Source organism: Chryseobacterium sp. SN22 (assembly GCF_008329705.1).
In the GTDB taxonomy this organism is placed as follows: Bacteria; Bacteroidota; Bacteroidia; order Flavobacteriales; family Weeksellaceae; genus Chryseobacterium.
In genome coordinates this window covers 1-57,671 of record NZ_VTSX01000010.1, presented here as the reverse complement: position 1 = coordinate 57,671, position 57,671 = coordinate 1, and the positions used below count along the sequence as shown (strand labels likewise).

52 protein-coding genes (1 of these 52 running past the window's edge) are annotated in these 57,671 nt (G+C 41.9%); 21 read left to right on the top strand and 31 right to left on the bottom strand.

Going from position 1 to position 57,671, the window contains the following annotated elements; translation table 11 throughout:
* The 3 genes in view from FY557_RS08340 to FY557_RS08330 are tightly spaced (at most 14 nt apart) and all read right to left on the bottom strand, a layout consistent with a single transcriptional unit that may run on beyond the window.
* Positions 1 to 13: the start of an ATP-grasp domain-containing protein gene (locus FY557_RS08340; protein ID WP_149246806.1), read on the bottom strand. It extends 722 nt beyond the left edge of the window; only the first 13 of its 735 coding nucleotides appear in the window; it begins with the start codon at positions 11 to 13; the stop codon falls past the left edge of the window.
* Positions 10 to 645, bottom strand: coding sequence for a hypothetical protein (locus FY557_RS08335; protein WP_149246805.1), 636 nt, complete (start codon positions 643 to 645; stop codon positions 10 to 12). Before FY557_RS08335 ends, FY557_RS08340 begins: the two co-directional genes overlap by 4 nt.
* A 14-nt stretch (positions 646 to 659) precedes the next feature.
* Positions 660 to 1,409: a DNA polymerase beta superfamily protein gene (locus FY557_RS08330; RefSeq protein ID WP_149246804.1), complete on the bottom strand. Its 750-nt coding sequence runs from the start codon at positions 1,407 to 1,409 to the stop codon at positions 660 to 662.
* A 439-nt stretch (positions 1,410 to 1,848) separates the two neighbouring features.
* On the opposite strand from FY557_RS08330, the gene FY557_RS08325 reads away from it, so the two are divergent.
* Positions 1,849 to 2,316 carry a hypothetical protein gene (locus FY557_RS08325; protein ID WP_149246803.1) on the top strand — a complete coding sequence of 156 codons (468 nt, stop codon included), beginning with the start codon at positions 1,849 to 1,851 and terminating at the stop codon, positions 2,314 to 2,316.
* 279 nt (positions 2,317 to 2,595) lie between these two features.
* Here the strand turns inward: FY557_RS08325 and FY557_RS08320 are convergent, their stop codons facing one another.
* Together FY557_RS08320 and FY557_RS08315 are read right to left on the bottom strand one after the other, a co-directional pair.
* Positions 2,596 to 4,347 (bottom strand): hypothetical protein, encoded by a 1,752-nt coding sequence (locus tag FY557_RS08320; protein WP_149246802.1) that lies wholly within the window; start codon positions 4,345 to 4,347, stop codon positions 2,596 to 2,598.
* Positions 4,348 to 4,776: 429 nt separating this feature from the next.
* The gene (locus FY557_RS08315) at positions 4,777 to 6,159 is read right to left on the bottom strand and encodes an RtcB family protein (protein WP_149246801.1); all 1,383 of its coding nucleotides are present in this window, start codon (positions 6,157 to 6,159) and stop codon (positions 4,777 to 4,779) included.
* 98 nt (positions 6,160 to 6,257) lie between these two features.
* Here FY557_RS08315 and FY557_RS08310 point away from each other — a divergent pair, with 98 nt between their 5' ends.
* The 3 genes from FY557_RS08310 (at position 6,258) to FY557_RS20100 (ending at position 8,097) form a co-directional block, all read left to right on the top strand.
* Positions 6,258 to 6,590, top strand: coding sequence for a HopJ type III effector protein (locus tag FY557_RS08310; RefSeq protein ID WP_149246800.1), 333 nt, complete (start codon positions 6,258 to 6,260; stop codon positions 6,588 to 6,590).
* Between the two features lie 253 nt (positions 6,591 to 6,843).
* Complete coding sequence (locus FY557_RS08305; RefSeq protein ID WP_149246889.1) at positions 6,844 to 7,863, top strand: helix-turn-helix transcriptional regulator; 1,020 nt, start codon at positions 6,844 to 6,846, stop codon at positions 7,861 to 7,863.
* Positions 7,864 to 7,956: 93 nt separating this feature from the next.
* Complete coding sequence (locus tag FY557_RS20100) at positions 7,957 to 8,097, top strand: hypothetical protein (RefSeq protein WP_185151686.1); 141 nt, start codon at positions 7,957 to 7,959, stop codon at positions 8,095 to 8,097.
* A 75-nt stretch (positions 8,098 to 8,172) separates the two neighbouring features.
* Here FY557_RS20100 and FY557_RS08300 read toward each other — a convergent pair whose 3' ends face one another.
* Both FY557_RS08300 and FY557_RS08295 read right to left on the bottom strand, forming a co-directional pair.
* The gene (locus FY557_RS08300) at positions 8,173 to 9,357 is read right to left on the bottom strand and encodes a DUF1501 domain-containing protein (protein WP_149246799.1); all 1,185 of its coding nucleotides are present in this window, start codon (positions 9,355 to 9,357) and stop codon (positions 8,173 to 8,175) included.
* Between the two features lie 51 nt (positions 9,358 to 9,408).
* Positions 9,409 to 10,797 (bottom strand): DUF1800 family protein, encoded by a 1,389-nt coding sequence (locus FY557_RS08295; protein WP_149246798.1) that lies wholly within the window; start codon positions 10,795 to 10,797, stop codon positions 9,409 to 9,411.
* Between the two features lie 279 nt (positions 10,798 to 11,076).
* On the opposite strand from FY557_RS08295, the gene FY557_RS08290 reads away from it, so the two are divergent.
* From FY557_RS08290 to FY557_RS08240, 11 genes are all read left to right on the top strand, one after another.
* Positions 11,077 to 11,640 carry a hypothetical protein gene (locus tag FY557_RS08290; RefSeq protein ID WP_149246797.1) on the top strand — a complete coding sequence of 188 codons (564 nt, stop codon included), beginning with the start codon at positions 11,077 to 11,079 and terminating at the stop codon, positions 11,638 to 11,640.
* Positions 11,641 to 11,754: 114 nt separating this feature from the next.
* On the top strand, positions 11,755 to 12,804 hold the full coding sequence (locus FY557_RS08285) for a glucokinase (RefSeq protein WP_149246796.1): 1,050 nt from the start codon (positions 11,755 to 11,757) through the stop codon (positions 12,802 to 12,804).
* Positions 12,805 to 12,957: 153 nt separating this feature from the next.
* Entirely contained in the window at positions 12,958 to 13,524 is a 567-nt protein-coding gene (locus tag FY557_RS08280) for a YceI family protein (protein WP_149246795.1), read from the top strand.
* Between the two features lie 78 nt (positions 13,525 to 13,602).
* Positions 13,603 to 14,238 carry a YceI family protein gene (locus FY557_RS08275; protein ID WP_149246794.1) on the top strand — a complete coding sequence of 212 codons (636 nt, stop codon included), beginning with the start codon at positions 13,603 to 13,605 and terminating at the stop codon, positions 14,236 to 14,238.
* Between the two features lie 82 nt (positions 14,239 to 14,320).
* Positions 14,321 to 14,962, top strand: coding sequence for an alpha/beta hydrolase (locus FY557_RS08270; protein WP_149246793.1), 642 nt, complete (start codon positions 14,321 to 14,323; stop codon positions 14,960 to 14,962).
* A gap of 108 nt (positions 14,963 to 15,070) precedes the next feature.
* On the top strand, positions 15,071 to 16,414 hold the full coding sequence (locus FY557_RS08265) for an ammonium transporter (RefSeq protein WP_149246792.1): 1,344 nt from the start codon (positions 15,071 to 15,073) through the stop codon (positions 16,412 to 16,414).
* A 632-nt stretch (positions 16,415 to 17,046) separates the two neighbouring features.
* A complete protein-coding gene (locus FY557_RS08260; RefSeq protein WP_149246791.1) occupies positions 17,047 to 18,465 on the top strand; it encodes an L-serine ammonia-lyase in 1,419 nt (472 codons plus the stop codon).
* Positions 18,466 to 18,525: 60 nt separating this feature from the next.
* Positions 18,526 to 19,197: a hypothetical protein gene (locus FY557_RS08255; protein ID WP_149246790.1), complete on the top strand. Its 672-nt coding sequence runs from the start codon at positions 18,526 to 18,528 to the stop codon at positions 19,195 to 19,197.
* Between the two features lie 288 nt (positions 19,198 to 19,485).
* Positions 19,486 to 20,544 carry a hypothetical protein gene (locus tag FY557_RS08250; RefSeq protein WP_149246789.1) on the top strand — a complete coding sequence of 353 codons (1,059 nt, stop codon included), beginning with the start codon at positions 19,486 to 19,488 and terminating at the stop codon, positions 20,542 to 20,544.
* Positions 20,545 to 20,703: 159 nt separating this feature from the next.
* Positions 20,704 to 21,696: a phosphotransferase gene (locus FY557_RS08245; protein ID WP_149246788.1), complete on the top strand. Its 993-nt coding sequence runs from the start codon at positions 20,704 to 20,706 to the stop codon at positions 21,694 to 21,696.
* A 540-nt stretch (positions 21,697 to 22,236) separates the two neighbouring features.
* Positions 22,237 to 24,990 (top strand): fibronectin type III domain-containing protein, encoded by a 2,754-nt coding sequence (locus FY557_RS08240; RefSeq protein WP_149246787.1) that lies wholly within the window; start codon positions 22,237 to 22,239, stop codon positions 24,988 to 24,990.
* 189 nt (positions 24,991 to 25,179) lie between these two features.
* Here FY557_RS08240 and FY557_RS08235 read toward each other — a convergent pair whose 3' ends face one another.
* Positions 25,180 to 25,710 (bottom strand): NAD(P)H-dependent oxidoreductase, encoded by a 531-nt coding sequence (locus FY557_RS08235; protein WP_149246786.1) that lies wholly within the window; start codon positions 25,708 to 25,710, stop codon positions 25,180 to 25,182.
* Positions 25,711 to 25,800: 90 nt separating this feature from the next.
* On the opposite strand from FY557_RS08235, the gene FY557_RS08230 reads away from it, so the two are divergent.
* Positions 25,801 to 26,166: a winged helix-turn-helix transcriptional regulator gene (locus FY557_RS08230; RefSeq protein WP_149246785.1), complete on the top strand. Its 366-nt coding sequence runs from the start codon at positions 25,801 to 25,803 to the stop codon at positions 26,164 to 26,166.
* 44 nt (positions 26,167 to 26,210) lie between these two features.
* On the opposite strand, the gene FY557_RS08225 is transcribed toward FY557_RS08230, so the two are convergent.
* From FY557_RS08225 to FY557_RS08180, 10 genes are all read right to left on the bottom strand, one after another.
* On the bottom strand, positions 26,211 to 27,056 hold the full coding sequence (locus FY557_RS08225; RefSeq protein ID WP_149246784.1) for a prephenate dehydrogenase: 846 nt from the start codon (positions 27,054 to 27,056) through the stop codon (positions 26,211 to 26,213).
* Between the two features lie 356 nt (positions 27,057 to 27,412).
* Positions 27,413 to 29,704: a cation:proton antiporter gene (locus tag FY557_RS08220; protein WP_149246783.1), complete on the bottom strand. Its 2,292-nt coding sequence runs from the start codon at positions 29,702 to 29,704 to the stop codon at positions 27,413 to 27,415.
* Between the two features lie 103 nt (positions 29,705 to 29,807).
* Positions 29,808 to 30,197 carry a hypothetical protein gene (locus FY557_RS08215; protein ID WP_149246782.1) on the bottom strand — a complete coding sequence of 130 codons (390 nt, stop codon included), beginning with the start codon at positions 30,195 to 30,197 and terminating at the stop codon, positions 29,808 to 29,810.
* A gap of 108 nt (positions 30,198 to 30,305) precedes the next feature.
* Positions 30,306 to 31,016, bottom strand: a complete 711-nt coding sequence (locus FY557_RS08210) for a LytR/AlgR family response regulator transcription factor (RefSeq protein WP_149246781.1) — start codon at positions 31,014 to 31,016, stop codon at positions 30,306 to 30,308.
* The gene (locus FY557_RS08205; protein WP_149246780.1) at positions 30,994 to 31,764 is read right to left on the bottom strand and encodes a histidine kinase; all 771 of its coding nucleotides are present in this window, start codon (positions 31,762 to 31,764) and stop codon (positions 30,994 to 30,996) included. Before FY557_RS08205 ends, FY557_RS08210 begins: the two co-directional genes overlap by 23 nt.
* 30 nt (positions 31,765 to 31,794) lie before the next feature.
* Positions 31,795 to 32,280 (bottom strand): hypothetical protein, encoded by a 486-nt coding sequence (locus FY557_RS08200; RefSeq protein WP_185151685.1) that lies wholly within the window; start codon positions 32,278 to 32,280, stop codon positions 31,795 to 31,797.
* Between the two features lie 22 nt (positions 32,281 to 32,302).
* Entirely contained in the window at positions 32,303 to 32,674 is a 372-nt protein-coding gene (locus tag FY557_RS08195) for a hypothetical protein (protein ID WP_149246778.1), read from the bottom strand.
* A complete protein-coding gene (locus FY557_RS08190; protein ID WP_149246777.1) occupies positions 32,674 to 33,867 on the bottom strand; it encodes an alanine dehydrogenase in 1,194 nt (397 codons plus the stop codon). Before FY557_RS08190 ends, FY557_RS08195 begins: the two co-directional genes overlap by 1 nt.
* A 79-nt stretch (positions 33,868 to 33,946) precedes the next feature.
* A complete protein-coding gene (gene tsaE, locus FY557_RS08185; protein ID WP_149246776.1) occupies positions 33,947 to 34,354 on the bottom strand; it encodes a tRNA (adenosine(37)-N6)-threonylcarbamoyltransferase complex ATPase subunit type 1 TsaE in 408 nt (135 codons plus the stop codon).
* Between the two features lie 157 nt (positions 34,355 to 34,511).
* Complete coding sequence (locus FY557_RS08180) at positions 34,512 to 35,126, bottom strand: transglycosylase domain-containing protein (protein WP_149246775.1); 615 nt, start codon at positions 35,124 to 35,126, stop codon at positions 34,512 to 34,514.
* A gap of 258 nt (positions 35,127 to 35,384) precedes the next feature.
* Between FY557_RS08180 and dnaG the strand changes: the two genes are divergently transcribed.
* Both dnaG and clpP read left to right on the top strand, forming a co-directional pair.
* The gene (gene dnaG / locus FY557_RS08175; RefSeq protein WP_149246774.1) at positions 35,385 to 37,367 is read left to right on the top strand and encodes a DNA primase; all 1,983 of its coding nucleotides are present in this window, start codon (positions 35,385 to 35,387) and stop codon (positions 37,365 to 37,367) included.
* Positions 37,368 to 37,471: 104 nt separating this feature from the next.
* Complete coding sequence (clpP, locus tag FY557_RS08170) at positions 37,472 to 38,155, top strand: ATP-dependent Clp endopeptidase proteolytic subunit ClpP (protein ID WP_149246773.1); 684 nt, start codon at positions 37,472 to 37,474, stop codon at positions 38,153 to 38,155.
* Between the two features lie 91 nt (positions 38,156 to 38,246).
* Here the strand turns inward: clpP and FY557_RS08165 are convergent, their stop codons facing one another.
* From FY557_RS08165 to FY557_RS08150, 4 genes are all read right to left on the bottom strand, one after another.
* Positions 38,247 to 39,656 carry a hypothetical protein gene (locus FY557_RS08165; RefSeq protein ID WP_149246772.1) on the bottom strand — a complete coding sequence of 470 codons (1,410 nt, stop codon included), beginning with the start codon at positions 39,654 to 39,656 and terminating at the stop codon, positions 38,247 to 38,249.
* Positions 39,657 to 39,666: 10 nt separating this feature from the next.
* On the bottom strand, positions 39,667 to 40,281 hold the full coding sequence (locus FY557_RS08160; protein ID WP_149246771.1) for a hypothetical protein: 615 nt from the start codon (positions 40,279 to 40,281) through the stop codon (positions 39,667 to 39,669).
* Between the two features lie 125 nt (positions 40,282 to 40,406).
* Positions 40,407 to 40,763 (bottom strand): helix-turn-helix domain-containing protein, encoded by a 357-nt coding sequence (locus FY557_RS08155; protein WP_228451731.1) that lies wholly within the window; start codon positions 40,761 to 40,763, stop codon positions 40,407 to 40,409.
* Positions 40,763 to 41,191, bottom strand: coding sequence for a transposase (locus FY557_RS08150; protein WP_149246770.1), 429 nt, complete (start codon positions 41,189 to 41,191; stop codon positions 40,763 to 40,765). Before FY557_RS08150 ends, FY557_RS08155 begins: the two co-directional genes overlap by 1 nt.
* Before the next feature lie 973 nt (positions 41,192 to 42,164).
* Here FY557_RS08150 and FY557_RS08145 point away from each other — a divergent pair.
* Together FY557_RS08145 and FY557_RS08140 are read left to right on the top strand one after the other, a co-directional pair.
* Entirely contained in the window at positions 42,165 to 43,430 is a 1,266-nt protein-coding gene (locus FY557_RS08145; RefSeq protein WP_149246769.1) for an esterase-like activity of phytase family protein, read from the top strand.
* Positions 43,431 to 43,812: 382 nt separating this feature from the next.
* Positions 43,813 to 44,034, top strand: coding sequence for a hypothetical protein (locus FY557_RS08140; RefSeq protein ID WP_149246768.1), 222 nt, complete (start codon positions 43,813 to 43,815; stop codon positions 44,032 to 44,034).
* A 54-nt stretch (positions 44,035 to 44,088) separates the two neighbouring features.
* On the opposite strand, the gene tpiA is transcribed toward FY557_RS08140, so the two are convergent.
* From tpiA to FY557_RS08120, 4 genes are all read right to left on the bottom strand, one after another.
* Entirely contained in the window at positions 44,089 to 44,850 is a 762-nt protein-coding gene (gene tpiA / locus FY557_RS08135) for a triose-phosphate isomerase (RefSeq protein WP_149246767.1), read from the bottom strand.
* A gap of 37 nt (positions 44,851 to 44,887) precedes the next feature.
* Complete coding sequence (locus FY557_RS08130; RefSeq protein ID WP_149246766.1) at positions 44,888 to 45,250, bottom strand: TerB family tellurite resistance protein; 363 nt, start codon at positions 45,248 to 45,250, stop codon at positions 44,888 to 44,890.
* Positions 45,251 to 45,605: 355 nt separating this feature from the next.
* On the bottom strand, positions 45,606 to 46,718 hold the full coding sequence (locus tag FY557_RS08125; RefSeq protein WP_149246765.1) for a BT_3928 family protein: 1,113 nt from the start codon (positions 46,716 to 46,718) through the stop codon (positions 45,606 to 45,608).
* Between the two features lie 13 nt (positions 46,719 to 46,731).
* Positions 46,732 to 47,286: a DUF1599 domain-containing protein gene (locus FY557_RS08120; protein ID WP_149246764.1), complete on the bottom strand. Its 555-nt coding sequence runs from the start codon at positions 47,284 to 47,286 to the stop codon at positions 46,732 to 46,734.
* Positions 47,287 to 47,397: 111 nt separating this feature from the next.
* On the opposite strand from FY557_RS08120, the gene folP reads away from it, so the two are divergent.
* The gene (folP, locus tag FY557_RS08115) at positions 47,398 to 48,249 is read left to right on the top strand and encodes a dihydropteroate synthase (protein WP_149246763.1); all 852 of its coding nucleotides are present in this window, start codon (positions 47,398 to 47,400) and stop codon (positions 48,247 to 48,249) included.
* A gap of 167 nt (positions 48,250 to 48,416) precedes the next feature.
* Here the strand turns inward: folP and FY557_RS08110 are convergent, their stop codons facing one another.
* The 5 genes from FY557_RS08110 to FY557_RS08090 all read right to left on the bottom strand — a co-directional run bounded on the left by FY557_RS08110 (position 48,417) and on the right by FY557_RS08090 (position 57,264).
* On the bottom strand, positions 48,417 to 48,653 hold the full coding sequence (locus FY557_RS08110) for a hypothetical protein (RefSeq protein ID WP_149246762.1): 237 nt from the start codon (positions 48,651 to 48,653) through the stop codon (positions 48,417 to 48,419).
* A 51-nt stretch (positions 48,654 to 48,704) separates the two neighbouring features.
* Entirely contained in the window at positions 48,705 to 50,909 is a 2,205-nt protein-coding gene (locus FY557_RS08105; protein WP_228451730.1) for a hypothetical protein, read from the bottom strand.
* 200 nt (positions 50,910 to 51,109) lie between these two features.
* Positions 51,110 to 52,921, bottom strand: a complete 1,812-nt coding sequence (locus tag FY557_RS08100) for a cytochrome-c peroxidase (RefSeq protein WP_149246761.1) — start codon at positions 52,919 to 52,921, stop codon at positions 51,110 to 51,112.
* A gap of 62 nt (positions 52,922 to 52,983) precedes the next feature.
* Entirely contained in the window at positions 52,984 to 54,462 is a 1,479-nt protein-coding gene (locus tag FY557_RS08095) for a hypothetical protein (RefSeq protein ID WP_149246760.1), read from the bottom strand.
* A 345-nt stretch (positions 54,463 to 54,807) separates the two neighbouring features.
* Positions 54,808 to 57,264 carry a DUF5686 family protein gene (locus FY557_RS08090; RefSeq protein ID WP_149246759.1) on the bottom strand — a complete coding sequence of 819 codons (2,457 nt, stop codon included), beginning with the start codon at positions 57,262 to 57,264 and terminating at the stop codon, positions 54,808 to 54,810.
* Between the last annotated feature and the right edge of the window lie 407 nt (positions 57,265 to 57,671).

Here is a 57,671-nt window from a genome sequence, read left to right as displayed (position 1 = left end):
CGAGTTTTTTCATTGGATGACATCTTTTAATTGCTCAATCAGCTTAGAGCGGTTGTTTTCGGAAACACTATCAATGCCCACGCTCCAGACATCCTCATGGCAGGTTGCATGCACGAGGCTGACTTCATTTTTCCACATCAGGTTATACCGGTCCGAGCCGTCCGGTAAAAATCCGTAACCGGACATCCGGGCTGAAAATTCCTTTAAATCGGTAATCTCATGGCTGTAACTGGGCAGACTTTTATAATATCGGTGTTTTTCAAAAAATGCCTGCTGCTCGATAAAGGTATCGAATTTTTCAAAATAAAAATAAAAATCATGCGAATTGCAACCGCAGTCCCTGACGGCAATTTCCCCGTTTTCAGCCATGTATAAACCGTCATTGATCGGAAATAGGGTCTGGCCCTTCCATTCGTAGGTATTTACAGTCTTCCTTTCCCTGATCTGCTCAGGCGTAAAAATATGAACAACAGTATCCTGAAAATGCAGGCCAGCAAAAATTTTCTGAAATCTCAGAATTTCAGTGGAATCTTGGAGATGGTATAATGTTAAATGTTCTTTTAAGACATCCGGATCTATCCGGTACTCTTTATTCCTGCCTGCTTTTTCCATAAACGATAAGGCCGGTTCAGACAGCTGTTTCATACTTCAGGTTTATATTACAAGGCTAAAATTTCCCGGAATACCTTTTCCATTTCATTTTTGTCTGCATTTCCGCTTTTCAGGCTTTTTGCTTTTTCCTCCGAATCTTTGATCATGCTTTCCAGGAACCCGAAAAGTTCCCGGTCGTTCGGGTGGTGATAAGATTCTCCTTTGGTTGCTTTTAAAGATATCAGATTTTCTATTTTCTCCCGGGTAAAATTATCAACCAATACCAGCAGTTCGCTGAACAGAACGGGCGGAACGGTTCCTTTTTCGAGGATCCATTTCCCGGTCAGTGCCGTGCGGAGCAGGTAAAAATAGGATTTCAGCTTCACTTCATCGCCTCGGCAGGCGTCCATGTATTTCTTGCTCATGCTAAGGTAATGGTAAGAGACCGCTACCGGGGAGAAGCATTCATCGGCCAGCGGTTTGAACAGGTCATAAAATCTTTCATTTTTTACATAAACGATAGGAGAGTAGAACCAGCTGAGCAAAGCCGCATTCGACTTCAGCAGCAAATGAAAGGTTTTCCGCATATCCCATCCGGAGCCGTCCAGGTCATCTTCCGTCATAAATTCGATGGTTTCGTCTTTGTCCCATGGCGAGAGGTACCAGTCTTTTTCGTGACGGTAGATAAAACGGATGTCGTAATCGCTGTCGGGAGAGGCAAATCCCCAGGCCCGGCTTCCGGATTCTACGGCCAGCAATATTTCTATGCCGCGTTTTTCTTCCACTTCTTTCAGTTTTTCCAGTATTTTCGGTGTCATTATTTTTATTTATGATGCAAAATAAAAGACGGCCTGCGCAATCTTTTTACGCAGGATGGATCTTTATCTTTGTGTTCAGATAAGGCAGCCCTTTTTCCCACTCTGCTTGTTTTAATAAAAGCAAAAAAAAGAAACAATACAGTAAGAAAGATAACGTGTCCGCTTCCTCAGATCAGCTTGTTGATCCATGCTTTGCTTCCTGATTTATATGAGTGTAAAAGAAACTTTGCATTAAATTATCATAATATTTCCAACACGCAACAATGATCTGAAAATGTGGGGGAGAAGGTCTTTCTCCGGCCCATCCAAGGAAAAATCAAAATATATCCTCTTTTTACAGAAAACAATTTTTGATTTAATTAATTATTAATCAGGACATCTTCACATTTTGTACGATAATTGCATTTAACATAACATCACCAATCTAAATTATACCAATATGAAAAATTTAATCGTAGCAGCAGCATTTATAGCAGGCGGTTTTATCACGGTGTCTGCACAGACAACCCCCAATACCAATACCGGAACCATGAACAGCGGTACCGGGATTATGAATAACGGGACTAACAATACATTAAACGGCAATGGCCTGCTGAATAACGGAACTACCGGGACGATAAAAACAAACGGTTCCCTGAATACTGGTGCCGGAACCCTGAATACCGGAACCAACGGTACCCTAAACACCAACAGTACACTAAATAATGGAACTCTGAATAATAACGGAACTCTGAATAATGGTACGAATGGTACACTAAACAGTAACGGTACACTCAATAGTAATGGAACCCTCAATACCGGTACCGGAACTTTAAAAACCGGAAACACTAATAATAATACCGTAAAATACGGAACCACGGGTACATTAAATACCAATGGAACGATGAATAACGGTACACCCAAATAAAATACCGGAAACAAGTAAAGAATAAATCCTGAAAGCCCGCGCTTTCAGGATTTTTTATGCTTTAAGAGCGGTTTATTTAATTTAATATGAATTCGATAATATTTATTTCGTTTTCAGTAGTTTAATGCAAAGAAATCATTTAATATTCAAGACTTTTAGAATTATCTTGACAAAGATCTTCCAGCATCCTCTTCCTGCATTTAATAAAGTTCTACTTCAGGTTCACGTTAATTTAATGATAAATCGTTGCCTTACATCTTGTTTTCCGATTCAAAGCAATCATCTGAAGATTCCTGTGAAGCTGTCTTTTTCCAGTTTATCCAGAGAAAAATCGAAATCGGCTTCCTCTTTTTGAGAAACGATTTCCGCTCCCAGTTCGTGAATCAGGTGATTAAAGGAAACCGGTTCGTACCACTGCTGATATAAGGCATTGGTGGCCATGACGGAAATTTCGGTATTTCCGGAAACGTGCGCATGTCCCGCCCCGAAGTTCAGCAGTACGAAGCACTGCTTTCCGTCTTTCGGCATGAACAATCCTAAAACCGTCTGTTTCTGCACCGACTGGCACCATACTTCCGCAAACAGGTTATTGGGATTCATCATATAATCGAAGGAAATATCGTCTCCTTTTCCGACTACGATTTTATACCCGCAGTCCGTATCACCGCTGAATACGTTGTTCATGACCAGCGTCGGCGTTGTAAAATTTCTGTTGGCATAAAGATACTCCACGGCTCCGTTAGTCGCATCGGTCATATCCCCGGAATACATCAGTTGTCCGTTCTGTAGATTATAGGCGGCATTCCAGCCAATCTTCCCAATAATATTCAGTCCGGAAAGGTCAAGGTCGCGGGCACCCCAGGCATTTTCCCAGTAAATTCCGACTGCCAGCCTATCGCCGTAAAATCTCGTTCCGGTCGGGATATTTCCGGCAAACATTTTTTCGGAGGTCGGTAAGGCAAATTCCACATCTTTCGGGAAATAGAATTTCTTTCCGGAAAGATCATATTTTAATTTTAAGTACGTGAGAATAAAATCATAATTCAGTTCATTTGCGGAGTTTGCTGCCGATTTTTTAGTCCACGATTTTCCGTTCCGGATCCGGTAGACAAAGGTATCCTGACCGTACATCCTTGAATAACAGGCTGACAGTGCTTTGAACAGCGCGAACGGAGTGGCATTTTCCAGCCAGTGCAGATCGCTGTTTTCCAGCAGCATATGAGTTGCGTTATTCAACGGATTGGAAACCAGAGGCTGATGATGGGTTTTGGACAGCTTTGAGATTTTGTTAATCACTTTTGGCGCCCTGTTTTTATAAGCCAGGAACAAAGGTTTGAAACGGTTAAAGATCTGAGCCAGCTTTTCCGGACCGAAGCTTTCAAAAAGAGCGGACGGACTGAACTTACTTTGTCTGATTTTATCAATCAGATCATTGTTTTTGATCAGAAGGGTTTCGCCTGTGGTTTTATAGATCACATAGCGGAAAAATTCAACCGGGCTTTCAGGATAAATACCGTAACGGTCTGCAATTTTAATGACCGCTTCCTTGTTCCGGATCCCTTCTGCTCCCGTGAACTGATATTGCATCTCGTCATGTAATACGGCAAGCAGATCATCTACGGTTTCTTCTTTCAGAGCTATTCCGGATTTAAGCAAAGACAGGCATTTTTCCGTCATTTCTTCTTTGGAATAAGCTTTAATCACTTTAAAACCCAGTTTTACATCCGTGACCTTAAGAACTCCGGAAGGAATATAAATTTCACTCTGGAAATCGCTTCCATACGTTGAAATATAATGCCTGATCTGATCGATCAACAGATGAATCCTTGAACTTTCCCTGATTTTCTGCCAGGATGTATAAAAGGTTTTGTTAAGATCATTTCCGTTTAATTTTTCTTTGGCGTAATAGGAAACGATGTCTTTCTGTGCCCAGACCGCGTTGGGTTCAATAATAAAGCCGTTCTCCGAAACAAAAGCTTCGGCACCGGATTCTTTTGCCGGTACGGCGTTGAATAATTTTAGTGTTTTCATTGTTAAAAAAATAAGTGAGGAGTAGGTTCATTAAAAGTGAATTGGTATAGGAACTCCTTTTACCTATGGTTGATAAAGGGCGGGGAGTAATTTTTCCAAAAATTATATAGGAACTCCCTTTGCCCTGGATTATTAAAGAAAAGGCGGAAAGTAAAATGTGGGAAATCAATAATAGGAACTTTCTTTGCCTTTTTTTGAGGAGCAGGCAGGATTGCTCATGCTCATTTTATTTTTTTGGTATTTGCGAATACTTCGTATTTCGAACCTGCGACCTACAAATCCGGTGATTTATAGGAACTTTCTTTGCCGTTAGCGGAAAGTACTAATTGTTGCTCTAACCATCTGAGCTACTGCCCCTGCCGTATAAAAAGTTTTCATGAGCCCTGCAGACTTTCACATCCGCAAGGCCGAGTTATTAGTTTGTTTTATCTATGCTTTTCTGAATTTTTTCTTTTTCTTCCACGGCGCGTTCTTTTGTACATCGCCCGCCATGATACATCCGTACGGTATCACTTCGTCCAGCACTTCACACAATCCGTATTCTTCAATCTGCGCTCTTACGTTCTTCGCGCTTTTATAAGCGGTCGGCAGCTCGGAAATATCGATTTCATTGGTGAAGAAACGGACATCCAGCCCCCGGGTTTCTTCGGTAAAGACTTCCTCAATGGTTTTATGGGCCAGTGATTTTTTATGCTGCGTCCTGCTGAAGTTCCTTCCGGCGCCGTGCGGGGCAAATCCGAGGTTTCTTTCATTGGTGGTTCCCTTTACGATTAATACAGGTTCCGCCATATTCAATGGAATTAGTCTCGGCCCGGTAATATCCGGCAGGAACTTATCATCCAGCGGCGTGGCTCCTTTTGCATGATAGAACAGATCGCCGTCCTTGAATACGAAATTATGTTCGTTCCAGTACCGGTCCTCTTTTTCAACTTTCATTTTATTCAGAACAGCGTCGTGAATCGAAGTATGGTTTTCCTTCGTCCAGGCTCTGATTAACTGCAGGGCTTCCCAGTACGATTCCCCTTCTTCGGTATCGTAGGGAATCCAGGCATTTTCCCTTAAGGTTTCAGGGGAAATTTCCATTCTGAATCTGTTGGCTACCTTCATACCTTTATCGTACAGTGCAGCACCCGGTGCCCTCGATCCGTGATGGGTCACGAGCATCGTGTTTCCGGTATTTCTGGAAATCCCGACAAACAGGAAATGGTTTCCGTCGCCCTGGGTTCCCATATGCGAACGGGCGATGCTGATTAATTTTTCGTCATTCAGGAAATCGTTTTGCCTGAAGGCATCCATCAGCTCCTGTGACATCGGCATCTGTTCTCCTCTCGGCCTTCCGCCGTATCCGAAATGCGTCACCGAATGGGCCATATCCAGCACAGATTTAGGATCGGCTTTTCCGAAATCCGTCAGCATCACCGAACAGCAGATATCTGCGCTATGGAATCCCGGGTGGATGGCATTTTTTGCAACCACCACGCCTCCGACCGGAATATTCCCCGCAGGTCCGGTCGGGCAGGCATCCGGCATAATAGCCCCTTCGATCAGGGTAGGGGTTTTCATCAGCACTTTCATGGTGTTGATTACCTTTTCAACATTGTCGTTCTCGCTTTCGTGCTCTGCCCGGATGTTGATGACAAAATCCTTTGCCGTTTCATGAAGCGGAATCAGTTCGGGCTGTCTGAACGGTTCCAGGTATGTTTTGATCTGGTCCTGATCGAGATTATTTTCGTTGATGAATTCAATGGCTTCCTTAAACCATTTTGCCGGTCTGTATCCTAATTCGATTAAGTTATTTCCGTTAAATTCCATAAGTTCTCTGATTTTGTTGATGCAAAGTAACGGTGCAAGTATGCAATCTTTTTGCGCAGATCATTTTTTTTTAATTATTTTTGAAAAAATTATCAACAATGTTATTTGAACAGTTACAAAAATCAGCAGGCGATATTCAGTTTAAGGAAGTTATTGCTTTTATTGACGAACATTACGATTTCAGCCCGACAAAATTTACCAACGGCAGTACTGTAAACGAAGTCAACCAGAACAACGGATCGTGCAAGGCATTCAGCTTTGCGCAGCTGAACGGTCTTTCAGAAGAGGAAACGCTTAATCTTTTCGGGGAATTCTACCGGGAGGATGTCCTGAAAAATCCTGAAGGTACCGATCACCAGAACATCCGGAACTTCATGCAGACCGGCTGGGAAGGAATTGCTTTTGAAGGAAAGGCTTTGCAGAGAAAGTAGGTTGTCTCATTTCCAAAAGTAAAAGGAATTAAATGAGCCAGGTTTGTTAAAAAGACTGGAAGCACATTGACTTCCTATGTTCAACACCCCGCGTGAGGGATGTGCAGGGCCCGACTGGAAGGAGGGGTTCTGGCGCGGCGCAAAGCGCCGCGCCAGAACCGGAACAAAGTGGAGCCCGGAGCAGCCCGGCCCGGAAGAGCTATGGCTTTTGTCAAGGCTTCCGGGACACGCCCGAATCCTTAAAATTGAAACCATGTCATCCAATAAAAATGCCCTGATCCGCTACAAAACGCTGGACAAATGCCTCAAAAACAAATACCGGAAATATACGCTGGAAGACCTGATCGACGAGTGTTCCGAAGCCCTTTTTGAATTTGAGGGAAAGGAGTCTTTCGTCAGCAGACGGACCGTACAGCTCGACCTGCAGAACATGCGGAGCGAGAAATTCGGCTACGAAGCCCCGATCGAAGTGTACGAACGCAAATACTACCGGTACAGCGATCCCGACTACAGCATCCACAATATTTCAGTAAATGAAAGCGACCTGAAAGCGATGAACAACGCCGTGCAGATCCTGAAGCAGTTCAAGGATTTTTCGATGTTCAAAGAAATGAACGGGGTGATCCAGAAACTGGAAGATTCCATCCACTCAACCAATCAGAAATCAATTATCCACCTCGATAAAAACGAACAGTTGAAAGGATTGGAATATATCGATGCCCTGTACGACGCCATTCTTCATAAAAAAGTACTGAATATTACCTACCGGAGCTTTAAGGCAAGGGAATCGGATTCGTATGTAGCACATCCTCAGCTGCTGAAGGAATTCAACAACCGCTGGTTCCTGATCTGTCTTCATAAAGGAAAGGAATACAACCTGGCCCTGGACCGGATAGAAAACATTCAGGCAGAGGAAAAAATAGAGTACATCGACCTGAATCTCGACGGTGACGAATATTTCAAAGACATCGTCGGGGTGAGTGTCTCTCCCACAATGGCCCCGCGGAACGTCGTCTTCTTTGTGGATTCTTCCAATGCGCCTTATGTAAAGACCAAGCCTTTCCACAGCAGCCAGGAAATCGTAAGTGAAACCGGGGAAGGTACCGTTTTTAAAATCTGCGTTCAGCTGAATTTTGAGCTGGAACGCCTTTTACTGGGTTTCGGGGAATGCCTGACCGTTTACAAACCAAGAAAGCTGAGGCTGCGGCTTGAAGAAAAATTTAAAGCCGGCGCAAAAAACTATGAGAACCTTGTTGTTGCTGATGAAGATTAGTTTTACCACGCAAATTTTTTTAAAAGCCCTAAGTCGATAAGCGTCCATAATGGCTCAGAAATTGTATTGCTAGTTTATTATAAAATAAACATTATGAAATCTAGAATATTAAAAGCAGTGGTTGCAATGGTAGCGCCTTTGGTTATTGAGTTTATCGTTAAAAAAATCTCGGAAAAAATTGACCAGAAAAGTCAGCCGAAAGAACCGAAAAAACTGCCTGCATCCATACATTAATCTGAAGTAGTTTTATTTAAAATTATAATAAAGAGGCTCTCTTGATCGAAAGCCTCTTTTGTTTTATATTGTGCGCTACACAAAGTCATAGATTCCGTCTTTCCATCCCAGAACTTTAGACGAATCCGCATTCAGCCAGTTTTTAAGAATGGTGGCATAGACTTTCCTGAAATCCTCGGAATAGATCAGATCGCCTTCATTCAGGTGACGAAGGTCCGGAAGGGCATTCAGGAGTCCTTTTCTTTTCAGGCCGCCGCTGATGAGAAACATCTGATTGGCCGTTCCGTGATCGGTTCCGTTGCTAGCATTCTGGGCCACCCGCCGACCGAATTCCGAAAAGGTCATCAGCAGGATATTCTCAAAAAGCCCGTTGCTTTTCATGTCGGCTACGAAAGACCTTATCGCTTCGTTAATGTCCTTAAAAAGTTTCTGCTGCCTTTCGTTCTGGTTCACATGGGTATCGAAACTTCCGATCGACAGGTAGTACACTCGGGTATTGATGTCGGATTTTATAAGCGAGGCAACGGTTTTAAAATCTTTTCCCAGTTGTGAAGCCGGGTAAGCTGCGTCGGTTTTCTTTGCTTTGCTTTCTTCAAAAATATACCCGGCATTGCTGATAGTGGAGCCTAAGGTCTGATACAGATAGGAAACCGTTTCATCATCGTGGTGGTGGTCATACAGTGATTTGAAATATTTTTCCTCGCTGGTCTGGTAGAGTCTTTTCGGATCTTTAAAGGCAAATGCCTTATTGTTTTCTCCTTTCAGGGCCAGGCTCAGCATGTCGTCTACTTCCAGTGCCTGGGTGGGATGTTCGCAGCGGAAGCATTCTTCATCCAGATACCTTCCCAGCCATCCGGTTTCCAGGTACTCATTGCTCTTGCTTGCGGAATGCCAGATGTCCATGCTCCGGAAATGGGATTTGTCGGGATCCGGATAGCCGACGTTATTCATCACCGCCAGTTCACCGTTGTCATACAATTCCTTAAAATATAAAAGGGCAGGATTGATCCCGGCTTCATCGGTTAAGGGCAGAGAATTCTGAATGGCAATTCTGTTCCGCTCCCGGAAATAAATATCGTTCCGTGCCGGGATAACGGTATTCAGACCGTCATTGCCGCCGGTAAACTGCAGGACCACCAGGATTTTCTGACGGGGTTCCAGCGCATCGTCTAACGTCATGGCTTTCAAAAAATTCGGCATCATAAGTGATGCAGTGGCCAGTGAACTTATTTTAAGGAATTCTCTTCTTTTGATCAACATAAAATCAGATTTAGATGAAGGTGAGGTATTGGATGATAAAGCCTGCTGTTTTTACATCAGCTGATATTCCGGAGTCGACATCAGGTTAATGATATGCATTTTCACCGAATGGTCCGAGAAATTCTTCACGGAAGCCAGATCGAGCGACCTGCTGTTCTGGATGAGGTAATCCTCCGGATTCTTCCCGCTGAAAACCTTTTCCACATAAGCCCAGTCGATGGTAATGTTAGGATTTTTAAAGCTTTTGGCTAAAGCATTCGGATTGTTTTTCAGTCCCATATCCAGATCATCATCTTCTTTCGGCCGGTAATCCAATGGCCGCAGCCCCGACCAGATCTGCGGAATCTGCAGTCTCAGCATCAACGTAGAGCTGTCGATCCACGATCTTCCGTTCGGCCAGCCGGAAACATTCGGTGGGTACAGCAGCATTTGTCCCAACAGTTTTTGATAAACGATCAGGTTTTCCGGGTTCTTAATGTTCATTGGCAATGTCCGCATCATTCCGGCCATCAGCTCGATCGGTGACTTGATCCGGCTGCCGATATTTTTCCGCCCGTAAAACCAGGAGCTTAAGAAAATCGTTTTCATCAGCTTTTTAATATCATAGCCGGACTGGTAAAAACTTTCGCTCAGGGTATTGATGATGGCTTCGTCCTCATTTTCATTTACAAAAAACCTGTAAATTTTGGCTGTGATGAATCTTGCCGTTGTTTTCTGCTCAAGAATGATATTTAAAATATCAGAGCCGCTAAAATTTCCTGTTTTTTCAAGGAAGGTTTTGGAGCCTTGATCATGGACCTTCTCTTTTTCTAAAAAATTCCCTTCCTTATCATAGCTCCAGCCGGTGAAAGCCCGTGCGGCTTCACGGATGTCTTTTTCAGTATAATTTCCACGGCCCATGGTAAAAAGTTCCATCACCTCCCGGGCGAAGTTTTCGTTCGGGTGGTCTTTTTTATTCTGCTGGTTGTTCAGAAAGTTCAGCATGGCCGGTGCCTGGCTTACTTCAAACAGCAGATCTTTAAAATTTCCCAGTGCATTTTTCCGGATCACGTTCAGGATCTGCCGGTTGAATTTCGGGTTCTGAACCCTTGAAGCGAAATGCCCATGCCAGAAAAAAGCCATCTTTTCCCTCATCTGCTCTCTGCTGCTGACCATTCTGCTCAGGAAATTGAGGTTCAGTTCCTCATTTTGCTGTCGGTAAATCTTTTGCATTTCTTTTTTTATTTCAGCAGGCGTTTTATCTGTCATCAGATTCACAGGATCGACGGTTTCCGGAATATCAGTCTCATAAATGACAGGCTGGAAATTTTCTTCTTTAAAGAGTTCGTCAATCAGCGTTTTGATTTCTTTTTTACCGAGATCGGCAAACTGGTTGATTCCCGCTCCGAAGCCTGCGCGCCACAGGAGGTGGTTTTTGTTAAGTAATGAAGAAGGGGCCATGTGCATTGTTTACTTTTGGATATTATCTGCAGGATGATGTTAAAATTAATAACGGTTAAGATTCGTTAATATTAAAATTATTCACAAAAGAATCTAAAAAAAGCAGGAATTTTTAATTGTGGGGAACCGTTTTTTAAACAGATATTTAGTTTTTGTTTAAAATAATGGATTGAATGTCATGGATTTGCGCATCTGTAAAGTATTGATGCATATAAAAAGCCCTTCCTTGGCACGATTTTTACATCTCACACTCTAGTAAAATTTAAAATGATCAAGAGTATGAAAATGTTTAAACAAGCAATTTTATTTGCCGGAATATTGACTGCAGGAGCATTGAGCGCCCAGAGTGCCCAGATGAATAACATGATCAAGGTAGGAGCAAATGTTGGTTTGGCAGTTCCTTCTGATAATACCTCTATGGCCGTAGGTGTGGACGTAGCTTACCAGAATCTTATCACTCCGGGATTCGGATTGGGTATCGCTACAGGATATACCCATTATTTCGGAAAAGACAACAACGGATATACCAACAATGATGTAGGTGTTGTGCCGGTAGCTGCCCTGATCAGGATTTATCCTAAACAGACCGGATTTTATTTCGGAACCGATTTAGGATACGGAATTCTGGTAGGAGATAACAAAGTGGCATCCAATACAGGTTTAGACAGACCGAAAGGAGGTTTCTATTTAAAACCTGAAATCGGATACCACAACCGCGACTGGAATTTCTTTGCACAGTATCAGAAAGTATTTGTAGGAAACAACGGCGATTTGCCAAACCAGGACTACAATGTGGGTAACATTGGTGTAGGATTTTCCTACAACATCCCTTTAGGAAAATAGTTAGATTTTTATATAAGCAATTATTAACCAAACCTTTTCGAATTTTTGAGAAGGTTTTTTATTTCTAACGAAAATTTACGAAAGTTATTATTATATTTGATAAAATTTGAGGTTATGATTTTGAATCCAAAATTTCCACTCTACTTACCAGGAGTAAAAAACGGCAGCAATGATAACGTTTCGATCATCAGTGCAAACCTACGCGAAGATATTACAACATTAGGCTATTTTGTTTCCGGCAACGGCGGTCTGGAAATTAAGATCCAGAATAATTATCCTACCAAAGAGTTTGATTCTTTTGCAGGCATCCTGAAAAAATTTATGCAGGACAACGGGCTGGAGAATGTAAAAAGACTTGGAATGGCAGTTCCGGGACCCGTATTATACGGAAAAAGTACACCGGAAAGACTGGGTTGGAACCTTGATGTTGAAGATTTTAAAAAGGATTTCAATTTTGAAAGGGTAGATATGCTGAATGATCAGGAGTCTTCCGCATACGGAATGGGGCTTTTGGAAGACAGCGACCTGGATCCTATCTATACCAGCGGACATCTGGAAAAAGGTAATGTGGCCATCCTGGCTCCGGGGAACGGACTGGGAGAAGCCGGATACTTTTTCGACGGCAAATACATCAGGCCTTTTGCAACGGAAGGCGGGCATTCCGAATTTTCACCGAGAACCAATGTAGAGGTTGAATTTTACCAGTTCCTTAACAATCTGTATGGCATCGTAAGCTGGGAAAATGTTCTGTCTAAAGGCGGATTATTTAACATTTACCGCTTCCTGAGAGATGTGAAAAGGCATCCTGAGCCGGAATGGCTGGCTGAACGTCTTTCCAACGGCAACTTTTTTGAAGAATTATATAAAGCGGCTGTGGAAGAGGATGTACTGATCTGCAAGATCGCCCTGGATACTTTTATCGAGTTCCTGGCCAGGGAAGCCAATAACTTAACACTAAAATTGAAAGCTACCGGAGGGCTCTTGATTTCAGGAGATATTCCGCAGGCCATTGCAGCATATATCGATAAAGATAAATTCTACGAGAAGTTCAAGATCAGTGATAAAATGGAAGAGATGCTGAGGAACATCCCAATCTATCTGAATAAGAACGAAAACACGGCATTGAACGGTGCAGCACTTTACACCGCTTATTACCAGGAATAAATACAACAGGCTCCGGAGAAATCCGGAGCTTTTTTTATGCATGACATGAGTCATGAAAATAATTGTGTTTATTGATGTACATCAATGAAATCTATCGCTGCCGTTAACTACATTTGCATCTGTAAATAAAGAACAAGTAAATAACTTTTATAAATGAAAAAAATATTTTTATTAGCCGTATTGGCAAGTGGTCTGGCATTCGGACAGGCAAAAAAAGTGGTAAGCTCCGATGTACAATGGTGGGGTTATAAAATCGCTAAATCTGAAGCCAGTTCTCACAACGGTACCGTGAAGGTAAAATCAGGAGATCTGGTAATGAAAGGAAACCAATTGGCAGGCGGTACTTTTGTTCTGGACATGACTTCCATCAATGCGACTGACCTTTCCGGGGAATACCAGCAGAAACTGAACGGCCACCTGAAAAACGGAGACTTCTTCGAAGTTGAGAAATATCCTACAGCGACTTTCAAAATTACTGGAGTGAAGAAAAACAACGATAAAGTGTACAATTCTTTAGTAACCGGTAACCTGACAGTAAAAGGAAAAACCAACACGATTTCTTTCCCTGCAAAAATTACTTATACCAACGGAACTGTAAGCCTGATCTCCAATAAATTCTCTATCGACAGACAGAAATTTGATGTAGCGTACAAGTCTACGATGCAGGATGTTCTTGTGAAAGATGATATGGATTTGCTGGTGAAGGTAACGGCTAAATAATTTAATCAAAAAAAGATTGTTAAAAGTGTAGAAGTTCTACACTTTTTTTTATTTTTGTTGAATTGTAAATAAAAAAGAATGAAAAGATTACTATTGTTTGCGATGATGTGCGTAAGTATATCATTTGTTTTCGGACAGAAGAAAGGTGATAAAGTGGTAAAAGTAACCTCGTCGGAGATCAGGTGGTGGGGATATAAAGTGGTAAAAACAGTTCCTACAACCCATTCCGGAACAATAAAGCTGAAAAGCGGGAAGTTTACTTTCGATAAAACGGTTTTGGTAGACGGAGAGTTCGTGATCGATATGAAATCGATTATGGCCGGGGACGTTTCAAGCCAGGATGAGGATATGGTAAAACTGACAAACGATCTTAAAAGCTCCAACTTTTTCGACGTTAAAAAGTTTCCGCTTGCCAAATTCCATTTAACAAAAATCATCCCTCTGGCAAACAGCGATTACAATTCTACCGTTTACGGAGATGTAACCATCAAAGGAGTAAGAAAGACCATTACTTTCCCTGCCAACGTTTATATCACCCAGTTTACCGTAGTAATCGAATCCGCCAAATTCTCACTGAACAGAAGAGATTTCAAAGTATTCTACCAATCTTCGCTGAAAGATTATTTCATCAAAAACGAAATGGATATCCAGTTCAAGCTTTCAACAGCCGTGTTGGATAATGAAAACAGAACGCCTGTAAAAAAGAAAAAATAAGACACCAGTCTTGTAAACAATAAGAATGAGCGGTTTTTTAGGAAGCCGCTTATTTTTTGTCTGAATTTTTTAATTTAGTATTATGAAAATATATGTCGTAAGCGGATTGGGCGCAGATTTCAAAGTATTGGAAAAGATTCAGTTTCCAAAGCGCCATGAGGTTGTTTTTATAGACTGGCTGATTCCTTTTCTTAATGAGGAATTCCCGGGCTATGTGAAAAGAATGGCTGAAAAAATTGATGACTCGGCGCCATTTTACCTGGTCGGATATTCTTTCGGGGGGCTTATGGTTCAGGAAATCAATAAACTGAAGCCGGCACGGAAGGTTGTGATTCTCGGAAGCATCAAATCCGATAAAGAAAAATCACGCCTGATAAGAACCGGCCAGCTCACCAGGATCCCGAAGATTCTTCCGCTTATCTTTTTCAACGAGCGAACCACCAATATGTATTCCGTTGTCCGTAAATTTTTCGATCCGCGGAATCCGAAGGTTCTGCAATATTTCCGGGTGCGCGATCCGTATTACCTGAAATGGTCTATTGAAAAGATCTCCGACTGGAAATTCGATGAAAGTCCGGAAGTGGTACAGATCATGGGCGACAAGGATATCGTCTTTCCGATAAAAAATTCAAGACCCGATTATATTATAAAAGGCGGGACTCATTTATTTCCTATTACAAAGTTTAAGGAAGTTACCATTATTTTGGAAGGGGTGTTGAATTAGAAATTTAATTTAATTTTAAATTTTTATTAAAATTAAAGGGGGTGTGTTTTTTTTTAATTTTTTTTCTAGAATTTATACTTACTTTTGAAAGGGTAAAACATAAACTTTATGACAGTAGGTTTAAAATGGATCGTTTCATTCAGCCTTATAGCTCTGGTAGCAGTAGGCGGATTATTCTGGAGTCCCATTGCAGATTTTCCGAATACCGGAGAATTTCTGAGCGAAGATAAAATTGTAGGGGCTGATGTGGCCTGGATTCTGGCAGCGGCGGGCCTGGTCCTTTTGATGACTCCCGGTCTTTCTTTTTTCTACGGCGGAATGGTCGGGAAGAAAAATGTGATTTCTACAATGTTGCAAAGCTTTATTGCCTTGGGTGTTATTTCCATGCTTTGGGTCGTAGTCGGTTTTTCCCTTTCGTTCGGAGACTCCATCGGCTTCACCATCAACGGCGAACATTACGGAATTATCGGGAACCCTTTGAGCTATCCGTTTTTCAGCAGGGTCGGAGTCCTGCCGCATAAGGCAATGGCATCTACGATTCCTTTTATCCTCTTTGCCCTTTTCCAGATGAAATTTGCGGTGATTACACCGGCATTAATTACCGGTTCTTTCGCAGAACGGGTACGCTTTATCTCTTATCTGCTATTCATGGTGCTTTTCAGCGTTTTTATCTATACGCCGCTTTGTCACATGGTTTGGCATCCCGATGGCCTTCTGAATAAATATTTCGGTGTTAAAGATTTCGCCGGCGGAACCGTGGTTCACATGAGTGCCGGTTTTGCAGCACTGGCAGGCGCCATGGTGGTAGGAAACCGGAAAAGGCCTCACCACGAACCATCCAATATTTCCTATGTGATGCTGGGAACGGGAATGCTCTGGTTCGGCTGGTTTGGGTTCAATGCAGGTTCCGCTTTAAGTGCCAATGCTACGGCAGCGACGGCTTTCGGGACGACAACCATTGCTTCGGCTTCCGCCATGATGACCTGGATCTTTTTCGACAGGATCAATAAAAGAAAAGTTTCCGCGATGGGAGCGTGCATCGGCGCGGTGGTCGGGCTGGTCGCCATTACGCCGGCCTGCGGTTTTGTTTCGGTTTCGGAAAGCTTATTCATCGGATTCATTGCCGCGATTGTTTCCAACCTGATGGTGAACTGGAAGGCATTAAAGAAAATTGATGACACCCTGGATGTTTTTGCCTGTCATGGGGTTGGCGGAATCATGGGAATGATCTTAACGGCCATCTTTGCCCACGGTGAAAACGCCAGTCTGCTTCATGGCGGAATTGGGGTTTTCGCCCATCACATGATGGCCCTGGTCCTGGTATCGCTGTTTGCATTTTTCGGTTCCCTGCTTCTGTATAAAATTACCAACCGCATTATCACCCTGAGGGTTTCCGAAGAATCGGAAGACCTGGGACTGGATATTTCGCAGCATGAAGAGAGGCTTTGTTAATGGTTAATGGTGAATTTTAAAGAAGCTTTTGCCTGAACCCAGAGCCTACAGAGTTTTTTTAAATGCAAACTGCCTTCAAATTTCGCTAAGCCGTTTCACTTATGGGAGCACATCAAGTTTCTGATAAGTAGTGATTATTGGAAAACACAATCGCACAAGAGGACTTTAAAAGCTTTGTATCAAAAGACGCCAGGATTTTATCTTTGATAAAATTGTTGGATGCTGAAATGCCTTAACCGCAATTCTCCTCCGAAAGTGGAAGGGGTGGCGAAAATTCAAAGCATTTTTGACGGGATGGTCTGGGAAGTGAATGGTAAATTGTGAATTTTACGGAATTTTAAATTGCCATTGACTCAAAGAATTTACAATTGGCATAATGCAAATTGTGAATTAAAAGCAATTCAATATTCACCCGAAGGAATTGACCATTAACCATAACCAGAGTAAATCTTGCTGCACAAGTCGATTTTAAAAGTGAATGGTGAATTAAGAAATAAAAATTTACGGTTGACTCGAAGAAATTGACTGCGAAGCTAATTGACTTTTTACCTTTTACCATTTTTTTACCGCCGGCTTTTGCATCTCAATTTATCGTGTATCTTTGTGTTGAGGAAAAATGATGCATTTTCTATATGGAATCAATATCGGTTTTTGAGATTATAAAAGTAGGAATAGGACCTTCCAGTTCGCATACCATGGGCCCATGGAATGCCGCTTCGGCATTTATCAGGATTATAAAAAGAGAGCGGTCAATCGCTGAAGTGAAGGAGGTGTTCCTGGAATTCTTCGGGTCGCTGGCCAAAACGGGAATCGGGCACGGCACCGATATTGCCGGAATGCTGGGGCTGAACGGCGAAGATTTCCGGATCATTGATACAACAAAGATCGACGAGAAAATCGGAACCATAAAAAGTACGCAAACCATCAACCTGGGTGGCGAAAAAGAAATTCCTTTTATTTACGGGCTCCATCTGGTGCTGAATATGCAAAAATCGCTGGATTACCATCCGAACGGAATGATTTTCAGGGCTGTTTTTGAAGACGGAACCGAGCTGGAACAGGATTTTTATTCCGTCGGCGGGGGTTTTATCATGAGCCAGGAAAAAAAATCCATCGATAAGCATTGTATCCGTACACTGTATCCCTGCCATAAGTCCTCGGATATCGTTAAGTACTGCGAAAAGCTGGGCCTCAGCAGGATTTCCGACCTGATCTTTATGAACGAAGAAAGCTGGAGATCCCAGGAAGAAACAAAAGCAGAAGCCCTTTACATCTGGCAGCAGATCAAAGAATGCATTTACAAGGGCGTCAATAAGGAAGGTGTTCTTCCCGGCGGACTGAATGTTTCCCGGCGGGCTGCGGGAATGAACCGGAAATTATTGGGCGATAAAATTTATAAAAACAAAGACGAATGGTTCCGGCAGGTGGTGGATGCCGAAGAGAACTTTACCAATATCAACAAATGGATTTCCTGCTTTGCATTGGCGGTAAACGAAGAAAATGCAAGCTTCGGAAGGATTATTACCGCTCCCACTAACGGGGCAAGCGGCGTTATCCCGGCAGTTCTGATGTACGCGCAGGCATTTACCGATTTTACCAGTGAGGACGATATTGTACGGTTTCTTCTGGTTGCAGGGGAAATCGGAACATTGTTCAAAAAAAATGCAACCATCTCTGCAGCAATGGGAGGCTGCCAGGCAGAAGTCGGGGTTTCTTCAGCCATGGCGGCAGCCGGACTTACGGAAATTCTCGGCGGAAGCGTAGGCCAGGTTTTAATGGCGGCAGAAATTGCGATGGAGCACCATTTGGGATTAACCTGCGACCCGATCAGGGGTCTTGTGCAGATTCCTTGTATCGAAAGAAATACAATGGGTGCCATTAAGGCCATTACCGCTGCCAATATTGCTTTGGAAAGTGATCCGGCAAAAGCGAAAGTGACCCTGGACGAGGTGATCCAGACAATGTGGGAAACCGCCTTATCGATGAACGACCGGTTCAAGGAGACCTCGGAAGGCGGGCTGGCTATTGCAGTGAATGTTCCGGAATGTTAATTTTAAAAACTTTGTGGTTTTAAACAAAAGAGATATTTTTGCCGGAAATTTAATTAAACCATGAAAAAGATTTTTACGCTTTTATTTGCTGTAGCTTCTTTGGCTGCGTATTCGCAAATCTCTATTCCTGCAAATTCTTCTAAAGGAACGATCGTTACTCAAGACAATACAACAATTGAATACCGGGACCTGAAATATGAAAAAGGAAAGGTAACCTATAAAAATGCACAAACCGGAATTGAAGAGTTTTTATATGATAATTCAGTAAAAAGCATCCTGGAAAAGACAAATCCTGAAAATCCGGTATCTGCTGAAAATACCTCAGTATCTCCTGCTCTGACTGAAAGAAAGGAAGAAAAACTAACTTCCCTATCCGAAATCAGAGGCTATCTCAGACAAAATAACCGCAGTTATAAATCCGGAAGAACCGTCAGCGATATCGGAAGCGGACTGATTATCGGCGGTGGTGCGGCCTTTCTGATCGGCGGTCTTTCCAATGTTTCAAAAGCAGAGAAATCTACACTGTCATCAGGCGCGGCAAAGAAGGGCTCCTCAACACCTCTTATCTGTGGGATTATTGCGATGGCCGGAGGGGTCGTCATGAAAATCGCAGGCGGTGCCCAGATGAGAAATGCGGTGAAGGAATATCAGAATGCAGATGCCGGAAAATTTACGCCAGTCTATTATGTCGTTAATGACGGCAATGGGGTAGGGATGCTGATGAAATTTTAAAAATTTACCATCATAGAAATCTCTCCTGGCTCTGATCAGGAGAGATTTTTTTTAAATGGTAGTAATCTGTGTTTCCACAGGTTGGAAATAGATAAGCTTGAAAACTGAAGCAATAGAACAATAGTTTCCATAATTTTTCTTTTTGTTATTGGCGAAGTAGGCTGAATTTAATGAAAATGAATAATTTATCTAAAAGTAAAGGGCTTAATTAAACCTTTAGTTTATTTATTAAAATAACTTCTTGCGGCTCGTTTTTTGAAATGGAATGTTCAACAAATAATTTATTTTATGAACATCAGATCTCTTTTTTACATGACCTCTTTCGTTTTATTCACGGGAATTGCCGCTGTACAGTGCCGTGACAGTAATGAGGAAGATGCCCCTACCGAGCAGGACGGACCTACCGTATATACCGCAGGCCGCGAAGACTATAAAGCCAAATACTGGAAGAACAGTACGGGCGTCTTGTTAGGAAAAGGTTCCGGTGGTTCTGACGTTATGGATATGGTTGTTTCCGGGGATGATGTACATGCTGTAGGCTATGAAGCAAATTCTGCGGGGAAATATGTGGCCCGCTACTGGAAGAACGGAGTAGCAACCGACCTTACCGACGGATCACGGGATGCCTTTGCCAACGGTATTTTTATCAGCGGGAATGACATTTATGTCGCCGGGCAGGAACTGAAACCGGGAGAAAGTACGTATGCTGCCAAATACTGGAAAAACGGAGTCCTGATGACCTTAAGTGATGATTCGCAGAATTCCGTAGCTACGGGAATTGCCGTAGTGGGCAGTGATGTCTATGTCATCGGAGAACGCCGGATGCAGAACTGGCTGACTCCTGTAACCTGTTACTGGAAAAATGGCCAGCGCACCGATCTTTCTGACCAGACAACCACCGCATCGGATCAGGATATAGCTGTATCCGGAAACAATGTCTATATGATGTGGTCTGTCGTTTACAACGGTTCGGGACAGCTGCAGACCAGATATTCAAAGAATCTTTCATCGCCTGTGCTAATCCAGGACGGGACGCCTTATGCAGGCGGAATGGCGATTGCCGTAAAAGACAATGAGGTCTATATCGCAGGCACCGGCCTTTCTTCTAACGGTCAGTCTTTCGTTGCCAGATACTGGAAAAACGGTTCACCGGTTACAGTAGGAGGAGAAGGTTCATTTGGCCTTGGTATCGATGTTTCAGGTGATAATATTTATGTTTCCGGATATCAGCAGATCCAGGGTGGAGGCTCTGCAGCCACTTATTGGAAAAACGGGAAAGTGCAGCAGTTGAGCAATGGCGCAGGCAGTGGAATGATCAGACAGATTAAAGTAAAAGAAAAAGAATAAGCAGGATTCTGTTTTATAGCGTCTTTGAAAACATAAGTAATCGATAATACAACCGTAAATAGGCTAAGACTCCATCATTAATTTTACTATACTTTTCAATTGCGGATACACTGTATTCGCAATTGTTTATATTTGCACTCCGCTAAAAACCAAGAATTGATGACAGAGAAATTTCCGGTAATCAACAGTACACTTTCACCTGACGGACTGGGTAAACTTATCCGGCAAAAATACGGACTGAGCGCTCAAGCGGAATGCAGCATATTCCGGCTGGCAATGAATCATTTATATATCGTTCATGATAACGGGACCCAATACGTTTTCAGAGTATATACCCATCATTGGCGGACAAGATTGGAAATCGAAGAAGAACTGAGGCTTTTAAATATTCTGAAAGAGGCCGGCCGACAGATCGCATTCCCGATAACGGATCAGTCGGGCCAACTGATTCAGGAAATTGAAGCACCGGAAGGAACAAGGTTCGGTGTTTTGTTTTCATATGCAAAAGGTATAAAAACGGCTAAATTTTCACAACAGGCCAGTTTTCTCATCGGGCAGGCTCTGGCAAAAGTACATCAAACGACGGAAAATCTCCAGCTGAAGAGAATGTCTTACAATGTCCGCAACTTACTTCAGGATCCTGTTTTAAAAGCAAAAGGATTTTATCGTAAGAACATCAGCGAAATTGAATTTCTGCAAACCCTTTCTGCTTTTTTGATGCCGAAAATGGAAAACCTTAACCAGCAAAATATGAGGTACGGAGCGGTACATCTTGACGTCTGGTTCGACAATCTGCACATTGACAATGATAAGGAAATCACATTTTTCGACTTCGATTTTTGCGGCAACGGTTATTTATGCTTTGACATTTCGTATTTCCTGTTCCAGTTATTTTCCACTCATCTGAACGAAGAAGAATATCAGGCAAAAGCAGACCATTTCCTCAAAGGATATGAGTTGGTAACCAAGATCACTAATGAAGAAAAAAAGTTTTTACCTTTCGCCTGTTTGGCCATTATGACTTATTACATCAGTGTTCAGTGCGACCGGTTTGATTACTGGACCAATATTTTCCTGAATGAAGATCATTTAAAAAGAATGGCTGGAAATCTGAAACGGTGGATGGCCTATCATCAGATTGAGATTGAATAAAAATTTAACAATCTGACTGAGCAGAACAAAAACAACAAACGTCCGATTTTGCACAATAAATAGATATAAATTCAATCTTTATTGTATCCAAAGCAATTCAAAGCTTATTATAAGATATATAAAACAAAAACCAGGGCAGAACAATTTTGCCTTGGTTGCTTATTTTATAATCGGTATGGATTACAAAAGGATTTTACGGTATCACGGTTTTCGCCAGGGAGATCCTTTCCTGCCATTATAGACAGCAAGCTGGCTGGTGGGAGTAACAAATACCATCATTCCGGCCCCGGGATTTGGAATTGCCTCCGATCACTACTTTGCATTGTATAGGGTGTTAAAGGGATTCATGCCTGTGCATGGAAAGGCAACAGAACGAAAAAGAAAATAACAGTTATGAATTTCATAAGTGGGATAGATAAAGCTGCAAATACAGGTCAATGAAAAAATAAAATTATTAAGTATTATTTAACAGACCGGTAACGGCACAGTAACATCAAGAGCCTAGATTTGGCCATTAAAATTAAATCCTAAAATCAATTTATGAAACATTATTTACTGCTGCTTTGCTGCCTGGTATCGGGCCTCTGTTTCGGGCAGACCCTTGTCCCATATTTACAGAACCCTACGCCCAGTTCGATGATTGTAAACTGGAAAACATCTTCGGATAATGAAACAACCGTTTATTACGGTACGTCACCGGCTAACCTTGATGTAACGGTGACGGGAACTACCAATATTTTTTCCGATACCGGATATAGCAATAATTATTACTATCATACCGCCAAGGTCACCAATCTTCAGCCAAACACAAAATATTATTACAAAATCAAAACAGGAACATTAGAATCTTCGGTATATAATTTCCGTACGCTTCCTTTGCCGGGGCAGGCGGCAACTGCAGACGGGAAAATAAGATTCCTGATCATGGGAGACAATCAGCTTAAAAACGAGCCAAGATATGATTCTCTCAATTACCATGCTTACCGGAAAATCAAGCAGCGGTTTGGGGCGACGGCCGATCCCTCTGACAATGTTGCCCTTACTTTTATGGTGGGCGATCAGGTAGATGTCGGTACACTGGATCATTATGAAAATGTGCATTTTAAGAAAAACCAAAAGCTTTCGCCCTACCTTCCCATTCAGACAACCGTAGGAAATCATGAGACGTACGGAACTTTAGGAATGAGCTCTTATTATGCGCATTTCTATGTTGATGAACTGAGCTATAAAAATATTACTTCAGGAAATGAAAATTATTATGCCCAACAAGCAGGGAATGTTCTGTTTGTAAGCCTGAGTTCGGAACATACCGGTTCTGCACAGCAGATGTGGCTGCAGCAAGTGCTGAATGCTGCTGCTACCGACAATACCGTTCAGTGGATCATTTCCCTGAGTCACCGGCCGTATCAGGCTGAGCAGTACGTAGGGGATATCTCAACATGGGTAAGGAATACCGCCGTACCGATGCTTACTGCGTCAGATAAATACCTGATGCATATCGGCGCCCATCATCATCTGTATCATAGAGGCCAGCTTAAAAATTCTCCGCATTACCAGATTATTTCCGGAGGGACGGCCTGGGACCAGTATTGGGGAATGTCTAACGAACAGGATTTCGATGACGTACAGAAAACACTAACAGACTGGACCTACCAAATCATCGAAGTAGATGTAACCCATGGTAAAGCAGATATTGAAAGCTATTCGATAGGAAGTATTTATCAACAGAAAAACAGTGTGTTGGTCGACAGTTTCCACAGATATAAAAATTTAGCCAAACCCGCAAAACCTTCCGTAACCAATGTTTTTACAGCACCCATGACGCTGCCTTTAACGTTAAATGGAAGTGGATTTTCAACAAGTACCTCAGAGCTTCTTAATACCACACATTTTCTTATCAGCAAGACTCCGGATTTTTCCGTGATCGATAAAGAATTTTACAGGGATTTTGAAAACTGGTTCGGGAAGGACGGTACGGGGAATCCGGATGTTACGAAAAACCTGAACGCCGGAGTGGATATTACCCAGGCAACTATTGCAGCCAACTCCATTACCAACGGGGTTTACTATGTAAAAGTACGTTACAGAGACCGGAACCTTGAGTGGAGCGAGTGGAGCGATCCCAAACAGTTCGAGATAACAGGAAGCGTTGTGTCCAATCCTGCGTTGGTTTTAAACAAAACCGAATACCTTCAGAATGAAGCCATTCTGGCTACTTTTACGGACGGGCCGGGAAATCAGCAGGACTGGATCGGAATTTACAGGAAAGGTCAGAATCCCGCTTCCGTAACTTCGCAGACCTATAAATACACAAATGGCCAGACTTCAGGAACTGCGAATTTCAATACGGGATTAACTGCAAAAGGGCAGTATTTTGCAGGATTCTTTGCCAATAACGGATACACTGAAATTACCGGCAGGAAAAGCTTCTATGTCGGGCCAAAAGTCGTTCTGCAGGCGACAGCAGATTCGTATCCTGTGGGAGGAACAGTCACCATCAATTATTCCAACGGCCCGAATCTTACCAAAGACTGGATCGGAATTTATAAAATGGGCCAGGTTCCGGGATCGGCCAATCCTTCAGCGATGTGGAGCTACGTTACCACTGCTGCAGGAACAAAGAATTTCACCGGCTTACCGAAAGGATACTATTATGCAACATATCTTTTAGAAGACGGTTATACACAAATCGGGGAAAAAGTTTTCTTTAAAGTAGGCGATATCGTTACGGATCTTTGGATCAATAAGCCGGTGTATACGCTGGGTGAAAACATCACGGCCTCCTGGACGGATTCTCCCGGCATCATCAAAGACTGGCTGGGCATTTATCCGCAGAGCGTACAGACCCCGAACGATCAGTTTACGTCATATACTTATTTTGACGGAGTAACGCAGGGGACAAAAACCATTACCGGAAGCGTGAACGGTATCCCGACAACTGCCGGAAATTACTATATGGTGATGTTTACCAATGATTCCTATACGGAAGTTTCAAACAGGGTTTCTTTTCAGGTGGTAAGCAGTTCTTTAGGTACAGGTGAGTCCCACAGCAGCACCGAAAAGAATGTTATTCTGTATCCTAATCCTGCAAAGCCGGGGGAGCCGACTTTTATCAGAAGCGATTATCCTATTGAAAAAATTCAGCTTTTATCTGCCGCAGGACAATTATTGTATGAAACCAAAAACATAAATGATCAGAAATTCTCATTACTCAACGAAAATCTGCCGAAAGGCATCTATTTCGTAAAAGTATATACCAGGAAACTGTTTACCCTGAAACTCGTGATCGAATAAAATTTTTATCATGTCAAACTTGAAAATCCAATTTGTTATTTACAGATTGGATTTTTTATTTTGGAGAAAATAAGATTTCCCGCCTGAGGCGGAGCTGATCAGCAGAGGACCTGATGAGCTGCTAATTCAAAAAAGTTAAATTGAATATCATTAAATCTTATGTGTATACCTGCATTATTTTATCGGTTTCTATAAGTGTACAATAAAATCCAGGTATGACAGAATGCTTTCTTCAATAAATTCATGGGGAAGTTCCTGTTCCGAACCGTAATAAATAAAAGGTTTTTTATAATCGGCCTTAACGTACTTAAAAGTAAGTTCAAATGGCCTCAGCAGCTCATCCATTGTATATTTATATTTTCCCGATTCACTGTATCCTTCTCTATCCACTCCTGTAGATACAGCTAAAGCGATTTTTTTATCCTTTAATTTATATCCGCTTTTGCTTCCGAAAGCCCAGCCGTATAAGAGAACCTCATCAAACCATTTTTTAAGTAACGGCGGACTGCTGAACCAATAAAAAGGAAACTGAAAGATAATCTTCTCGTAAGCTTCAATGAGTTTCTGTTCTTTTTCAACATTTATATTTCCGGCCGGATAGGCTTCATACAAGTCATGAACAGCAAACTTTTCCGGAAATTTTTCAAGTTCTTCTTTCCATCTTTTATTGATCAAAGAATTTTCCATAGTAGGATGAATGATGATAACTAATGATTTCATACTTTACATTTTACATTACAAAAATAATATATGTAACCTGCAATAGCTATATTTGCAGCAAATTGTTAGGTACCATCAAAAATGTAAGTAATGGGTAAAATAAAGGATACATCTACTAATTTTGCAAATAAAAAAGCCCTTTCAGACGAATGCCCGGAGCTATATGCTTCAAAACTTATCGGCGGACAGTGGTCATTGGCCATCTGCAGCTATCTCTTGAATGGGAAGCTGAGATTTGGGGAACTGAAAAAAAGCCTCGTGAATATTACCGATCGTATGCTTACGCTCCATCTGCGAAAGTTGGAAGAAGACAGGATCATTACAAGAACCGTTTACGCAGAAGTTCCTCCGCGGGTTGAATATGAACTTACAGAAATCGGTTATAAGCTAAGACCTGTTATACAGGAATTAGATAATTGGGGAACATTGCATAAGAAATTAATAGAGGTTGACTGACTTCTATATTAAGCAGAAAGGTTATCCGGGTGCTTGCCGCTAATTTATTTCTCCAGAATCCCCCGGATCTTGTTCGCATTGGAAATCAGTTCACCCAGATATTCGAAATTTTCCTTTTCCAGCGCAGATTTAAACTTTCTCAACTGGGAAATATGCTCATTAAGAACATCCAGCACGTTTTCTTTGTTCTGTTTAAAGATCGGCACCCACATCTCGGGATGGGATTTTGCGAGACGGACGGTGCTGGAAAAGCCCGAGCTGGCCAGCTGGAAGATGGTTTCTTCTTCGCGTTCTTTTTCCAAGACCGTGTTGGCCAAAGCATAAGATGTAATGTGGGAGATATGGGAGATGTAAGCCGTATGTATGTCATGGCTTTCAGCGCTCATATAGATCAGGTGCATGTCCAGGCTTTCTGCTACCTTTTCTACCAGGTGCAGAGCATCTGCGGCAGACTCCTCCTGGTTGCAGATCACACCGGCTTTTCCGGAAAAACTTTCCGAAACGGCAGATTTCGGACCGTTGTTTTCCGTTCCCCACATCGGATGGAAAGCAACAAACCTGGCCCGGTTAGGGTGATCTTTTACAGCACTCACAATCCCTGCTTTTGTGGAACCGGCATCCATTACGGTCTGGCGTTCCGAAACCAGATCCAATACTTTAGGCAATAGTTTTTTGGCTGCGTCCACCGGAATGGCAAGTATAATCAGGTCAGAGTTTTTAATTCCGTTTTCCAGATCAGCCTTTTCGTCGATTATATTTAACTCCAGCGCTTCGTTAAGGTGCTTTTCGCTATGGTCTGTTCCGTAAATGAAATCGGCTATTCCTTTGGTTCTTAATTTTAATGCCATCGACCCGCCGATCAGTCCGACCCCTATAATACTTATTTTCATCCTTTAAATCCTAAATAAAAAGCCCCGTCCGAGGACGAGGCTGATGTTATTGATATACAAAATCCTTATCCCAAAGCTGAGGTAAAAATTCCGTAATAATATGTTCCGTTGATTGTAATCACAAAACGAAGATAAGTAATTTTTTTTAATTAAAAATTAAAAAGGAATAATGAAATATGAATTGTCAATTTGCCTTGGAGGTAAATTTTTTCGGCAATTAACAATTGATAACGGAGCTGATTCACAACAAAGTTGATTGACTGTTTATAAAAGTGAATGGTGAATTTTGCCTTGCAAATGTTTTTCTGGTAACTGAAAATTAACCATTGACTGCAAAGTAAATTCACCATCCACCATCAAGGATTTGAGATAATCAAAGTGGAAGGAATATCCGACAGCCATAAACTCTTGGTGTCGATCAGGTTTTTCCAGCTCTTGCTGCTGATCAGCATTAAGTCCTGGCCATCAAGAAATTCTTTCTCAATTTTTTTCTCGTTATAAAGGGTGATGTGGTTCGGTGCTACCTGTTCAATACTTCTAATAAGCTCTTTCACTTCAATATTGGTGCGGATCTGTCCGGCAACATCCAGGATAATGATCTGGGAATTATTGTTATTGATGAGCCGTTTGGCATATTCCAGCAGATAAAAGTCGCTCAGATTGAAGATCGGGATAAAAACCCGGTCGGCAGAAGTAAAATTCTTTTCTACCAGAATGCCTACGGGAATGTTGGTTTTATCCAAAATCTGAAGGGTAGAATCGTCAAAAGGAGAGGTGTTGAAAATATTTCCTTTTCCTTTTACGGTATTCAGCAGCTTTTCCGGATTGATGATCTTTGTGGTGAAACCCAGCAGTCTTCCGAGCAAACTGCCTTCGTACATCGATTTTCCGGGCATAATCAGGAGAAGGTCGTAATTTCCTCTGTTGGTAATATTGGTAAGATCATTTTCGACATCGGTGGATGCTTTGAAAAGAGTCGTTACTTCAAGATCCAGATCATTCGAGGTTTCGATAACATTTCTAAACTGTTCTTTTTCAAAATGGTTGATGTCAAAAGTGTGAAGCTCATCTACAGGAGCAATATTCATAGCGGTTACGCTTTTATTGCCGTTCATCTTACGGGTAAAATTATCTGCAAGTTTCAAGAGGGTGCTTCCTGATCCGGGGGTTTCAAAAGACAGCAGTACCCTGTATTTGGAATCATCTTCACTATTTTCATCCTCATCTTCCAGGGAAGATTTTTTTCCTTTGAAAAGATAGTTGATCAGGTCAAGACAGGGTCCCGTCATGAACGTGGTAAACAGGGCCATAATCACGAGCATGGCAAAAAGTTCAGGTCCCAGAACGCCAAGGTCATAGCCGATATTCAGGACAATAAGCTCGGTTAATCCACGGGTATTCATCAGGGCTCCGATCGTAAGGCTGTCTTTCCAGCTCAGGTTCAGGAATTTTGCCGTCAGGGCGCTTCCCACAAATTTCCCGACCACCGCCGTCAGGATAATGAATCCGCCGATTTTCCAGAGATGCGGATCATTCAGCAATCCGATCTGGGTTCGGAGTCCCGTAAATACAAAGAAGAGCGGAAGCAGCAAAACCAGGGCGACATCTTCAACTTTTTCGATAAACAGGCTGCGGAATTTCACATTCTCCGGCATAATGGCCCCGGCCATGAAGGCTCCGAAAAGGGCGTGGATACCGATTACCTCAGTGGCATACGCCGAAATAATGAGAATCAGGAAAAACACGGCCACCAGGGCTTTGCTGATAAAGCCTTTTCCTTTCTGTGCCTCGGCAATCCTTGCCAGAAAAGGACGTACTGCTTTAATCATGATAAATACGTAAAGAACCGCCATTAAAATAACAAAGACTGATCCTGAAAAAGATCCTGCTTTTACAATGGCAATAACCGCTGCCAGAATACACCAGGCGGTAATATCATCGGCTGCCGCACAGGTAATGACTACTGTTCCTATTTTGGTTTTATGGAGATTTCTTTCCTGGACAATCCTGGCCAGTACGGGAAATGCCGTGATGCTCATGGCAATGGCGATAAAGAGGGCAAATGAGCTGAACTGGATGCCGTCCGGCGCAAATTCTTTATAAATAAAATACGATAGCCCGACCCCTAAGGCAAAAGGGAAAATAATACTGGCATGGCTGATGACCACTGCGTCGTGCGCTTTTTTTCTGAGGACGCTCAGGTCAAGCTCCATTCCGACGATGTACATAAAGAGGATCAGGCCGATCTGGCTCAGGAACTGCAGGTTCGGCAGCGATTCCTTCGGGAAGATAAGCGCGGAAAGCTCCGGGAAATACATCCCGAAAAGGGAAGGCCCCAAAACGATCCCGGCAATCATTTCACCGATTACGGAAGGCTGCTTCAGCTTTATACAGATCCATCCGAAAAGTTTGGCCACCATAATAATGGTAACGATCTGGGCCAGCAACAGGGCCAGAGGATGATGGAGATTGGTAAGAAATGAATCTACAAAGTTCTGCCACATCGTATCGCCTGTCGATTTAGCCGGTGCAATATGCTCTCCGATCTCCAAGGTTTTTCCCTCCACAAAAAACCAGTACATCAGGCATGAAAAAAAAGCGATGGTACTGAGGTAGAAAATAATGTTCTTGTATTTTCCAAAATTCATAGTTCGTTTCAATTTTATGCCTGTAAATTTCTTAAGAATATATGGTTGATGGGCATTGATTTTTTTTAAATGTAACAAACGTCACAAATAATGTAATAAAAGCCTACCGGAAAGAATAGCCCAGACCGATTCCTGCTTTCCAGGTTCCGTTTGCAGAAGAAGTTTTGGTATTGTAATAAACAGGAACCTGCAAGGCTAAATTTTTATAAACTACCGTTGCACCGGCACCTAGCGTTGGCATAACAGGGCTGTTTCTGGTTCCTTCCGACCGGTCTTCTTTTATTCTCAAAGAAGGCAGCATACCCAGCATCAGTTTAAAATCCTTGTTTTTAAAACTGATATTCGGGCCGGTAAAGTTGATAAACGCTCCATGATCTACATAACCGGCTACTACAATTCCGTCGAAAAACGAAGCTTTTATTTCAGATTTTGTTTCCTGGGAAAAGCAAAGAAAAGAGATAAAGATTCCGCCTGCATACATAAGTCTTTTCATTGTAAAATTATTTAGTCAGGCGCTAAAATACGTTGGACAAACGGCTTATACAGGCCGTTGTAATCAACCTGCCGGAATCTGTAATGAAACCGGAAAGCTTTGAAAAATTTATTTTCCGAACATTTCCATTAATGACGTCCGGTAGGCTTCACCAATCTGAAGCTTTAAAAAATGATCGTTTTCCGAAAGAATGGTCGTAATAATTTCATTGGTCGAAAATACTTTAACGGAAGACCTGGCGATAATCTCTTTTTTATTTACCTGGGCAAAGTCTTTTGTGGGAAGCATTTCCAGAAGGCTTTTAAAATTCAGGTTTTTGAGAATGATATGGGTTCCGTCGTTCAGCATAATGTCTTTATCGCGGCTGTCGATTTCGGAAGTTTTGATGTAGGCGATCTGGTCGGTGAAGATCACTGTTTTACCGATGTTGGTATTCCATTCGATGAAGTCTTTTTTGTGGGATTTCCGGAGCAGTTCTGCTGCTTTCTCAAAAGCCTGGGTAAGCCTTTCTTTTTTAATCGGCTTGCGGACGTAATCCACGACATTCAGATCGAATGCTTCAGCAGCATATTCTTTATAAGCGGTCGTAAAGATGATTTTTTTTGAACCGGAAATCAGTTCGGCAACCTGGAGTCCGTTCATTCCTGGCATTTCAATGTCCAGGATGCAGACATTGCAGTCGATGTTTTCAATCTCGTTTAGGAATATTTTAGGATCGTTGAACGCTTTTATCACTTCCACTTCTTCAATCTGTTCGCACAGCAGCTTCAGGTAGCTGATGGCCAGCAATTCATCATCAAGAATAACGCATTTTATCATAGAATTCTCCTAAATTGATTGTTAATTCCGCCGTGAAGATACCGTTTTTTGAGGTTTTATAAAGCGTGTAAAAGTCAGCGTAGATCATTTTCAGCCTCTGGTCCAGCGACTGGCTTCCGAAACCGCTTTTTTCTTTTTCCAGGATATTTTTCAGTGAGGCTTTGTTGCTTACCTTCATGGTAAAGATGCGTTCTTCAAGTTCCAGTTGAATGGCAATAAAAGAATCCTCCGCCAGGAAATCCGTATGTTTAAAAGCATTTTCAATCAGGTCTACCGAAAGCAGCGGGGCAAAAACTTTCTCTTCATAAATTTCATCGGATTTATTGATCCTGGATTTGATCCTGAAATCAAAAAGCGGGTTGATCTTGATTTTATTGATCTCAATCAGGCTTAAGGCAAAATTCAGTTCTTCTTTCGGACTTACAAATTTATTGTTGCTTTCGTACAGGATATAATCGAGGACATTTGCCAGCTTATCCAGGGACATATAGGTGTGATAAGCATGCGACTGGACGGAATTCAGGATGTTTTTAAACAGATGCGGATTCAGCTTGGTACCGATCTGCTCAAGCTGGACTTCGTTCAGGCGTTGCTGGATCATTTTATTCGATCCCGAAAGCCGGGCGTTCCTGCGCTTGATTTTCCGGTTTTCAATAAATAAATAGATGCTGACCGTCAGGAAAAAGAAAATGGCAAATACCCCGACAAAGATCAGGTAATCGTAAATCATGTAGTAATTGCCGTCCATGGAATATTATTTAGAAATTTTTAGATTGAGTTATAAAACAAGTGAGAGTTTTTTTGGAGGTCTTTCTCTAAAATTCCTCAGTGATAAACTGTCATTATTGTATTCCGTTTCTTTCGGTTCTTCTATTGGAAATATTTTAACAACCGTATCTTTTTCAACTTGTATTGCGGCCTTTGGGCATTTAAAAGGGCATCCTACAAGAATAGATCTTGTCTCAAAATACTCATTTTTATCTGTATACAGGGGAACGGGTTCAACCAGTCCACGATAGGTATATCTAAAGTTGTCCTTTATTCCCTTTTTTCTTAATTTCTTTCTTTCGGCTGAAGAGAGGGTATCCAATCTTTCGCTCATATATTCAAATTTATATTTTTTCTGAAGAATCAGAGATATTCTGGCATTCTCAACGGGCTCATTTTTCGAGTTGTATACATTTCCCTGATATTTCAGGAATGCCTCACAGGAACTTAAAGCACATGTGATAATTAATAAACAGGAGATACTTTTTATTTTCACTTTAAAATTAAATACCGGTAGATTATCTCAGCTTCTTCAGAGAATTCATCGTTGCCTGTTCCTCACATTTTTCAAACATGATTTCATACTTCGGCTGGTCCTCAGGATAGGTCAGCAGGTAGTCCGGGCATGGCTTCTTTTGTGCGTGGCTTTTATCGAAATCGATCTTCCCTTTGGTGATGATGCTGTCTTTTAAAAATTTTTCGTCGATTTTCAAAGCCGTCATTTCTGCTTTAAAACGGTCGGAATATTTAAAATCTTTAGACAGGGTTTCTGCGATCACCCGGCTGTTCGGAAGATATCCGGTACAGCTTGCCCCTTTTTTGTTCAATATAAAAAATACGATTACAAGTCCCGGAATGAGACCGATCATGTAAAACTTGAGTTTCTTCATTAGAAAATTAAAAGATTGATATCGTGATAGGTAAGCCCGAAACGGTCGCAGATGATTTTTTTCGTATGCCGGCCTTTGTACATATAAAGGCTTTGTTTCATTTCGTTTTTGCGCACCAGCATATTTTCGAAGCCGCCTTCCTCATCGTAATTTAAAATGTAGGAAAGGAAGAAATTGGAAATGGCTTTTGTCGTAGTCCGTGGCATTCTGGAGGTCAGGTTCGGAAGTCCGCAGTGGATCACGCCGTGTTTGATGATGTACGGATCTTCCATATTGGTAAGCTCGGAAGTTTCGATCACTTTTCCGTTATCAATGGTAATATCAATGATGACGCTGCCTTTTTTCATTTTCATCACCATATCTTCCGTTACGATCGGCGTCATATTCAGTCTGGGAAGGGCTCCGATAACAACATCGGCTCTTCTCAGGGCCTTTTTAAGTTCTTTGGGATCGATAATCGAGGTAGGGACCCTGCTGTCAACCAGCGTATGAAGCCTTCTCAGCTTGGAAAGGGAATTGTCGAAAACCCTTACGCTGGCTCCCAGACCGATGGCGGCCTTTGTAGCAAATTCACCTACGATCCCGGCTCCGATAATCACCACTTCTGCCGGTCTTACCCCGGTGATTCCGCCCAGCATGAGTCCGTTGGACAGCGCCAGCAGCTCGGACGCATAAAGAATGGATACAGTTCCTGCAATTTCCCCGACCAGCCTTACAAGGGCCAACTGCTTGTATTCATCCACAATAAATTCAAAGGCAATGGCATTCACCTTTTTTTCAGCCAGCTTCAGGAAGTAGGTTTTATCGCGCAGGTTGATCTGCAGTGCCGAAACCAGATAGGTATTCGGGCGCATATAATCGATTTCGTCTTCGGTAGGCGGATTGATTTTCAGGATCAGGTCCTGCGAAAAGGCTTCTTTCGGATCATTGGTAATCCTGGCACCTGATTCTGAGTATTGCAGATCTGTAAAAAATGAACCTTCCCCGGCTCCTGCCTCAATGATGATTTCATGACCACTTTCTACTAAAACCTGCACAGCATCGGGGGTTATACAGGTTCTTCTTTCATTCAGCGAAGTCTCCTTGGGAATTCCTATGCTGAACTGTTTTCCTTTTTTAATGACCTCCAGCTTTTCTTCTTTCGGCATCAGTTCCTCTTCGGTAAAAGGAGTAAAAATGTTTGTAGTACTCATCCTTTAAAATAATTAGGTTCTTACAGATCGTTATTTTACATTCAAATTCAGGAGCAAAGATACATAATATTTAAACGATTTACCTGAATGTGATTTCTCTGTTTTCCCCGGTATTGATGATGCTCATTTCGTGGTACTTAAGCCCATGGAGGTCTTCTTCGTATACTTCCGGCCATTCGATGATGCAGAGAAAAGCGTTGTCGAGATATTCTTCAATACCGATGTCGTAGGCTTCCTCAATGTTTTTCAGGCGGTACAGGTCAAAATGGTAAACTTTTCCTTTCGGGGTAGTGTATTCGTTGACGATGGAGTAGGTAGGGGAATTTACTTCGTCGGTGCTCCCGAGATTCTTCAGCAGAAACTGGGTAAAAGTGGTTTTCCCGGCACCGAGGTTTCCCTTTAGCAATAAAATATTGTGCTGTAATTCTGAAATAACTGTTTCCGCGACGGACTGCCAGTCCTCCATATGGTGAATCGTGAGTTGCATATTTTTAAAACAAAGATAATTATTTAACGGGAATTGAAGGAGTGATCCGGTTTATAGCTGGAAGAGGGGTGATGGAAGCTGGAAGTTTTTGGTAGATATCACAACCCAGGCTCTCATATAAGATTAGGTTATGTAATTTTACCTGTTAGATTAAAAATTAATTCTTCGTTTTGAAATTATTTAGATAAAGGGTATAAAAATGTTCTGCTCGTTTTTGAGCTTTTTCAGGATTTCTGAAACGGTTGTATCTGACAGGATTTTCATATAAAGCTACAATTTCTGCCATTTCAAGGGGCTTTAGATCTTTAAGTTCCTTTTGAAATAAAGATTTTGAAACTGTAAATATTCCTTTTCCGTTTTTCAAAAAATCAAAATGACTAAAGTTAAAGGCAAGGCATTCTTTCTGACTGAAATGACGCTCAATATACCGTGCGGTTAAAAACTCATCGATCCCTTTTTTGTTATGAATTTCTAAAACGGGAAACAACCTATAAGCTGTCTGGCTGCACGGGCAGTCTTTTCCTGAAGATCCGGATTTCAATAACGAGGATAGTCTGTAATTCCAGGAATTGGAAGACAGGGAATTCGGATAGATGGTATTATAAAAAAGGATAAAATTCTCAGGAAGTTTTCTGTTGCTTTTTATTTCATAAGTTATAGATCTCTTGTCGAAAGTATTGAGGATATACTTTCCTCCGAATTCCAGATACAGGACAAATAAAACAAATATGGCAAAAAGTAATGTGAAAACCCATCGGATGTATTTTATCATCGGTAAATGGTTATTATTTATTTCAAAAATAAGATTTTATTCCTTATAAAATTAAGTCTTGCGTATTGAAAAATAATTAATAAACTATCATAGTGTAAATTTGATAAATTCAAATCCTTTGTGGCTCAAAAGCACTGTCTTTTTCCGGATCTTCTCGCTTTTTGCGCAATCCAACAGACATGCTTTGCCATCATAAAACTTATCGGGCAATTACCGAATATCTTACCAACAAAACCTAAATTTTGTCTATTTTTGCACATGATTTCTAAGCAGACCATTGATAAAATATTTTCCACAATCCGCGTTGAGGAGATTGTAGGCGAATATGTGCAGCTGAAAAGGGCAGGGTCTAATTTCAAAGGGCTCAGCCCGTTTCACGAAGAAAAGACGCCGAGCTTTGTGGTGTCGGCCAGCAAGCAGATCTGGAAGGATTTCTCTACCGGGAAAGGCGGAACGGCGATTTCTTTTTTAATGGAAATCGAAAACTTTACCTATCCCGAAGCGCTTCGGCATGCTGCCAAAAAATACGGCATTGAGATCGAAGAAGACCAGAAAGATTTTTCCGAGGAGGCAAAGATGGCGCAATCGGAGCGGGACCAGCTCTATAAAATCCATGAAGTAGCCAATGATTTCTTTCAGAACTTCCTTTGGGAAGTGGAGGAAGGGAAAAACATCGGTCTTTCTTATTTTAAAGAGCGGGAACTCCGTGATGACATCATTAAAAAATTCCAGCTTGGGTACTCCCCGGAAAAGAAAAACGCATTCACCGAATATGCCCTGGAAAAAGGCTACTCTAAAGATCTTCTGGAGAAATCCGGGCTTTCAATTTTCCCTGAGAATTCACCGGCCGGCATCGACCGTTTCCGGGAAAGGGTGATGTTCCCGATCCACAGCTTTTCGGGGAGGGTACTGGGATTCGGGGCAAGGATCCTGAGGAATAATGTAAAAACAGCCAAGTACCTCAACTCTCCGGAGACGGAAATTTACCATAAATCGAATGTCCTGTACGGCCTGAACCAAAGCAAGCAGGCCATTTCAAGGAAAAATGTCTGTCTTTTGGTAGAAGGATATATGGACGTGATCTCGCTTCATATGTCGGGCATCGAAAATGTGGTGGCAAGTTCCGGGACTTCCCTGACCACGGAACAGATTAAGCTCATTAAAAGGCTGACTGAAAACGTGACCATTCTTTTTGACGGGGACAATGCCGGAATCAAGGCCAGCTTCAGAAGCATCGACATGCTGCTCACCGAAGGGATGAACATCCGTGTCCTGCTGTTTCCTGATGGTGATGATCCCGATTCTTTTGCCCGAAAGCATTCTCAGGAGTATGTAGAGAAATTCATCGAAAATGAAGCGATGGATTTCATCGATTTTAAGGCAGAGATCCTGTTGAAAGACATTGGCGATGATCCTATTAAGAAAGCTGAGGCGATCCGGGATATTGTAAAATCAGTTTCTTTCGTTCAGAATGCTTTGAAAAGAGAGGTGTACCTGAAGCAGGTTTCCGGTAAGTTCGGCCTTTCGGAGCAGAGTTTATTTAATGAACTCAATGTCCAGAAGCAGATTACGCAGGGCCAGACGCATCACGTACAGCAGCAGAAGGAAGTCGCTCCGGTAAAAATGGATGTGGTGCCTCTGGATGAAGAAAAATCCGACCCGTTCCTCTTTGAAGTTCTGTTTATGGAAAATAAGCTGATCGATCACATGCTGATGTTCGGCGATATTGTGCTGAAAAGGAGAAACGAAAGCGAAGAGGAATACCAGATTACCGTTATTGAAGAAATCCTTTACCATTTCGATGAAGAGGAATACCGTTTCCTGGTAAAAGGGAATGAAATTATCATCGGGCACGTAAAAGAAGGAATTCAGAATGAAGAATTAAGGAGCGGAAACTTCTTTATCACCTTTATGGATGAAGAAATTACGGCAAAAGTAGTTGATGCGCTGCTTCCGGCCAACGAACTTGAAAACTGGGCTTCCAGAAATATATTTCCGCCGAATTACGGGGATAAGATCGCCGATCAGGTGAAAGGGGATATTTTACTCCACAAATACCGGTACATCGATTATCTGATTGCAAAGACAGCCAAAGATCTGGAACAGTACAGAGATTCCGACCAGGTAAAGTATTTTGAACTTCTTCAGAAGATCATGCTGATGAAGCAGGCATCTATCAAATTAAGCCAGATGATCGAATATTCGCCTATTAAAGGGATTTATGTCAACCGAAAAAGATAGGGTCAGACAATCGTACTTCACTTCTGTGACAAAAAGTCCTATAAAATTTTAGGAATAAAAGTTGTAACTTCATCTTTGTAATATGTAATAATACAAACAGAAATATGGACATTAAAAAAGAATTCAGAGATTTCTCTACGAAACATTTAGGAAACAACGGTCTGGCTACCGATCAATATATGAATATGTATGGCCCTACGAATCTTACACCGTACATCATGGAGGAAAGAAGGCTGAACGTAGCGCAAATGGATGTTTTCTCCCGTCTGATGATGGACCGGATTATTTTCCTGGGAACAGGGATTGATGATCAGGTGGCCAACATCGTAACGGCGCAGCTTTTATTCCTGGAAAGTGCTGATCCTTCAAAAGATATTCAGATTTATATCAACTCGCCGGGCGGAAGTGTATATGCCGGATTAGGAATATATGACACCATGCAGATTATCAAGCCTGACGTAGCAACAATCTGTACAGGAATTGCTGCTTCTATGGGCGCTGTTCTTCTGGTAGCGGGGGAGAAAGGGAAACGTTCTGCATTGAAGCACTCAAGGGTGATGATCCATCAGCCTTCAGGAGGTGCTCAGGGAGTCGCTTCGGATATGGAGATCAATCTGAGAGAGATGTTGAAACTGAAGAAAGAGCTTTATGAAATTATTTCAGAACATTCAGGACAGACGTACGAATGGGTGGAAAAAGCTTCAGACCGTGATTACTGGATGACTTCCGAAGAGGCGAAAGGTTTCGGAATGGTAGACGAGGTTTTACAAAGAGCAAAAAAATCATAATCAGCATCGGCTGATAGTATAAAAAGCGCACCATTTCCGGTGCGCTTTTTTTATGAATTCAACATCAGTAGAAACCGAAAATGAAGATTAATTATTTTGAATAGGCCGGCATCATAGGGTTGCTGACTACCGAACATCTTCTTACCTCGATTGCGGTAACCGCAGTATTGTTGGTGGTATCGGTATCGGTTATCTGGTTGGACGATACGGTGGATACCATCCTGAAATTACGATTCGTTCCGATCCCTCTTTTATGGTATTTTCCGGTAATGGTGATGATGCCTGACGATTTGGCTGTCAGTCCTACCGTACCGCTGATATTGTTGGAAGTAAATCCTGATATCGGTATATTGGAATTGGTAAATCCCGTTGTTGAAAGGCTGGTTATCGAAAACTTAGCCGGGTCCAGGACATTGTTGTTATCATCCGTTATTTTTCCGTTAAAATCGATGCTGTTAAGGGCCGCATCGGTATCATTACTGACTTCCACTTTAAACGTAAGATTGCTGGTATTGTCATTACAGGTAAAGTAGCTGTCCGAACGGCTGTCCACCCTCAGGTTTCCCGGCGTGGTAAGAATAATATTCCTGATTTCCTGGAAATTAAATCCTCCTCCTGTGGAAGCTGCAAAACCCAGTTTAAGATTGGCCGGGATAGGATACGTTGCCGAACTCAGCGTGTAGGAAAGAACCTGGGTGAAAGTAGTCTGGTTTTCCTTTCTCCATTTGATGGTCACCACATAGTCATTACCCGGTTTGGTAATAATCACCTGAACCCTCCTGTAGAAAATATTGTCTGCAGGCCTGGTCGCCGTAATGGTATTATAATCGATTTCATTGCGTTGGCGGATATCCGCTACGGTTCCGCTCCGGTCACCCAGTGGAGCACTGGCCAGATAAACGTTTGAGCTGGTATAGGTGCTGCTGGTGGGTCCTCTCAATACGAAGGCATTGGGAAGCATTCCTGAAGTCAGTGTACCGGCAGGAGCAGAGCCGTGCCGGTTTTCTCCGTCATTGGCATAGTTTCCGTAAGCATCAAGCCCTACGCCCACGTATCCGCCGGATAATCCGGTGGTTCCGGCCGGGTTGCTGTAGGTAGCATATCCTAATGAACCTCCGTAGCCTCCCAGTTTGAAATTGGCATCCGTTACGGTAGCATCAAAAAGGTAAACGGAAAATCCGTCTGCTCCAAAATAGCTGTCATCAACATTTCGCCAGTCTTTATATTCAAAATCTGCAATCACCCCCAATGTGGTCGGGAATCCCTGAAGAACGTACATAAACCCTTTCTGATTGGTTTTAGCCTCCGTCAGCCTGAGCCATCCTGCTCCGTTAGGATCCACTCCGTTAGCAGCCGTAAGATAAGCATTGTCTCCAACCTTTATTCCGGTCATGTCCCTGGTCGTAAGAGGATTCGTGATGGTAAACTGTCCCGATACCGAAAGCAGAGACAGGGAAAATGCAGCCGTTAACAGTTTCAATGTATACTTGTGAATATTCATTTCTGAGTTTTTACTTTACTACAAATACAATATTCATAAAGCTTGCGTCCGTTGCGTTATTGCTTACGGTGTAATTCATGAATCCATTGGCATCAATTGTTACATTGGTAAACACGTTGGTGTCATAGTATGTAATATAATACTCAAGATCATTTTTGCCGAGCACGGGAATTTTACCCAAAGCACCGGTGCTGGATACCTGCGGAGTATTAAACTGATTGTAATAAAGCTGGTAAAGATCTTTGGTTTTAGCGCCTAAAGTAGTTGTATCAAATAAAATAGAAGGCATATAGAAAAATTTAGGCATTCTAAGGCCTACCCATTTTGAAATGCCGTTATTGTAAAAATAAAATCCCGGCGTGGTAATATTGGAGGTTTTTGAGGTTGAAGTACCCGGTACAGCCGTAACATATACAACCGCAGAGTTCTGATCTGCGCCATAGAGATTATCTTTGGCGGCAAGTTCTGTACCTGTCATCCGTACCGTAAGCAAGCCATCCGGGGTGGTGGCGGCAGCCGATTTACTCAGATCAAGGGTAGATTTTGGCGTGTTTGTGTTAATGCCTACTTGCCCACTAAGGTGTGAGATAACTGACAAACACAGCATCGAAATTATTCTTTTCATATTTTTTTTCGCAAAAATATAAAAATTAATAGCTTTATACTAAAAAAATATAGTATTTTTTATGATTATAATCATACTACACCATAAGGTGATAAATTTAAAGTCTTCCGAATCGCTTCGGCTGTCTAATAAAAAGGTTCATCCAGTACGGTATCAATAGGAGAAAATAATTTCCTCCATTTGGCAACCGTATTCCTGCTCAGTTTAAAATGACTGGCCAGTGCAGTATTGTTCATTCCATGTTTTTTTTGATAGTCCAATATTTGAAGAATGGTATCCTTATCATATGATTTTAATTTCTGATCGCCCTGTATCTTTTCCTGGGCGTTTTTCCCGGTAATGATGGCATTCAGACGGATAACATCAAACAAGTCGATATTTTTTTTCTCTAAAATACTGCGGCAAAGCGTTTCCTTATCAGGATATTTCATCCGGATCATATCCTCGTAAATTTTCCGGTAATCCGGTGCTGTCATTTTCATTAAAGTGTTTTTTTGTCTTTTTTACTGATCCACTTATAAAGTGTAGTTTTCGGAATTCGGTATTCCTGTATGATTTCTGCTTTTGTCTTAATACCGTTATTGATGAGTTCAAGGATAAAGTCAATAATTTCCCGGGTATAGATATTCTTCCGGAATACAGGAAGCTGGGTCTTTGTCTGGATTTCTTCTTTAATATGAAGAGGCGGAGAATAGAGAATGAGATGCTGGGTATAAATTCTGAAAAAATCATAATCGAGAAGTTTACTCCATTTCAGGAGTCTTTCCGTGCTGATTTCTTTGGAGGCATACGTGCTTTGAATTTCTTCTTCGGTACATTTCATAAAATTGCAGATACGGGACAAATCTATCCCGCTTTCAGCTACTCTTTTTTCGATAAAATTTCCTATATGGATGGTTTTGAAATTCATGATTATAATCTGTGAAATCGTAAATAACGATCTGACTGTAAATAAAATAATTGTTAAAAGGAATTCTGTGATGCATCTTCTAAATGGGATGATAAGGTAGCTAAGATAACATGATTTAATAAAATAATATGCTGAACACTGTTGCTGAAAAATCTACTGTGGACTTTCGTAATTCATTATTTATTTTGAAAAAACCACTTTAGATAGATTTACGTAAAGTTTTATTATTACGGTTTTCACGAGATTACCGGGAATAGATTTCAGAAAATTTTATAAATAGCTACCTGCGCATAAACGACAGCCGGGTCAGACAGAAGATTGAAATATATCCACTTTTTTCATCTTTAGGTTTAACAGAATTCTTAGCCCTTACTTCAATAAATCTTTAAAAGAATTCTACTGCAAATATAGAATTAATTTTCAATGATTATATAGATATGGGTAAAATATTGAAAAATAGTAAATTGTAATAAAGTTCTGCTGAATACAATTAAAAAAAATAGTTGGTATTCAGGATAAGCGATTGACTTTTTAAATGTGGTTTTAAACTGCCTCCTGATGAGATAACAAATACTATGTAAGAATTTTACTTTTTTTATATAATAAATTGCAGCTGTGAATTATAAGCTGCAGCTGCAAAAGATTTGATGTTCCCCATAAGCAATAGCGGATCTGGATTTCGTTATTTCTCTTTAATTAAAAATTCATCTATAATTAATAAGATTTTATTAATCCGAAAATGTATGCGAAGTCAACAGCACGGAACGGATGTTCCTGAATTACATCAACCCGCTAAACCAGGCGTGGATCATCAGTCTGGGGAATTACTTTAAGAAAATGTATGCTGCAGGGGGCTTAGGAATGTTTCATTAATAAAAATGTAATACGGCCAGCCTTTATTTAAACTACCCTTAGTATTTTCTTAAACATCAGTTCATATGGCATCATTACTTTCGTGTCACAATAAAAAGACATGAAAAAAATACTGCTTTCTGCAATGATGCTTACCGCTTTAACAGCCTGTAAAGATTTTGAAATGACCGATAACAGCCAGGAAATCAAGTATTCCGAGCTGCCTCAGGAATTTCCTTTCAGCACGCTGGCAACTATTAACGGTGTTGGCGTCATCAACGGAGGTTTCGGGTCCGGTGCAGCGGCGCATCCAACCAGAAAAGGGGAATTTTATGTAATTACGGACCGCGGTCCCAACACGGATTACCTGAACGGGAAAAAATTCCTTGCGCCTTCTTTTACCCCTACCATTATGCATTTCAAAATCAATGCGGCAGGAAATATTGAGGTGATTAGATACATCAAACTTAAAAACCCCTCGGGGCAGCCTATTACAGGACTACCGAATCCTGCCGGAATGGGAAGCACGGGGGAAGTAGCCTATGATGCCAACGGTACGGTGCTGGGAACAGACAATTATGGGATGGACAGTGAAAGTATCGTGGCGGCAGCCGACGGCACGTTCTGGGTATCCGATGAATACGGCCCTCATATTGTACATTACACGGCAGAAGGCGTGGAATTGGAAAGAATCAGCCCAATTGGGGTAAATACAGGAACACGTAAACTGCCGGCTGTTCTTGCCAAAAGAAGAGCGAACAGAGGGATGGAAGGATTGTGCATCACGCCGGACGGAAAAACCCTGGTGGGAACCATCCAGTCGATGATGTATGTACCCAGTAAAAGTCTGGCGACGAATAAAACCTTAACGCGGATCGTTACTTTCGATATTGCCACCGGGCAGACGAAGCAGTTCCTGTATCAGCAGGACGGAGGCGCGTCTGATTCGGTATGCGATATTACGGCATTAAGCAATACAGAATTCCTTGTGATTGAAAGAGACGGAAATTTCGGTTCTCAGGGCGGCATCAAAAAAGTATACCGGATCAATCTTTCCGGTGCTTCCGATGTAAACGGATCCGACCTCAGCGAGGTGGATGGCATGAAGATCAACGGCAAAGCGCTGGAGCAGTGTACCTGGAGCGAAATTTCCGCAGCAGGAATTCAGGCGGTTTCCAAATCCCTTGCGGTAGATCTTGTGTCAGCACTGGGCTATGAACACGATAAATTTGAAGGAATCGTTTATCTTGGAAATAACAGGCTGGCGGTTTTCAATGACGACGATTTCGGCATTGTGGACGACGGGAACGGAAATCCCAAAGCAAAGATTCTTCCTAAAACCGGAAAAGTGGACAAAGGCACAATGTATGTCGTCGATATTAAATAGTTTCAAAATGTTCTGAGTCTCCCGAAGCCGGGAGACTTTTTTTTAACCGTTGTATTGAGATTGAACGAATGTATTTCTACACAATTATACAGATCAGGTACTTTTTAATCATTTAAAATTTAAAATCTTCCTGAATATTCAGAACGGCTGGTCGTTCAATTAGGATAAAGGTTTTTAATTTTATCAATAGCGGCTATCAATTGATTTTACAGATTCGGTAGATTTAAAATGCAGATGGCAAAAATAGGATCAGCTCTTTTTATAACATTAGTTTTGTAGCTGTTTAATACCACATTGTTTATAAATCATCTTTATTTTAAATCCGAAATCTGCATTTGCGCGTATATAGTTTTTACATCAACTGAATTATAATAAGCGCTTTATGTCTTTATCAAAGGATAATTTTCTGCATCTTATTGCTGCTGAAATCGAAGAAACTTATGGGGTCACCATTCCTGAACATACGGAAAAAGAAGAACTTATCTATCTGCTTTCCCGCTCTTTCTTCGGGATTTATCAGAAAAAACTGTACGTGTATTTTATATCAGGCCATGCCGTTGATTACAGGGTACATCATTTTATCTTTAACGGGAAAATAAGGTAATAAAAGCAAAAAACCACCGGATCCGGTGGTTCTGATGTATTTTTATTCCTGTTGTTACGGATTGAAGGCTTCAATAATTTTAGAGAAATCCTCTAATTTCAATGCGGCTCCGCCAATCAGTCCGCCGTCGATATCCGGCTGTGAGAAAATCTCTTTCGCATTGTCCGGTTTTACGGAACCTCCGTAAAGGATGGACACTTCGTTCGCTACTTCCTGACCGTATTTAGCTGCAATCGTACTTCTGATATGAGCGTGGATTTCCTGCGCCTGCTCGGGAGTAGCTGTTTCCCCTGTGCCAATGGCCCAAACCGGTTCGTAAGCAACTACCACTTTTTTGATTTCCTCTGCAGAAAGTGTAAACAAGGCTACTTCCGTCTGGTTTTTTACTACTTCAAAATGTTCGCCCGCCTTTCTCTGTTCCAGCGTTTCGCCGTTACAGTAAACAGGAATTAAGCCTTTGTCCAGCGCCAGCTTTATCTTTCTGTTGCAGTGGGAATCCGTTTCTCCATGATACTGTCTTCTTTCAGAGTGCCCGATCAAAGAACCGGTAGCATCAATGGATTCCAGCATGTCTGCGGAAATTTCCCCGGTATAGGCTCCGCTTTCATGCTCGCTCATGTCCTGGGCAAAAATACCGATTTCATCTTTTTCAAAAATATCCTTTGCCATCATCAGGTACAATGCCGGTGGAGCGATCCATACCTCACAGTTTGGCGCATGGTTGTTTTTATAGCTTAGCAACTGAACCATCAACTGTTGGGCATCAATTACGTTTTTGTTCATTTTCCAGTTTCCTGCTACTATTTTTCTTCTCATAGAATTTATTTTAGAGTTTATACCGTGATATGGTCTGTTAATGTTGTGATTTATCAATATTCCAAAGGTTTTTCAAAAGCGTATAAAAAGTATGCTCTTCATCGGTAACCACATTATCCGCTTTGATCAGGGTCTTGGCAAATTGTATAAAATTATCCCTTTCTTCTTTTGTAGAATCGTCGTAGAAGCATCGGGCATGGAATTCAAAGTGGTCTTTCCATTCTTCCGGCTGCAGCAGGGCAATGGTATCAAGCTCGTTATCGAGATTCATTTTAAAAGGAAATTCGTCCGCTAAATACTGCTGGACCAGCATCCCTTCTTCCGGAGCAAATTCTCCGTCCACAGAGGAAAGGATCATCAACAGATGGTAACCGGCAATCGGCTTGTTGGATTTTTGCATTATGATAATTATATAGTTTAAAGTTTAATGTTCAATGTTTAAGGTTGGTCTTGGAATCAACATTTCGGTGTTGTTTCTTCATTTTTAGTTTTTGGGTGAATGGCCAATTGTTTTAATTCACTACTCACTTTTAAAATTCACTATTCATTTTCTAAACCACCCCGTCAAAAATTTTTTGAATTTTCGACACCCCTCCGGTTTGGAGGGGAATTGCGATTAAGTATATTAACCCAGTTTATTCTCTTTTAATGTGCAGTAAATGAAGTCTCTTTGTCTTACTAAGATCACCCGCAGCTAAAAATTGACCATTCACCTGCGCAGCAAGATTGACTTTCAAAGAAAAATTCACCTTCCATTATTTCAAATAGTCCTTTGCCGGCTGCTTGTCGACGATCTTTCCATTTTCCAGGATCAGGACAAACGGGTTGCTGCGGGCAATGGTCTTGATGGCGGTGCCGTCCATCATCGCATTCTTAATGGTTTTGAAGGTATTCGGAAGGGTGGAAACCCCGTAAACAGCGGTTGCGTTCCGGGTTTTAACCTTCGCTTCAAGCCGTTTCAGCAGTTCCGGGGAAACCGATTGCGGATGGTAAGAGAAGACAAGCACCGCTTTCGGAGCGTTGATGATTTCTTCCGTAAGTTCCTGTCCGTTCGGATCTTCAATCTTAAATTTTACGATCTCCGATTTATAGCCTTCTTTGATCAGGACCGATTCATTTTTTCCTTCTTCAATTTTCCACGGGGAACCTTCTGCCCAGTATTTCGTTTCCTTGATGTAATCGTCCTGGTTTACTTTCACTGTTTCTCCCGTCTTGGCATTCTTCAGGGAATAAAAGGTCTTGTATTCCGAAGGGTTTTTATTGATTTTTGCTTTTTCCGCTTTCAGGTCGGTTCCTATTTTATAATCGCGGAAATCGATAAGCGGTTCATGGACAATCCCGTGCGCGCCGACAAGAATCAGGGCTATGGTAAAGACCCCCAGAAGGATATACTTAAATTTATTCCCGGTTTCTTTTTTAAGGCTGTAGCTGTAGGCATCTTTTTTCTTAAAATCTTTTCCGTACATGATGAATACGATGATCAGGCCGATCAGCAGCACAACATCTTTGATAAAGCTCTGCCAAGGGGTAAACTTAATGGCATCCCCGAAGCATCCGCAATCCGTTACCACATTGTAATAAGCCGAATAGAACGTCAGGAAGCCGAAGAAAACACAAAGCGCGATCAAAGCGGAAAGGGTGAATTTAAGCTTTAATTTAATCAGCAGCATAAAGCCGAGAAGAAGTTCCAGCACCACCACGACAATCGACAGCGGGAGGGCAAATTTTTCAAAAAACGGCATATTAAAAACGGTAGGAGAGAAGTATTCCTCCATCTTAAAGGAAAAACCTACCAGATCCACCGCCTTTACAAAACCGGAAAGGATGAAGATAACGGCGATAACGAAACGTAATAAACCTTTGAGCATAACAGATTGTTTTTTATTCTACGGTGCTTGCTTTTTCAGAAAATTTAATCAGGCAGAAAACGGCATAGTTCAGCATATCGAAATAATTGGCATCCAGGCCTTCCGAAACAATCGTTACGCCCTGATTGTCCTCAATCTGCTTCGTTCTCAGTACTTTTTGATAAATAAGATCGGTAATCGATGAAATGCGCATATCCCTCCAGGCTTCGCCGTAATCATGATTTTTCCGCTCCATCAGCTGTCGTGCTTCCGTTGCATACCGGTCATACAGCTGCATGATTTCTTCCTTGTTTTCATTAAAATCATTGGAAAAGCCTTTTTCAAGCTGGATCAGTCCGATAATTGAATAATTGACGATGGCGATGAATTCATCTTCTTCACTTTCATCCACCATTTTTTTATCGGTCATCTGCAGGGTGCGGATTCTGTTGACTTTGATGTAAATCTGGTCCGTAATCGAACTCGGTCTCAAAACCCTCCATGCTGCTCCGTAATCCTGTAATTTTTTGCTGAATAATTCGCGGCACTGACTGATAATTTTCCCGAACTGTACTGAAGTTTCTGACATAAATTTTCTTAATCTTCCAAATATACGAATTAGGTTTTAGGTAGCGGAAATCAGGGCTCAGTTTTTTAGCCGGATGTTGGATGCGGAAAGCGGAAATCGTATTTTTGCAGCATGCAACATCTTGGATTATCTGTCGAACACCATACTTTAAACTGCAACGGGAAACTCGTGGATTTGTCCGGTCCGAAAATCATGGGAATCCTGAACCTCACTCCGGATTCTTTTTCCGACGGTGGAAAATTCAATAATGAAAATGCTGCTCTTACACAGGCAGAAAAAATGCTGAAAGAAGGGGCGGAAATCATCGATGTCGGGCCTCAGTCGACACGGCCGAATGCTCAATTTCTGACCACCGGTGAAGAAATAAAGAGAATCGGAAATATCATTTCTTTAATCAAAAAAGAATTTCCCGAAGCTTTAGTTTCCCTGGATACCTTTTATTCCGAAACGGTAAATTTCGGATTTAACGAGGGGATCGATCTGATCAACGATATTTCGGGAGGGCAGTACGATCACCAGATGTTTGATGCTGTTGCCGGGACAAAGCTTCCCTACATTCTGATGCATGTAAACCCTTCTTACGAAACCATGCATGACAAAATAAAGGTTGACGACATTACCATTTCCATCAACCGGTATTTCTCTGAAAAAACGGCGGAGCTACTGGCAAAAGGGGTTCGGGATATCATTCTGGATCCGGGATTCGGCTTCGGCAAAACCGTGGATAGCCAGATGAAAATGATTGGTGAGGTGCGGTATTTTGGTTTCGGGAAATTTCCTCTGCTGATCGGGATCTCAAGAAAATCATTCATCTATAAGCCGCTCGGGAAATCCCCGGAAGATATTAACGAAGAAACACAGAGGCTTCACATGAAAGTCCTGCAGCAGGGTGCTAAAATCCTGAGGGTCCACGATGTTGCAGAAGCGAAGAAAACGGTAGAGGGATTCTTGAAAGGATTGTAAATTATGAGTGATAAGTTTTAAATTATAAGTTGTGAGTCGTAAGTTATCAGTTGTAACTTCCCGATATTATAATTAAACATTTTTATTAAAAATCAATGGATTAAACCATCTGTTTGTAACTTTCAATAACTAATAACTAATAACTAATAACTAAAAAACTCTCCATTTCAATTCAAATTCGCCAGCTTATCGGCAAACTGCTTGGAAAATTCAGCGCGGTCTTCTTCCAGCTTTTCAGGATTGGAAGGAAGGATATAGTTGAAGAGAATCTTTTCTTCATGATCCAGGAAGATGATTTCTTTTTCGTTTCCGTCGATCATCCGGGCAAAAATTTCCCACATCGAGGTGTCTTTTAATTTTAATAATTCAAAAAACTGGTCTGCTTTTATTTCTATTTTCTGCATTGTTTGTTATTTTATTTTATCCGGCCTTTAGGTAGGGCAAATCAGATGGGTTTAGAATTCAAGTAATTTTAATTTGAACTGAACGGCAAAGTTCTGCTTAAAGTTGTGGGTGGTATAATAACCGACCCGGTAAAACAATCCCAGGTTGAAGTATGTGGAAAGGAAATTGTTCCATTCCAGACCGACTTCCTGGTAAAGATGGTTCAGCGGGCGGAACCTGAACTGGTGGTATTCTGCTTTTTCCATATCTCCGATGGTTCCGCGCAGGACAAAGTCGAAGCTCGAAATATTCTGGCCGAAACTTTTAAAATACAATGGCAGCTTATGGGTAAAATAATAGGCTACAAAACGGTCGTTGTAATATTTCCCGCCTTCCAGAGTAGCAAAACCGAGGAATGAGGTAAGGTTAAAATTAAAATCCCTTCTCGGCGAGGCCAGTCCGTTCATGGTAAAGTTTTTCCAGATCGGGGCGCCTCCGAAAACCATCCCTCCATACAGTCTGAATCCCGTTGTTCCGAACATGGTTTTAAAATTGTAAACAAAAAGGGCATCGAATCGCGCATACCTTAAGTCTCCGCCAAACATCTTATAGCTCTGCTCATAATTAAAATAAAGTTCCGGGTACTTCTGGTCGATCAGCGATTTTCCCTGCGGAGTCATAATATTGGTAGAGTTGGGGGAATATTTCAGGGTAAACAGGGTGTTGAAATTTTCAAACGAAGAACCTCTTCCCTGAAAAGAATAGTCGAACATGGCTTCTTCCAGGTTCCTGCGTGCCGCGAAAACCAGTGTGAGCCCGTTGGTAACATCATTCAGGTAAGATACGGATGCACCTCTGTAATGGTAATACCGGTCGTTATTCAGGTTATTTCCGTAATTGGCCATACGCATCTTAAAATTCCACAACCTGCGCGAGAATTCACCCGAAGCAGTTACGTCATCATAATATTCCACCCGAAAATAAGAGTCTTTTTCGAGGGTCGTTTTCATATCCAGCCCAATCCTGTACTTCCACTTATCGTCTTTAAAACCATAGGCGAATGTATAATCCGGGGAGAAATAAGGGCTGAAATTTTCGTTAAGCTTGGCTTTCAGGCCGACCCGGAATCCTTCATATAAATTGTAATTGACGATCTCATCCACCGCAAAATCCATCACACCTGCACGGATCTGGCCATTCAGCAGACCGCTTAGAATCTGTGCTTTATTGTCGATGTTGTATCTGCGGCCCAGGCTGTCGATGGTTTTGTAGGTGTTTTTTTCCCGTTCTGTCAGCGGATCGGTACGGTAACGGTCCAGGGTATTTCCGAGTATATTTTTTACGGAAAAGGTATACCCTTTAAAATCCGCGGGGCTGTTATCCGCGGGAGACTGATAATCAAAATACCGGGAAGTCAGAAAAGCATAGGTTCCGAAGGTCTGTCTCTTCTTCCGGTCCGTTTTTTCGTCGGAATGCTGAGGATCTTCTTCTTCAAGCTTCATGTTGCTCATCTTCAGCTTTACGGTTTCATGGGCCAGAAACCATTTGTTATGAAAGAAAATCCAGGTGCTGGTAATAATGCCGTCGTTCTTATTCTTGCTGAAATTTTCGATCTTCTTAACGCCGTAGGTTTCGGTATCCACATAAATGGCACCGTTGTATTTCCGTTTTTTATCCGGCTTTTTAAAATTGACTTCCCTGAAGCGGATAACAAAGTTTTTCCGGCCGTCCATTTCAATGGTGTCCGTAAGGAAAAACCGGTACAGTCCGCGGTTTTCCTGTTTCAGCTGATCGGGAAGCTTGTCCCGGTTGCTTTGCTGGAGGGCAATCATTTCGTAGATCGGCTGCTTCAGCCCGGAAATCCGGTTGTCAAGGATATTGATTTTTTCACCGTATTGTTTGGAGTACAGAAATTCCTGCGCCCTTTCCCAGAGGAAGAGTTTGCTTTTGGAAAATATTTTTCGCGCCGAAATGTTGTTCAGCGAATCTTTTCTGCGTTTTTCCCTGAACATTCCGGTTTCCTCAAAAAATTTGTTATACTGCGAAATGCTGTCTTCGTCGATGTCCAAAGAAATTTTTTCATACGATTTGTAAGAATAGGAATCCAGGGTCTTGGGTGAGTTTTCCCGAAACACCTGGTTGACTTTCTTCAGGATTTCCAATGCTCTCGGATCGCTTTTGTCTTCGATGGTAATGCCTTCAATGGCGGTAACTTTCGATTGTGAGAAACCAAAAATCCAGAATAAAAGACCTAAAAACAATAAAATCCTTTTCATAAAAAAACCTTTCAAAATTAATAATATTTCTCCGCACGGAAAAGTTTTTACCGTCCGGTTTTAGCAGGTTAACAAAATTTTATAGATTAGAAGGAATGTCTTTCACTTACCGTAGCCTGAACTTGTTTTTACGGGAAAAATTAATACAAAGTTTTATCGGAATTTTCAGGTCACAAAAAATCCCGGAATTTCCGGGATTGTTAATGATCGTCAAGTGCGTTTAGAAAATCGATGACTTCCGCCATTTCCTTTTCAGACAGATCCAGCGGAGCATCGGAAAGCGTCTGGTTACCGGCTTTCAGGCCGAGCCCTTTTCCACCGCCTTTATTGTAGAACTGCATGACTTCCTGCAAAGTTTTGTAACCGCCGTTATGCATATAAGGTGCTGTTTTACTGATGTTCCTCAGGGTAGGTGTTTTAAAGGAATGCTGTAAAAAAGCTACCGTTTCGTGGAATTTACCCCGCCCCGAATCTTTGTCTGCTGTCCGGTTGGATGAATTCTCTGCAATCCCCAGGACTTCCTGCTCGGTTTTGGTATAATTCGGCGGAACCGTCCCGTTAAAAAGCGGTAAGAAATGGCAGATGGCGCATTGGGCTTTCCCCATAAATAGGTTAAACCCTTTTTTCTGGCTTTTCGTCATTGCCTTTTTATTCCCTCTCATATATTCGTCAAAATCCGAAGTGAATGACGCAAGGGAGCGGATGTAGCTGGCCAGTACATTCTGCAGCTGCCAGATTTCGGCATTCTTTCCTTTGTAAATATTTGCAAATGCAGTACGGTATTGTGCATTGGCGTTGATCTTCGCGATAATTTTGCTGAGGTCGCCATGCATTTCTTCTTTATTGGTAATCACAGCAGAACTCTGTCCTTCCAGATCATCCTTACGCATATCCCAGAACTGGCCGTGCTGGAAAGCCGAATAGCTCAGCGAAGGCGTATTTCTCTGCAAAGGCGAATCGGTAAGCGACATGGATTTTTCCCGTCCGTCGGTAAATGCCTTTTCTGCGATATGGCAGGTAGCACAGCTCCGGGAATTGTTATCGGATAAGATATTGTCATTAAAAAGCTGTTTACCGAGCTTCACTTTTTCAACAGACATTTCAAACTGTTTTCCGGGAACAAATGCATTGGGATTGAATGCGTTTTTGGAGTAGAAGGTCCTGGCCTTTTTGTTGAGCGCCGAAGTAACTTCGATAGCCGGAATATCCTCCTGTTTCTGAAAATCGATCATCAGCGAAGTAATGGTATTCAGGTGATCGGGGATAAAATTGATATAGTCGAATGTATTTTTATCCGTGTTCTTTTTCAGGTAAGCGGCGGAAGCATCAATTTCCGTATTGATTTCAGGCAGTGCTTTTTCTTTTGATTTTTCCGTGGCAATCTGTTGAAGAGTAGTCTTTACAGCATTTAAGGCGTAAGGGATTTCCTTTAAAAAAGTGGCTGAAACCGGAGTATCGAATCCTGCAATTCCCAGGCTGGAAATCCTGAACACTTCCTGTCTCAGGGCATCAAATACCTGGTCTTTGGAAATGGTGATGGCCTGGAAGTTTACTTTAATGGCATTGCTTTTATTGATAAGGTTTTTAAGCATACGGATCACTTCCTCTTTATTGGCCGGATCATAAGGATAGAGCAGTTCTTCCAGGACCTGTAGTCCTTCAGGTTCAATTTCCGTATGTTCCTGCATTTCGATTTCAGGAAGGGCAGGCCCGTTAATGAAGCGTGCGGTCTGCGGAAGGAAATATTCGACCGCCCATTCCATTTTTTTATAGGTTGTCCTGAGTTCTTCAAATTTTCTCTGAAGCGATGCCTGGTCCTGAGTTCCGGATATCATTTCCATCAGCTGGTTGGTCCGGCTCAGAAAGTCATTATTGTTTCTGAAAAGCTCTCTTTTCACTTCGGAAAGGTCATCCTGAAGCGGCTGCTGATTCTGCGTACACTGCAAAGTCCCGAATACGATAAAAATGATGAAAAGAAAAACAGCGAAAGGATATTTAAGAATGATTTTCATAGGATATGAAAAAGTATCAGCAGAATTTCTCCTACTGATACCTGTTAAGAATGATAGTAATTTTATTTTTGAACGTTTCTGATGATCAGGGTCTGTCCGCCTTCTTTGTTGGTATTTACCCCGGCCCCGTCTGCATTGGCAAAAGCATCTTTCTGCCAGGTATGGGAATGGATGTTTACCGCAAAAGTATTGGGAACACCGATGATGTCTGAAATATCAATCATCGCACCGTATTCCCATGATCCCCATTTCGTCAGCTGTCCCGACTGGTTGTAGGCGGTCTGCCATGCAGCGTCGTTTCTGTTGTGCTTCATATTCAGCCATGGCTTGTACTGCTTGGTGCTGATGTTCAGCTGCCAGATATAAGAATCGTGCGTGGCAGCAGGGTAGTATGAATCCCCGTCTTCCTGGATATATACATAATTCTCCGTTACACAAAGGTTATCCGGATTGATCAGGTTGCTTCCCGGGTTTGAATCTCCTTCAGCTACTACTTCAAGTTTTCCGGTAAGCATATTGTTTTCGTTCAGGACAAGTTTGTACACCCTTCCCCACATTGTCAGTCCGGCTTTCGGATTTACCCCGTCTGAAGATTCTCCTGTAGCGGTAAAGTAGATTTCTCTTCCTTTTCCGGCTCCTTTCCGGTAATCCACATCTTCAACCCTTGAAAAACGGATCGCGTTGTTATCGATATTTTTCTGATTGATCTGTGCTCCGGTAAGGTTCTTGGCGTTGGAGATTTCCACAAATTCCACATCGTACTGGCTTCCTTTTGTCATGTTCGTCTCCGTGTAATTGTTGTTGGTTCTCTTCAAAGCGTATAATTTACCGTTGTTCAGATCACCCTGGGTATCGGAGACATACATGATCAGCTGTCCTGCCGACTGGTGGGAAGAGCTGAAAGACTGGTCTTCACCGATCATAATATAGGTTTTCCCGTTGGAAATATCTTTAGGAAGCGGAACGGCATTTTCCATTGAAGCTTTTCCTAATGCCGGCTTTACCCTGGATTGGTCTGCAGCCTGAGCAGCGGCTGCAAGCGGGTTAATCGCATGTACCATACTTTCTTCTCCGGATTCCCCGGCTGTAAGGAAAGCACTGAACCCATGCTCTGCAACCGTAGCCAATGTTGCGGAACATAGTCTGGTCATTCCTCCGATGCCGTTCAGGATGTATTCCCCTTTTACCGGTTTGAAAGTTTTATCTAAATAGACTCTGGAGACTGATTTGGTAATTTCATGGTTGGTGATCATCAGATATCCGTCTGAATTGGGATCTTTCATGATACCCATTCCGTCCGGCTGTCCTGCAAACACGAAGTTCGGACTTCCGGCAAGCACATCAGAGCTGGAAATTAAAGTGGTGATGTTCAGGTTTTCAAAACCGCTCATGCCATAGGCAAAAGCAGATTCTTTAGAGTAGTTCTCGATTTTAATGTTCTGGTTTACCGGATTTTCATTAGGATCAGTTGTTTCATCACTACAGTTCTGGAAAAGTGCCGCTGCTAAAAACAGCACGCCCATCGTTTTTTGGATTTTCATAATTGCTTTATTTCGATGCTGCAAAGCTAGTGTTCTGGTATTAATTGGATTTTAATAGCTGTGGCAGGGAAATTAAATTTTCCTTATGAAAAGCAACGGAATGTTACGGGAGTTTCAATAATTAGAATGAATCAAAATAATACAGGTAATCTGCAGCAGATCTTTCCAAGTGAATCTCTGATACTATGTTAGATCCTTAAGGGATGAATAGGCTTAGTAATATTCTTCCAGGAAAGTATAAAAGCTAGTAATATGCGCAAACAGCCATGAAATCTGTGAAAAATAAAAGAGCGGACCAAAAGTCCGCTCCATCGAAACAATAATGATCATCATTAAAGGATACTGTTAGTTCAGTAAATTGAATTTAACCTTAATCCCGAAATTATCTTTAAATTCTGAAGTCTGATAATAGCCTAACCGGTAGGAAAAGCCTACACTGTATCGGCTTCCTAAAAAGCCGTTCCAAATTACTCCGGCTTCCTGATAGTAATGATCCAAAACCTGGAACATGAATTGATGGTCTCCCCGGTTTTTCATATTTCCGACGGCCGCCTGGTATTCAAGCTCAATGTTCGAATATCTTTTTCCTAAAGTCTTGAACCTGAAGGGAAGATATTGTGACACTTTAAAGGCAACGAATTTATCGGCAAAGAAAGTTCCGGCCGGCATGGTGGCAAATCCCAGATTGGAAGGCGTGCTGACGGCGGATGTCCATTTCTCCAGAGTCAGGTCCCTTTGTCCGGCAAGTTCAAAGTTTTTCCAGATCGGCGCATTTCCGGAAGAAAGGCCTCCGAAAAGCTTGATGTTGGTAAAGCCCAGTTTTGACCTGAATTGATGAATGATTAAAGCATCCAGCCGGTGATAATCCAGGTTTCCCCCCAAGGTTCTGAAACCCTGTTCATAATTCATAAATATTTGAGGATAGCCTTTTTCGTAGGTGTATTTTCCGGTTGGCGTCATGATGTTTTTATCATTCGGAGAGAATTTCAGGGAAAGGACCGCGCTGGCATTGTCGAAGGCATTTCCGAGGTCTTTGTACTGATAATCGAAACGGGCCTGCTGTTTTTCTTTATTCAGTGCGATTTTTATGCTCAACGAATTCGAAATATCATACAGGAAGGAAGTACCCCATTTCTGATTTCTATAGAAAGTAGCATTGTGAAGGTCTAGGTTGAGGTCCGGAATTTTCATCATCATATCCCACATCGCATTGCTGAACCTTCCTGCCGCAAAAATATCTTCGATGTATTCAACCCGGAACACCGAAGTTCTTTTCTGCGATAATCTGACATCCAGACCCAGACCGTATTTCCACCGGTGATCTTTAAAGCCGTATCCGAAATATCCGTCCGGTGAAAAGGTTTTGCTGAATTTTTCATTCAATTTGATTCCCATTCCTAATCTCACACCTTGGTACTGATCGTATGTGAAAAGCTTGGTGATATCGAAATCAATGATTTTATACCGCAGGTTCCCCCGCATCAGCTGGGTTAAGGTATTGAGTTTTTTTTCAAAATCGTACTTCTGTACAAAGCTGTCGATTTTGGTGTAGGTGGCACTTTCCCTCGCCGTCAGGCTATCGGTCCGGTATTGATCCAGAAGGCTGCCGTCAGAATTCTTCACTTCCAGCGAGTATCCTTTAAAGTCGGACGCTTTCTGTTCTTTATTCAGCTCAAAATCGAAAAAGCGGTTTTTTACATACAGGTAATTGCCAAAGCTTTTCTGGTTGTATTTTTCTTTCTGGCCCGGTTTCAGGCTGTCTTTTTTGGAGATGTCAAAACTCTGGTCTCCCATCTTTACCCTCATGTCTTCGTAATCCAGGAACCATTTTCCGCCGATGGGCTTCCAGACGGAGACGATTTCGCCTTCACTTTTCTTCTTGCTGCTGCTTTCAAACTTTTTTAAGGCGTAGGTTTCAGAATCTACATAGATTTTCCCGTTGAATTTTCTTGGGTTTTGCTTCTTTTTGTCAGTAATTTCCTTGAATTTGATCACATAGGTTTTTCTTCCGTCAAGCTGCAGGGTATCGGAGAGATAAAAGTTGAACAGTTTCCTGTTTTCGGGCCTCAGCTGTCTCGGGATCCGGTCGAGGTTGGAAATATTGATCGCCAGGGCTTCATAGATCGGATTTTTGAAACCCGACATCCGGTTGTCGATGATATTGGTTTTTTCGCCGAAGCTTTTGGAATATTTGTATTCGGCCGCTTTTTCCCAGAGAAACATCTGGCCTTCCGCTGAAGCCTGGATAAAATCTTCCGCCGTCAGAGAATCCTTTTCATCTTTTTTGGTCTGCTTCACTTCCTTTTTATCCACTTTTGAAAGTGAATCTTTTCTAACCGCCAGAAAGTTTTTATAAATATCTACTGAGTCTTTATCAACATCGATCGAAAATTTAGTGTAGGATTTAAAATTGTAGGAATCCAGGGACTTGGGCGAGTTTTCTTTGGCTCTTTTGTTCACTTCATCCAGAATTCTCAGGGCCTTCGGGTCGCTTTTATCCTGAATAACCACTTTGTCGATGGTGCCCATTTTTTCAGATAAAGGCTGCATCGTCACTTCCATTGATTTCTTTACGTCGGCGGTCACATCCTGAAAATTACTGGCCAGGATTTCCACCTTTTTACATTTTGTTTTAAAGGATAAAATACCGTTAAGATCGGTTTTTCCGAGAAGTTCATCTTCACAATATACCGCTGCATCATAAATAGGCTTTTTGTCTGTTCTGCTGGAAACTTTCAACTGGCCTTGCCCGAAAAATAATATGGTAAAAAATAAAAATAAGGAAGTTAAGAATTTTGTCATTAGTTTGCTTTATAGAGAAGACAAAACTATTGATAAGAAGGTTACAAAACCACTGCGAAAAATATAATTTTTTGTTAAAAATAATGAAATAAAATTGTCAGGAAACCTTATAATAATTAAAGTTCAGAAAAGCTTTCGGCACTATGACTTTAGAGGAAATAGCAAAATTTAAGGCTGCCTAATTCTTTAGACAGCCTGTTTTAATTCATTTTTAGCAGGATAAAGATATCCTGTTTTCGTATAACCTACCTGTTTTTAAGCTCTGCTGCTTCCGTTTCCTCTTGCTGCCAAAGCAACGATAAGAATAAGGATCAGTGCTACTGCAACCCATAAAATAGGATTGGACATCAAACCATCTGAACTGCCCCCTTTATCCATATCGACATCTACCTTTAAATCTGCTGCTT

Bases quoted from the DNA above. Each gene is read 5' to 3' on its own strand.
- FY557_RS08335 (WP_149246805.1), bottom strand. From the start codon at position 645: ATGAAACAGCTGTCTGAACCGGCCTTATCGTTTATGGAAAAAGCAGGC.
- FY557_RS08330 (WP_149246804.1), bottom strand. From the start codon at position 1,409: ATGACACCGAAAATACTGGAAAAACTGAAAGAAGTGGAAGAAAAACGC.
- FY557_RS08325 (WP_149246803.1), top strand. From the start codon at position 1,849: ATGAAAAATTTAATCGTAGCAGCAGCATTTATAGCAGGCGGTTTTATC.
- FY557_RS08320 (WP_149246802.1), bottom strand. From the start codon at position 4,347: ATGAAAACACTAAAATTATTCAACGCCGTACCGGCAAAAGAATCCGGT.
- FY557_RS08315 (WP_149246801.1), bottom strand. From the start codon at position 6,159: ATGGAATTTAACGGAAATAACTTAATCGAATTAGGATACAGACCGGCA.
- FY557_RS08310 (WP_149246800.1), top strand. From the start codon at position 6,258: ATGTTATTTGAACAGTTACAAAAATCAGCAGGCGATATTCAGTTTAAG.
- FY557_RS08305 (WP_149246889.1), top strand. From the start codon at position 6,844: ATGTCATCCAATAAAAATGCCCTGATCCGCTACAAAACGCTGGACAAA.
- FY557_RS20100 (WP_185151686.1), top strand. From the start codon at position 7,957: ATGAAATCTAGAATATTAAAAGCAGTGGTTGCAATGGTAGCGCCTTTG.
- FY557_RS08300 (WP_149246799.1), bottom strand. From the start codon at position 9,357: ATGTTGATCAAAAGAAGAGAATTCCTTAAAATAAGTTCACTGGCCACT.
- FY557_RS08295 (WP_149246798.1), bottom strand. From the start codon at position 10,797: ATGGCCCCTTCTTCATTACTTAACAAAAACCACCTCCTGTGGCGCGCA.
- FY557_RS08290 (WP_149246797.1), top strand. From the start codon at position 11,077: ATGAAAATGTTTAAACAAGCAATTTTATTTGCCGGAATATTGACTGCA.
- FY557_RS08285 (WP_149246796.1), top strand. From the start codon at position 11,755: ATGATTTTGAATCCAAAATTTCCACTCTACTTACCAGGAGTAAAAAAC.
- FY557_RS08280 (WP_149246795.1), top strand. From the start codon at position 12,958: ATGAAAAAAATATTTTTATTAGCCGTATTGGCAAGTGGTCTGGCATTC.
- FY557_RS08275 (WP_149246794.1), top strand. From the start codon at position 13,603: ATGAAAAGATTACTATTGTTTGCGATGATGTGCGTAAGTATATCATTT.
- FY557_RS08270 (WP_149246793.1), top strand. From the start codon at position 14,321: ATGAAAATATATGTCGTAAGCGGATTGGGCGCAGATTTCAAAGTATTG.
- FY557_RS08265 (WP_149246792.1), top strand. From the start codon at position 15,071: ATGACAGTAGGTTTAAAATGGATCGTTTCATTCAGCCTTATAGCTCTG.
- FY557_RS08260 (WP_149246791.1), top strand. From the start codon at position 17,047: ATGGAATCAATATCGGTTTTTGAGATTATAAAAGTAGGAATAGGACCT.
- FY557_RS08255 (WP_149246790.1), top strand. From the start codon at position 18,526: ATGAAAAAGATTTTTACGCTTTTATTTGCTGTAGCTTCTTTGGCTGCG.
- FY557_RS08250 (WP_149246789.1), top strand. From the start codon at position 19,486: ATGAACATCAGATCTCTTTTTTACATGACCTCTTTCGTTTTATTCACG.
- FY557_RS08245 (WP_149246788.1), top strand. From the start codon at position 20,704: ATGACAGAGAAATTTCCGGTAATCAACAGTACACTTTCACCTGACGGA.
- FY557_RS08240 (WP_149246787.1), top strand. From the start codon at position 22,237: ATGAAACATTATTTACTGCTGCTTTGCTGCCTGGTATCGGGCCTCTGT.
- FY557_RS08235 (WP_149246786.1), bottom strand. From the start codon at position 25,710: ATGAAATCATTAGTTATCATCATTCATCCTACTATGGAAAATTCTTTG.
- FY557_RS08230 (WP_149246785.1), top strand. From the start codon at position 25,801: ATGGGTAAAATAAAGGATACATCTACTAATTTTGCAAATAAAAAAGCC.
- FY557_RS08225 (WP_149246784.1), bottom strand. From the start codon at position 27,056: ATGAAAATAAGTATTATAGGGGTCGGACTGATCGGCGGGTCGATGGCA.
- FY557_RS08220 (WP_149246783.1), bottom strand. From the start codon at position 29,704: ATGAATTTTGGAAAATACAAGAACATTATTTTCTACCTCAGTACCATC.
- FY557_RS08215 (WP_149246782.1), bottom strand. From the start codon at position 30,197: ATGAAAAGACTTATGTATGCAGGCGGAATCTTTATCTCTTTTCTTTGC.
- FY557_RS08210 (WP_149246781.1), bottom strand. From the start codon at position 31,016: ATGATAAAATGCGTTATTCTTGATGATGAATTGCTGGCCATCAGCTAC.
- FY557_RS08205 (WP_149246780.1), bottom strand. From the start codon at position 31,764: ATGGACGGCAATTACTACATGATTTACGATTACCTGATCTTTGTCGGG.
- FY557_RS08195 (WP_149246778.1), bottom strand. From the start codon at position 32,674: ATGAAGAAACTCAAGTTTTACATGATCGGTCTCATTCCGGGACTTGTA.
- FY557_RS08190 (WP_149246777.1), bottom strand. From the start codon at position 33,867: ATGAGTACTACAAACATTTTTACTCCTTTTACCGAAGAGGAACTGATG.
- tsaE (WP_149246776.1), bottom strand. From the start codon at position 34,354: ATGCAACTCACGATTCACCATATGGAGGACTGGCAGTCCGTCGCGGAA.
- FY557_RS08180 (WP_149246775.1), bottom strand. From the start codon at position 35,126: ATGATAAAATACATCCGATGGGTTTTCACATTACTTTTTGCCATATTT.
- dnaG (WP_149246774.1), top strand. From the start codon at position 35,385: ATGATTTCTAAGCAGACCATTGATAAAATATTTTCCACAATCCGCGTT.
- clpP (WP_149246773.1), top strand. From the start codon at position 37,472: ATGGACATTAAAAAAGAATTCAGAGATTTCTCTACGAAACATTTAGGA.
- FY557_RS08165 (WP_149246772.1), bottom strand. From the start codon at position 39,656: ATGAATATTCACAAGTATACATTGAAACTGTTAACGGCTGCATTTTCC.
- FY557_RS08160 (WP_149246771.1), bottom strand. From the start codon at position 40,281: ATGAAAAGAATAATTTCGATGCTGTGTTTGTCAGTTATCTCACACCTT.
- FY557_RS08155 (WP_228451731.1), bottom strand. From the start codon at position 40,763: ATGAAAATGACAGCACCGGATTACCGGAAAATTTACGAGGATATGATC.
- FY557_RS08150 (WP_149246770.1), bottom strand. From the start codon at position 41,191: ATGAATTTCAAAACCATCCATATAGGAAATTTTATCGAAAAAAGAGTA.
- FY557_RS08145 (WP_149246769.1), top strand. From the start codon at position 42,165: ATGAAAAAAATACTGCTTTCTGCAATGATGCTTACCGCTTTAACAGCC.
- FY557_RS08140 (WP_149246768.1), top strand. From the start codon at position 43,813: ATGTCTTTATCAAAGGATAATTTTCTGCATCTTATTGCTGCTGAAATC.
- tpiA (WP_149246767.1), bottom strand. From the start codon at position 44,850: ATGAGAAGAAAAATAGTAGCAGGAAACTGGAAAATGAACAAAAACGTA.
- FY557_RS08130 (WP_149246766.1), bottom strand. From the start codon at position 45,250: ATGCAAAAATCCAACAAGCCGATTGCCGGTTACCATCTGTTGATGATC.
- FY557_RS08125 (WP_149246765.1), bottom strand. From the start codon at position 46,718: ATGCTCAAAGGTTTATTACGTTTCGTTATCGCCGTTATCTTCATCCTT.
- FY557_RS08120 (WP_149246764.1), bottom strand. From the start codon at position 47,286: ATGTCAGAAACTTCAGTACAGTTCGGGAAAATTATCAGTCAGTGCCGC.
- folP (WP_149246763.1), top strand. From the start codon at position 47,398: ATGCAACATCTTGGATTATCTGTCGAACACCATACTTTAAACTGCAAC.
- FY557_RS08110 (WP_149246762.1), bottom strand. From the start codon at position 48,653: ATGCAGAAAATAGAAATAAAAGCAGACCAGTTTTTTGAATTATTAAAA.
- FY557_RS08105 (WP_228451730.1), bottom strand. From the start codon at position 50,909: ATGAAAAGGATTTTATTGTTTTTAGGTCTTTTATTCTGGATTTTTGGT.
- FY557_RS08100 (WP_149246761.1), bottom strand. From the start codon at position 52,921: ATGAAAATCATTCTTAAATATCCTTTCGCTGTTTTTCTTTTCATCATT.
- FY557_RS08095 (WP_149246760.1), bottom strand. From the start codon at position 54,462: ATGAAAATCCAAAAAACGATGGGCGTGCTGTTTTTAGCAGCGGCACTT.
- FY557_RS08090 (WP_149246759.1), bottom strand. From the start codon at position 57,264: ATGACAAAATTCTTAACTTCCTTATTTTTATTTTTTACCATATTATTT.